General features: G+C 50.0%; 55 protein-coding genes (3 of these 55 cut by a window edge). 34 read left to right on the forward strand and 21 right to left on the reverse strand.

Annotated features, from left to right (window positions below):
• Positions 1-5, forward strand: the 3' end of a protein-coding gene (locus tag ACYQ2L_RS01660) for a hypothetical protein (protein ID WP_460050361.1). It extends 904 nt beyond the left edge of the window; the window shows 5 of its 909 coding nt (coding positions 905-909); the start codon falls outside the window, past its left edge; the stop codon is at positions 3-5.
• On the forward strand, positions 1-990 hold the 3' portion of the coding sequence (locus ACYQ2L_RS01665) for a VWA domain-containing protein (protein WP_460050363.1). It extends 9 nt beyond the left edge of the window; 990 of the gene's 999 nt are visible here — the last part of the coding sequence; the start codon falls outside the window, past its left edge; the stop codon is at positions 988-990. Before ACYQ2L_RS01660 ends, ACYQ2L_RS01665 begins: the two co-directional genes overlap by 14 nt.
• Positions 987-1,973 (forward strand): vWA domain-containing protein, encoded by a 987-nt coding sequence (locus tag ACYQ2L_RS01670; protein WP_460050365.1) that lies wholly within the window; start codon positions 987-989, stop codon positions 1,971-1,973. The genes ACYQ2L_RS01665 and ACYQ2L_RS01670 overlap by 4 nt, the downstream gene beginning before the upstream one ends.
• 1 nt (position 1,974) lies before the next feature.
• Positions 1,975-2,580: a tetratricopeptide repeat protein gene (locus tag ACYQ2L_RS01675; protein ID WP_460050367.1), complete on the forward strand. Its 606-nt coding sequence runs from the start codon at positions 1,975-1,977 to the stop codon at positions 2,578-2,580.
• Positions 2,535-4,532 carry a hypothetical protein gene (locus ACYQ2L_RS01680; RefSeq protein ID WP_460050369.1) on the forward strand — a complete coding sequence of 666 codons (1,998 nt, stop codon included), beginning with the start codon at positions 2,535-2,537 and terminating at the stop codon, positions 4,530-4,532. Before ACYQ2L_RS01675 ends, ACYQ2L_RS01680 begins: the two co-directional genes overlap by 46 nt.
• 58 nt (positions 4,533-4,590) lie before the next feature.
• Positions 4,591-4,986 carry a Smr/MutS family protein gene (locus ACYQ2L_RS01685; protein WP_460050371.1) on the forward strand — a complete coding sequence of 132 codons (396 nt, stop codon included), beginning with the start codon at positions 4,591-4,593 and terminating at the stop codon, positions 4,984-4,986.
• On the opposite strand, the gene infA is transcribed toward ACYQ2L_RS01685, so the two are convergent.
• A complete protein-coding gene (gene infA / locus ACYQ2L_RS01690) occupies positions 4,971-5,189 on the reverse strand; it encodes a translation initiation factor IF-1 (protein WP_460050373.1) in 219 nt (72 codons plus the stop codon). The two genes, ACYQ2L_RS01685 and infA, sit on opposite strands and share 16 nt — an antisense overlap.
• Before the next feature lie 126 nt (positions 5,190-5,315).
• Between infA and ACYQ2L_RS01695 the strand changes: the two genes are divergently transcribed.
• The gene (locus ACYQ2L_RS01695; RefSeq protein ID WP_460050375.1) at positions 5,316-5,672 is read left to right on the forward strand and encodes a TraR/DksA family transcriptional regulator; all 357 of its coding nucleotides are present in this window, start codon (positions 5,316-5,318) and stop codon (positions 5,670-5,672) included.
• A gap of 110 nt (positions 5,673-5,782) precedes the next feature.
• The gene (locus tag ACYQ2L_RS01700; protein WP_460050377.1) at positions 5,783-6,160 is read left to right on the forward strand and encodes a hypothetical protein; all 378 of its coding nucleotides are present in this window, start codon (positions 5,783-5,785) and stop codon (positions 6,158-6,160) included.
• Position 6,161: 1 nt separating this feature from the next.
• Here ACYQ2L_RS01700 and mltG read toward each other — a convergent pair whose 3' ends face one another.
• The 3 genes from mltG to ACYQ2L_RS01715 all read right to left on the reverse strand — a co-directional run bounded on the left by mltG (position 6,162) and on the right by ACYQ2L_RS01715 (position 8,878).
• The gene (gene mltG / locus ACYQ2L_RS01705) at positions 6,162-7,181 is read right to left on the reverse strand and encodes an endolytic transglycosylase MltG (RefSeq protein ID WP_460050379.1); all 1,020 of its coding nucleotides are present in this window, start codon (positions 7,179-7,181) and stop codon (positions 6,162-6,164) included.
• Positions 7,182-7,251: 70 nt separating this feature from the next.
• A complete protein-coding gene (locus ACYQ2L_RS01710) occupies positions 7,252-8,406 on the reverse strand; it encodes a M20 family metallopeptidase (RefSeq protein WP_460050381.1) in 1,155 nt (384 codons plus the stop codon).
• Complete coding sequence (locus ACYQ2L_RS01715; RefSeq protein WP_460050383.1) at positions 8,399-8,878, reverse strand: GNAT family N-acetyltransferase; 480 nt, start codon at positions 8,876-8,878, stop codon at positions 8,399-8,401. Before ACYQ2L_RS01715 ends, ACYQ2L_RS01710 begins: the two co-directional genes overlap by 8 nt.
• Positions 8,879-8,944: 66 nt before the next feature.
• Here ACYQ2L_RS01715 and ACYQ2L_RS01720 point away from each other — a divergent pair, with 66 nt between their 5' ends.
• Positions 8,945-9,751, forward strand: coding sequence for an SdiA-regulated domain-containing protein (locus ACYQ2L_RS01720; RefSeq protein WP_460050385.1), 807 nt, complete (start codon positions 8,945-8,947; stop codon positions 9,749-9,751).
• Here ACYQ2L_RS01720 and ACYQ2L_RS01725 read toward each other — a convergent pair.
• The 3 genes from ACYQ2L_RS01725 to gghA are packed head-to-tail and all read right to left on the reverse strand — an operon-like array spanning position 9,738 to position 14,641.
• Entirely contained in the window at positions 9,738-11,084 is a 1,347-nt protein-coding gene (locus ACYQ2L_RS01725) for a tropomyosin (protein WP_460050387.1), read from the reverse strand. The genes ACYQ2L_RS01720 and ACYQ2L_RS01725 overlap by 14 nt on opposite strands.
• Positions 11,084-12,208, reverse strand: a complete 1,125-nt coding sequence (locus tag ACYQ2L_RS01730) for a hypothetical protein (RefSeq protein WP_460050389.1) — start codon at positions 12,206-12,208, stop codon at positions 11,084-11,086. The genes ACYQ2L_RS01725 and ACYQ2L_RS01730 overlap by 1 nt, the downstream gene beginning before the upstream one ends.
• Positions 12,209-12,229: 21 nt before the next feature.
• Positions 12,230-14,641 (reverse strand): glucosylglycerol hydrolase, encoded by a 2,412-nt coding sequence (gene gghA / locus ACYQ2L_RS01735; protein ID WP_460050391.1) that lies wholly within the window; start codon positions 14,639-14,641, stop codon positions 12,230-12,232.
• 100 nt (positions 14,642-14,741) lie between these two features.
• Here gghA and ACYQ2L_RS01740 point away from each other — a divergent pair, with 100 nt between their 5' ends.
• Positions 14,742-17,357, forward strand: a complete 2,616-nt coding sequence (locus ACYQ2L_RS01740; protein WP_460050393.1) for a hypothetical protein — start codon at positions 14,742-14,744, stop codon at positions 17,355-17,357.
• A gap of 83 nt (positions 17,358-17,440) precedes the next feature.
• Positions 17,441-18,223 carry a hypothetical protein gene (locus ACYQ2L_RS01745; RefSeq protein WP_460050395.1) on the forward strand — a complete coding sequence of 261 codons (783 nt, stop codon included), beginning with the start codon at positions 17,441-17,443 and terminating at the stop codon, positions 18,221-18,223.
• Positions 18,224-18,230: 7 nt separating this feature from the next.
• Here the strand turns inward: ACYQ2L_RS01745 and ACYQ2L_RS01750 are convergent, their stop codons facing one another.
• The 3 genes from ACYQ2L_RS01750 to ACYQ2L_RS01760 all read right to left on the reverse strand — a co-directional run bounded on the left by ACYQ2L_RS01750 (position 18,231) and on the right by ACYQ2L_RS01760 (position 21,224).
• Positions 18,231-19,274 carry an adenylate/guanylate cyclase domain-containing protein gene (locus ACYQ2L_RS01750; protein ID WP_460050397.1) on the reverse strand — a complete coding sequence of 348 codons (1,044 nt, stop codon included), beginning with the start codon at positions 19,272-19,274 and terminating at the stop codon, positions 18,231-18,233.
• Positions 19,275-19,338: 64 nt separating this feature from the next.
• Complete coding sequence (locus tag ACYQ2L_RS01755; RefSeq protein WP_460050399.1) at positions 19,339-19,800, reverse strand: FKBP-type peptidyl-prolyl cis-trans isomerase; 462 nt, start codon at positions 19,798-19,800, stop codon at positions 19,339-19,341.
• Positions 19,801-19,862: 62 nt separating this feature from the next.
• A complete protein-coding gene (locus ACYQ2L_RS01760) occupies positions 19,863-21,224 on the reverse strand; it encodes an MFS transporter (protein ID WP_460050401.1) in 1,362 nt (453 codons plus the stop codon).
• 192 nt (positions 21,225-21,416) lie between these two features.
• Between ACYQ2L_RS01760 and ACYQ2L_RS01765 the strand changes: the two genes are divergently transcribed.
• Positions 21,417-22,997, forward strand: a complete 1,581-nt coding sequence (locus tag ACYQ2L_RS01765) for an NAD(P)/FAD-dependent oxidoreductase (protein WP_460050403.1) — start codon at positions 21,417-21,419, stop codon at positions 22,995-22,997.
• 18 nt (positions 22,998-23,015) lie between these two features.
• Here the strand turns inward: ACYQ2L_RS01765 and ACYQ2L_RS01770 are convergent, their stop codons facing one another.
• Genes ACYQ2L_RS01770 through ACYQ2L_RS01780 form a run of 3 tightly spaced genes read right to left on the reverse strand, consistent with a single transcriptional unit; the run spans position 23,016 to position 26,306 of the window.
• Positions 23,016-24,218: an ABC transporter permease gene (locus tag ACYQ2L_RS01770; protein WP_460050405.1), complete on the reverse strand. Its 1,203-nt coding sequence runs from the start codon at positions 24,216-24,218 to the stop codon at positions 23,016-23,018.
• Complete coding sequence (locus ACYQ2L_RS01775) at positions 24,205-25,350, reverse strand: ABC transporter permease (protein ID WP_460050407.1); 1,146 nt, start codon at positions 25,348-25,350, stop codon at positions 24,205-24,207. Before ACYQ2L_RS01775 ends, ACYQ2L_RS01770 begins: the two co-directional genes overlap by 14 nt.
• Positions 25,347-26,306 (reverse strand): ABC transporter ATP-binding protein, encoded by a 960-nt coding sequence (locus ACYQ2L_RS01780; RefSeq protein WP_460050409.1) that lies wholly within the window; start codon positions 26,304-26,306, stop codon positions 25,347-25,349. The genes ACYQ2L_RS01775 and ACYQ2L_RS01780 overlap by 4 nt, the downstream gene beginning before the upstream one ends.
• A gap of 121 nt (positions 26,307-26,427) precedes the next feature.
• On the opposite strand from ACYQ2L_RS01780, the gene ACYQ2L_RS01785 reads away from it, so the two are divergent.
• The 3 genes from ACYQ2L_RS01785 (at position 26,428) to ACYQ2L_RS01795 (ending at position 29,720) form a co-directional block, all read left to right on the forward strand.
• The gene (locus tag ACYQ2L_RS01785; protein ID WP_460050411.1) at positions 26,428-27,579 is read left to right on the forward strand and encodes a sensor histidine kinase; all 1,152 of its coding nucleotides are present in this window, start codon (positions 26,428-26,430) and stop codon (positions 27,577-27,579) included.
• Complete coding sequence (locus ACYQ2L_RS01790; protein ID WP_460050413.1) at positions 27,576-28,202, forward strand: response regulator; 627 nt, start codon at positions 27,576-27,578, stop codon at positions 28,200-28,202. Before ACYQ2L_RS01785 ends, ACYQ2L_RS01790 begins: the two co-directional genes overlap by 4 nt.
• Positions 28,203-28,277: 75 nt before the next feature.
• The gene (locus ACYQ2L_RS01795; protein ID WP_460050415.1) at positions 28,278-29,720 is read left to right on the forward strand and encodes an adenylate/guanylate cyclase domain-containing protein; all 1,443 of its coding nucleotides are present in this window, start codon (positions 28,278-28,280) and stop codon (positions 29,718-29,720) included.
• Between the two features lie 96 nt (positions 29,721-29,816).
• Here ACYQ2L_RS01795 and ettA read toward each other — a convergent pair whose 3' ends face one another.
• Positions 29,817-31,505, reverse strand: a complete 1,689-nt coding sequence (gene ettA, locus ACYQ2L_RS01800; protein WP_460050417.1) for an energy-dependent translational throttle protein EttA — start codon at positions 31,503-31,505, stop codon at positions 29,817-29,819.
• 99 nt (positions 31,506-31,604) lie between these two features.
• Between ettA and ACYQ2L_RS01805 the strand changes: the two genes are divergently transcribed.
• The gene (locus tag ACYQ2L_RS01805) at positions 31,605-32,129 is read left to right on the forward strand and encodes a GNAT family N-acetyltransferase (RefSeq protein WP_460050419.1); all 525 of its coding nucleotides are present in this window, start codon (positions 31,605-31,607) and stop codon (positions 32,127-32,129) included.
• A 100-nt stretch (positions 32,130-32,229) separates the two neighbouring features.
• Positions 32,230-32,457, forward strand: coding sequence for a glutaredoxin family protein (locus ACYQ2L_RS01810; protein WP_460050421.1), 228 nt, complete (start codon positions 32,230-32,232; stop codon positions 32,455-32,457).
• Positions 32,458-32,635: 178 nt separating this feature from the next.
• Here ACYQ2L_RS01810 and ACYQ2L_RS01815 read toward each other — a convergent pair whose 3' ends face one another.
• A complete protein-coding gene (locus ACYQ2L_RS01815; protein ID WP_460050423.1) occupies positions 32,636-33,847 on the reverse strand; it encodes an MFS transporter in 1,212 nt (403 codons plus the stop codon).
• Between the two features lie 295 nt (positions 33,848-34,142).
• Between ACYQ2L_RS01815 and ACYQ2L_RS01820 the strand changes: the two genes are divergently transcribed.
• On the forward strand, positions 34,143-34,469 hold the full coding sequence (locus ACYQ2L_RS01820) for a nucleotide pyrophosphohydrolase (RefSeq protein ID WP_460050425.1): 327 nt from the start codon (positions 34,143-34,145) through the stop codon (positions 34,467-34,469).
• Entirely contained in the window at positions 34,466-36,103 is a 1,638-nt protein-coding gene (locus tag ACYQ2L_RS01825) for a DNA/RNA helicase domain-containing protein (protein ID WP_460050427.1), read from the forward strand. Before ACYQ2L_RS01820 ends, ACYQ2L_RS01825 begins: the two co-directional genes overlap by 4 nt.
• 21 nt (positions 36,104-36,124) lie before the next feature.
• On the opposite strand, the gene ACYQ2L_RS01830 is transcribed toward ACYQ2L_RS01825, so the two are convergent.
• A complete protein-coding gene (locus ACYQ2L_RS01830) occupies positions 36,125-36,667 on the reverse strand; it encodes an ATP-binding protein (protein WP_460050473.1) in 543 nt (180 codons plus the stop codon).
• Positions 36,595-36,792: an AAA family ATPase gene (locus tag ACYQ2L_RS01835; protein ID WP_460050429.1), complete on the reverse strand. Its 198-nt coding sequence runs from the start codon at positions 36,790-36,792 to the stop codon at positions 36,595-36,597. Before ACYQ2L_RS01835 ends, ACYQ2L_RS01830 begins: the two co-directional genes overlap by 73 nt.
• A gap of 71 nt (positions 36,793-36,863) precedes the next feature.
• Between ACYQ2L_RS01835 and ACYQ2L_RS01840 the strand changes: the two genes are divergently transcribed.
• A complete protein-coding gene (locus ACYQ2L_RS01840; RefSeq protein WP_460050431.1) occupies positions 36,864-37,883 on the forward strand; it encodes a putative ABC transporter permease in 1,020 nt (339 codons plus the stop codon).
• 12 nt (positions 37,884-37,895) lie between these two features.
• On the opposite strand, the gene ACYQ2L_RS01845 is transcribed toward ACYQ2L_RS01840, so the two are convergent.
• The 3 genes from ACYQ2L_RS01845 to ACYQ2L_RS01855 all read right to left on the reverse strand — a co-directional run bounded on the left by ACYQ2L_RS01845 (position 37,896) and on the right by ACYQ2L_RS01855 (position 39,592).
• The gene (locus ACYQ2L_RS01845; RefSeq protein WP_460050433.1) at positions 37,896-38,327 is read right to left on the reverse strand and encodes a hypothetical protein; all 432 of its coding nucleotides are present in this window, start codon (positions 38,325-38,327) and stop codon (positions 37,896-37,898) included.
• A gap of 13 nt (positions 38,328-38,340) precedes the next feature.
• Positions 38,341-38,910: a DUF2269 family protein gene (locus ACYQ2L_RS01850; protein WP_460050435.1), complete on the reverse strand. Its 570-nt coding sequence runs from the start codon at positions 38,908-38,910 to the stop codon at positions 38,341-38,343.
• Between the two features lie 295 nt (positions 38,911-39,205).
• Complete coding sequence (locus ACYQ2L_RS01855) at positions 39,206-39,592, reverse strand: type II toxin-antitoxin system VapC family toxin (RefSeq protein ID WP_460050437.1); 387 nt, start codon at positions 39,590-39,592, stop codon at positions 39,206-39,208.
• Between the two features lie 97 nt (positions 39,593-39,689).
• Here ACYQ2L_RS01855 and ACYQ2L_RS01860 point away from each other — a divergent pair, with 97 nt between their 5' ends.
• The 13 genes from ACYQ2L_RS01860 to ACYQ2L_RS01920 all read left to right on the forward strand — a co-directional run bounded on the left by ACYQ2L_RS01860 (position 39,690) and on the right by ACYQ2L_RS01920 (position 51,870).
• Positions 39,690-40,241 (forward strand): hypothetical protein, encoded by a 552-nt coding sequence (locus tag ACYQ2L_RS01860; protein WP_460050439.1) that lies wholly within the window; start codon positions 39,690-39,692, stop codon positions 40,239-40,241.
• 241 nt (positions 40,242-40,482) lie between these two features.
• A complete protein-coding gene (locus ACYQ2L_RS01865) occupies positions 40,483-40,668 on the forward strand; it encodes a hypothetical protein (RefSeq protein WP_460050441.1) in 186 nt (61 codons plus the stop codon).
• Entirely contained in the window at positions 40,640-40,789 is a 150-nt protein-coding gene (locus ACYQ2L_RS01870) for a hypothetical protein (protein ID WP_460050443.1), read from the forward strand. The genes ACYQ2L_RS01865 and ACYQ2L_RS01870 overlap by 29 nt, the downstream gene beginning before the upstream one ends.
• A 295-nt stretch (positions 40,790-41,084) precedes the next feature.
• On the forward strand, positions 41,085-41,999 hold the full coding sequence (locus ACYQ2L_RS01875) for an Rpn family recombination-promoting nuclease/putative transposase (RefSeq protein WP_460050445.1): 915 nt from the start codon (positions 41,085-41,087) through the stop codon (positions 41,997-41,999).
• A gap of 571 nt (positions 42,000-42,570) precedes the next feature.
• Positions 42,571-42,861: a DUF6915 family protein gene (locus tag ACYQ2L_RS01880; RefSeq protein WP_460050447.1), complete on the forward strand. Its 291-nt coding sequence runs from the start codon at positions 42,571-42,573 to the stop codon at positions 42,859-42,861.
• A gap of 286 nt (positions 42,862-43,147) precedes the next feature.
• Positions 43,148-44,086: an Rpn family recombination-promoting nuclease/putative transposase gene (locus ACYQ2L_RS01885; RefSeq protein ID WP_460050449.1), complete on the forward strand. Its 939-nt coding sequence runs from the start codon at positions 43,148-43,150 to the stop codon at positions 44,084-44,086.
• Between the two features lie 109 nt (positions 44,087-44,195).
• Complete coding sequence (locus ACYQ2L_RS01890; RefSeq protein ID WP_460050451.1) at positions 44,196-44,369, forward strand: hypothetical protein; 174 nt, start codon at positions 44,196-44,198, stop codon at positions 44,367-44,369.
• Positions 44,370-44,625: 256 nt separating this feature from the next.
• Positions 44,626-44,865, forward strand: coding sequence for a hypothetical protein (locus ACYQ2L_RS01895; RefSeq protein ID WP_460050453.1), 240 nt, complete (start codon positions 44,626-44,628; stop codon positions 44,863-44,865).
• Positions 44,862-45,275 (forward strand): hypothetical protein, encoded by a 414-nt coding sequence (locus ACYQ2L_RS01900; RefSeq protein ID WP_460050455.1) that lies wholly within the window; start codon positions 44,862-44,864, stop codon positions 45,273-45,275. Before ACYQ2L_RS01895 ends, ACYQ2L_RS01900 begins: the two co-directional genes overlap by 4 nt.
• 381 nt (positions 45,276-45,656) lie before the next feature.
• Positions 45,657-46,169, forward strand: a complete 513-nt coding sequence (locus ACYQ2L_RS01905) for a hypothetical protein (RefSeq protein WP_460050457.1) — start codon at positions 45,657-45,659, stop codon at positions 46,167-46,169.
• 127 nt (positions 46,170-46,296) lie between these two features.
• Positions 46,297-47,484: a DUF4268 domain-containing protein gene (locus ACYQ2L_RS01910; RefSeq protein WP_460050459.1), complete on the forward strand. Its 1,188-nt coding sequence runs from the start codon at positions 46,297-46,299 to the stop codon at positions 47,482-47,484.
• 212 nt (positions 47,485-47,696) lie between these two features.
• Positions 47,697-49,640: an MrcB family domain-containing protein gene (locus ACYQ2L_RS01915; protein ID WP_460050461.1), complete on the forward strand. Its 1,944-nt coding sequence runs from the start codon at positions 47,697-47,699 to the stop codon at positions 49,638-49,640.
• 4 nt (positions 49,641-49,644) lie between these two features.
• A complete protein-coding gene (locus tag ACYQ2L_RS01920) occupies positions 49,645-51,870 on the forward strand; it encodes a DUF2357 domain-containing protein (protein WP_460050463.1) in 2,226 nt (741 codons plus the stop codon).
• Between the two features lie 365 nt (positions 51,871-52,235).
• Here the strand turns inward: ACYQ2L_RS01920 and ACYQ2L_RS01925 are convergent, their stop codons facing one another.
• Positions 52,236-53,957: a class I SAM-dependent methyltransferase gene (locus ACYQ2L_RS01925; protein WP_460050465.1), complete on the reverse strand. Its 1,722-nt coding sequence runs from the start codon at positions 53,955-53,957 to the stop codon at positions 52,236-52,238.
• Positions 53,958-54,405: 448 nt separating this feature from the next.
• On the opposite strand from ACYQ2L_RS01925, the gene ACYQ2L_RS01930 reads away from it, so the two are divergent.
• Positions 54,406-57,245 carry the 5' portion of a DEAD/DEAH box helicase gene (locus tag ACYQ2L_RS01930; protein ID WP_460050467.1) on the forward strand. It continues 346 nt past the right edge of the window, so 2,840 of the gene's 3,186 nt are visible here — the first part of the coding sequence; the start codon lies at positions 54,406-54,408; its stop codon lies off the right edge, out of view.

Raw genomic sequence — 57,245 nt, forward strand, 5'->3', positions numbered from 1 at the left:
CTTGAGGCTCCATTATTCCTGCTGCTCCTCCTGCTGATACCGAGCGGAATCTATCTGCGCCATATGTACCCTGGACGCGGTGGACGGATTCCCTATGCCCTCAGAATCTGGGGAGGTGTTGCACCCAGAACCCCGCTGCGGCTCAGGTTTATACTGTTTATATCGCATGCTTTTTTCTGGACCGGTATTGCAATTCTGATAATCGGACTTGCCGGACCCGGTCTGGCAGACCGGCGCCGCGTGTATCTGAACCGAGGCATAGATATTATGCTGGTTGTCGATGTCAGCCCGAGTATGGCGATACAGGACTTCGGTGCAGTGAACCGCCTGGAGAGCACGCGTGATCTGCTGAAGCGCTTTGTGGCTGCCAGAGAGAACGATTCAATCGGCATTGCAGCATTCGGACGCGATGCAGCTCTCAGATTGACCCCAACAGTCGATCATGATTCAGTTCTGGAGACAATTGATTCACTTCAGATCCTTGATCATGGTGACGGCACTGCTATCGGACTGGGTCTATCTGTTGCTGCATTACACCTTCAGCACAGCAGTGCTGAACATCAGGTGATCATAATGCTGACTGATGGAGCAAATAATGCCGGTGAGGTCAGCCCTCAGCAAGCGGCCAGCGTGATCAGGAACTCCGGTATTTCCCTGTATGTTATTGGTATCGGTAACCCCGATCCTGCTCCGATTGAATTTGTGTACCCTGAAACCGGTACCAGATTCCGCGGTATACTGGCTGACGCCTATGATATCGACCTGCTGAATGAGCTCGCGGAAATTGCAGATGGCCGTGTATATACTGCAGGAAGTCAAGGGCTGCTGAATTCGGTGCTTGACGAAATAAACAACCTCGAAGTAGTTGAGCGAAGAACCCGGGTGTCTGTTGAAATGGAAAGCCTGTACCTTATGATTCTCTATATAGCCCTGTTCTGCCTGATCTGTGACTTCATTATTCGAAAGCTGCTTCTGCGGGAGGTTTTATGACGCTGCAACATCCGCAGAATCTGTGGTATCTTCTCATACTTCTGCCGGTAGCCGCCATACAGATCAGGGGGTATTTCCAGAGCAGGAAAAGTATAGCTCAGCTTATGGGTGGAACTGTACCCGAGCGGATGGCTACGGTCTATTACGTCAAATGGTTTTTTTCCAGCCTGTTTTTCCTGGCGGGCCTGTTTCTTCTTCTTTTTTCCCTGACAGGAGTCAGCTGGGGAGAGCGTCCGATTGAGGATACCCGTACCGGTCTCGATGTTGTTTTCCTGGTTGATGTTTCAACAAGTATGCAGGCAAGAGATATAAGCCCATCCCGGCAGCAGCGTGGTATAGAATTAATGAGGGGCCTGATCACCGCTGTTCCTGATGCGCGTTATGCCGTCTATGGATTCAAAGGCGAATCCTCCTTGTTCATTCCTCTGACCGAAAACCGTTATGCTTTTGATTCTCTTGAGCACATTCTGCATCCCGATAGCATTACTGCACCATGGACTCACATAGATAGAGCCTTGTCGGAACTTTTACCTGTTTTCAGTCAAGGTTCGTCCAGACATCAGGTGCTTGTTTTGCTGTCAGACGGTGAGAACCACGGTCGGTCGGTTCTTCCGCCAGCACGGGAATATGCCGAACGCGGAATCCCTGTACTTGCCTTGACTCTGGGGACCACAGAGGGATCCACAATTCCGGGTGATTCGGCTGGTACGCCCCTCCGGGATAATCGGGATCAGGTTGTAATTACCAGGGCTAATCCCGGTCTTATGCAGGATATTGCATCTGTCACTGGAGGCAGGCATATATTTGCTGACGAGCCGGGAGCAATCGGGAATATGATAGAGTTTCTTGAAGACAAGGCCGATGGCAGCAGTGGCTTCAGGCTGGCAGCGGTTCCTAAATACCGATCATTGCTGGCATTTGCACTGTTCTTTTTCCTGGCCGGAGAACTGGTGCGGGTAATACGATGGAAGGGGATTCTGTAGCATGAAAACAGGAATTCTGGCATATTACAAAAAACATGCGGCATTTGGCCTTGTATCTATTCTGCTGCTGACTGGCTGCAGTTTTACTGAGCCTCATCTTTCGGTATTTCAGGGCAATTATGCTGTTGGACGCGGGGATTTTCATGCCGCCACGGTATCCTATCTGGATGCCCTGCAGTATGGTGAGTTTCTGGATATTATTCATTATAATCTTGGCAATGTATATTACGCACTGGGCGAGTCGGTTGCTGCCCTGGATGCCTGGGAGCAGGCTCTCGGAAGTGACAGCACGCTGGTCCAGTATAGTGTCTTCTTTAATCGTGGAGTGCTGATGTACGAGACCGGAAGGTATCAGGAAAGCTACACGGCATTCCGTGACGCTGTTCGGCTTCAGCCAGGATCGGTGGCCGCAAAACTGAATCTGGAATTGTCCTACGAACGGATGATCAATGCTGCAGCGCTCAGAAGCCCTGCAGAGACAAGCGAGGACAACAATCTTCCCTCACTTCAGGCTGGGGATCGACGTGTACTTGAATTTGTACGGAGAAGAGAGGAGCAGGCATGGGAAAGGAACAATTTTTCTGCAGAAGCAGTTACCGACTGGTGAAGCAGGCTTTTTTCACCGTAATTTTTGCTCTTTCTCTTGTAATTGTTGTTTCTGCACAGCAGCAGACACCGGTACAGGTGTCTTCCCAGAGGATTGTAGAAGGAGAAATTTTCCAGATCACAATGGCTGTTCCCCAGATTTCTCCGGATCAGGTTCTGATTGAAAACCTGCGGATGCCCTCCGGGCTGCAGCTTATCGAATCTTATGCAGAATACAGTAACAGCAATTCAAATGATTCCCGTGTAGTAGTTCGGCTTCGGGCATTGCGCAGCGGTTTCTTTGAGCTCCCGGCTCTGAGAGTTTCAGCCTCGGGACGCGAATTGTCTTCCGGGGCCATCCTTATACAGGTTCACCCGTCCAGGGGTTCAGCTGCCCCGATGGAAGCATTCTGGGAAATAAACACCCAATCGCCTGTGGCCGGGCAGAGTATAGTCGTCAGCCTGCGTCTGCGCTCGGATGATCCTCGGGCATTCCCGGGCTCTATTGTTTTTCCTGTCCCGGATTGGGGAGATTTCCGTGAACTTGGAAGTACAGGGGGAATCCGCAGCACCGAGTACAGTACCGGGACTCTCCATACCGTACCGGTGCAGTCATTTCTTGCAACACCAATGTCTGCCGGTGAGTATGTTATTCCTGCGGCTCAGCTGGAGGTAAATGGTAGTACCGTGCGTGCAGAGAGTCTGACTTTCGAGGTTGCACAGGCACCTCAAGCGGTGCAGTCGAGTCTCGCAATCGGAGAATACCTTTTTTCCATTCATTATTCCTCTTTAGAGGTACTGCAGGGGGAAATTTTCGAGCTGACTCTTCGCCTGGAGGGTTCAGGCAATATTCCATACGTACAGTTTCCCGAACCGGAAATTGAAAACCTGCTGCAAATCGGAACCGAGGATCGCGAACGCGTCGCCCCGGATTCCTCGGGGTTCACTGGAGCGAGAACAAGGGTTTTCCGTTACAATACCAGGGACTCCGGCCGCTTTATGCTGAGGGTTCCTGCTTTCAGTTGGTATGATCCAGTTGAGAACAGACTTCGATCTGCAGCTGCCCAGACGCGAGAGATATTGGTAAGGTCGGTACCGCTGGGAGAAACCGAGGTTGAAGACGGCAGATCCTTTGCCATTTTATCATCAGAAGCTGTGTCACTGCTTCAGCCCGGCAGCAGCACAGAGCGCAGAAGCATGTTGTTCTGGCTTCTGCCTGCTTTGTTTGGACTTGCTGCAAGATATCTGCTCAGTCATAGATCAGGCAGGATTATCTTTATTGTTCTGATTGCAGGCTTATCCTTTCCCGGTATTCAGACCTTTGATGCGATGCTAGATTTCCCGGAGACTGAAGCGCTTGTACATAGCGGCGAGTTTGGCCTGGCTTATGAACAGTATCAGCTTGATCTTGCTGCACATCCCGGGATTCCCGGTCTCTGGTATAATGCCGGCATTGCTGCATATAGAGCAGGAAGTCCGGTGGAAGCGGTCTATGCATTCAGGAAGTCTATTCTTCTGCGGCCGCAGGAGACAATGTTCCATGATGCCCTGCGATGGGTAGAGCAGGATCAGAATCTGGATAATCAAGCCTCCCTGCCGTCACCGCTGGCAGGCGGAAGCCTTATGGTTGTTACCCTTTTCTCTCTGCTTCTTATGTCCGGTCTGTGGTTGTTTTATAAGGTGCGGAAGCTTGGAGGAATTGCGGTGCTTTTTCTCTTCTTTGCCATCTGTGCAATCGGCTTCAGCATAGCTGATTTTCAGCTCTTCCAGCGCTACTCGTACCGCAGTGCGCTTGTGATCGGTGATGAACCGGCGGGATTATTCAGGATACCTGTTCCGAGCGGGCAGTCATGGATGAAGCTGCCTCCGGGGACTGCTGTACATCTGCTTGGTCAGTCCGAGGACTTCTTTCTGGTTGAAACCGGTCCCGGACTCCGGGGATGGATCGAGGAATCTGTACTTCGAGAGTTGTAACTTTTTATCACCTGAACTGTATTATTATACAAAGCACATTACATCGGGAGGGATGCATATGTCCATTGACTTCGGTAAAATTCTTGATGACTGGGAAAATGAATACGGCGGAACAGCTCTTATGGAGAAACCTGAAACTGTTGAAGAAAATCAGACTCACCGGATCGGTGCCAGAAGGCTTCCGGTTGAAGATAGTCTTGATCTGCATGGGATGACTGTAGAACAGGCAGAGATTGCAGTTGACGGATTCCTGTTCAGTGCACGCGAGAGAGGTCTGCGCAAGGTTCTGATCATTCACGGCAAGGGCACACACTCTGATAGTGATGGCACCTTGCGCCGTGAGATCCGCTCATTTCTTGAGAAACATACAATTGCTGGTGAGATGGGGATCCCCAAATCCTCTGAAGGTGGAACAGGAGCGATTTGGGTAATGATTCGTCAGCGTTCCCTGTAGATAATTCTGCCTCTGGTTAAATCATATGGGGAGAGTGCAACTTTTACCTTGTCTCCGGGTACAATTCGAATGTAGTGCTTCCTCATTTTTCCGGAAAGATGTGTAAGAATAACGTGACCGTTCTTTAATTCGACCCTGAACATGGTGTTCGGAAGTGATTCTTTTACTATTCCGTCTACTTCAATGGCTTCTTCTTTCGCCACATGGCCTCCTAAAATTGAATAGAGTGATGATCTACCTTAAATAATGCAGAGGTCAGTGTCAAGATGTTGACATTTTATCTGCTTTTCGTCATGGTTGCAAAATCATTTTTGGTCGGGGTGTACTGTATGGACAAAGAATTTACAGCACGAATGCATGACAAACTCGTTCAGATGAAAGGTGAGATCCTTGATAATCTCGCTTCTGAAAATAAGGATTTCGATGATATCATCCGATCCGGCGAGGGCAAGGACATTGCAGATATAGCAAGTACTGATATAGATAAGCGAATGCTGAGTACTTTAGGCAGTCAGGAAGTGAAGCGTCTCCGCTTGATTGAAGCCGCCTTGTCGCGTATCAAGAATAATCATTACGGTATTTGTCTTGGAACCGGTAAACCGATACCCAAGGAACGCCTTGAAGCTATACCTTATGCTTTATACTGCATTGAATATCAGAACGAAATAGAGAGAAGAACACGATAGAGTACAGCTCTTTGTAAATTTTTCTTAACCGCTTCCGCTATCTTACCGAATATTAAATAGTGGAAGCTCAAACTGTTTCTTATACAGACTATTTTTCTCACACAGCGAAAGTGAATCCGACGGTTCAGCTGTCGACCCTCATGCGCGCACAATCTTCAACGAACAGAGTCAGCCTGCCTGTTTCCTCGAACATGTATATGCGCTTTCGCAATATTCAGGGAGTGCCTTCCAGACAGGAGGGAGAAGGGTATCCGCTGTATAAGTTGAGAATGCTCGATGTAATGATCGATAGACTGAAACGCCTGCGCGGTGGTGATGAAATACCACAGCATCGCAATGAAGCTCCCAGAAGTGAAGAAACCGTTGATATGATGATCGAGAACTATGAGCGTCAGATCAGAGCAGCAGCAGCTCAGCTGGATCAGGTCGGTTACGGGAACAGTTACGGCTTAACCGAGACCGGTGGCCTGCTCACCTCATTCGCCTGAATCAGTCCAGGTACCGCGCTTTTGCTGCCAGATGCTCGCCAAAGGTCCTGGTAAAAACTGATTCCATACTCGGTTTATGCAGAAAAAACAGATAGTCGTGTTCTGCCGGATCCAGAGTTGCAAGAATAGCTTCGGTCCCCGGATTGTTGATCGGTCCTGGCGGCAGACCTGGAATTCTGTAGGTATTGTAAGGATGCTGGACTGCAGTATCCGCAAATGTCGGCTGCAGATTCCTGGTTCCCAATACATAGTTCACCGTTGCATCTGACTGCAGCCGCATTCTGATGGCAAGCCGGTTTGTAAATACGCCGGCAATCTCCGGCATATCCTGCCTGGGACTTTCTTTCTGGACAATTGATGCAAGGGTCAGAACCTCATGTACGCTCATGTTACGGCTTGCTGCTCGCTGTTCCATATCATCAGGCAGCTGACGGTGTAGTTCATCAAGCATACGGATAATCAGTTCCCGCGGGCTGGTTTCTGCCAGTATAAAATATGTGTTTGGATGCAGGTATCCCTCAAGTGAAACTCCGGCGGGAATGCCAGCAGTCAATGGATGTCTTGCCGGATCAGGAATATGTGTGAGTGCAGCTTCAATGAAATCTCCGCTTTCCCAGATACCGATCTGTGCCAGATATGCATCGATCTCGTTTATCATCCATCCTTCGGGAATCGTAACCCGGATATGCTCAAAAACAGCATCCCCTGAATGAATTTTCTGCAGAATTTCTATTGCAGATGTTCCCGGCTCGAGAATGTATCGTCCAGCCTGCAGGCCGGTATGCAGCCCGGTAAAACGTGCATATAGTTCTGCGCTGCGTGCATTCCGTATGAGGCCTTCTTCGGCGAGCATATTTGTTATGGATCTTGTGCCCTGACCTGCGGCAATGCTGATAACCGAGTCCTCCTGGAATCGATCTGGACTGCCGAGGAGACTCCATGCAGCATAGCCGGTGAGCCCACCGCCAATAAGTACGGTGAGCGAAATAATCAGAAGCATAAAAATCAGGAATTTCTTCATAGGCTAAAAAAAATAGCAGACTGCGGCGGGCTGGTCAACTCTAACAGACCGCGGCCTCTGCCATTCATTCTCAAGCACTTCCCAGTCTTTTCAGGAGACAGTAGTAGAGTTTTGCTGCACTTAGCACCTGGTCGAAGGAGACAGCTTCGTCGCGGCTATGTGCTCTGGATAAATCCCCGGGTCCGATTACAATAGCCTGGCAGCCGGATTCGTCAAGTAGATTTGCATCAGAGTGACTGGTGAACGAGGAAGGAAGCCAGTCGAGGGCACAATCGTTCATGGCTGCATGCAGAGAATCTGCAAGGGGAGTATCTGCCGGTAAGCGGTAGCCTGAACTGACGGTAGGGAAGGAAATGTCCACGCTGCCCCCGGCCTTGTCCGCAATTTCCCTGAAACTCCTCCTTGTGAACTCCTCCAGTTGCTCAAGGTAGTCGGGAACGTCGCGTTCAGGCGCTATATGCAGATCTATCGCAGCAGTGCAGGTGTCCGGCACTGCAAAACCTGACTCTGAACTGTGCAGGTCACGAATATTCAGATTAATGGCAGGGCTCTTTTTACCTTCGGTAGGAACAGTAAATTCCTCGATTTTCAGCAAGAGCTTCAACATGTTGCGTACAGAATGCTGTTCCGGCCCGGAAAAAGCAGCATGACGGCGGTTGCCCCTGGTCTGCAGAAGCATTTCGAGATATCCGTAGTGTGTCAGGCAGGGCTTGAGACTGCTGGGTTCGGCAACAATAGCCTCGTTGAAACTGAATGAGTCCAGGAGGGCCAGGGTGCCGTCCCCATTTTCCTCCTCACCTACCACAAGGGCCAGCATGCAGCTTTCCGGGAGATGGTCGTCGACAGCTGCCGAAATGAATGCTTCAACCAGTGCCGCACAGCCGCTCTTCATGTCGGCAGTGCCGAGACCATAGAGCAATCCATCGTGTTCACTCAGTTCGAACTCTGCAAGGTCAAAGGCCGGAACCGTATCTATATGTCCCAGCAGCAGTGTTTCAAAATCACTCTGATCGCTGTCGCCCCGATATACGAGTATGTTATTGCGGGTCCCCTCTACCGTCTGCAGCTCAACCCTGCAGTCAGTCTCCGACAGTTCGTGCCGGAGCTCACGGTACAGGGATGCAGTCAGCTCTTCCTCTTTCCCTGAAGGGCTGTAGGTATTGATCATGGCTGCAAAGCTTCGGTACAGACGCGCTTCCTGGATTCCATTGTGTGAACTAATCATTTGCCCTTCCTTGTGCAAGATTAAGGGTGAGATAGACATGTTCTATCGGGTTCGAAAATCCCTGCCGTTTGAAAAATGCCAGGGCGGGGTTGTTGTTGGCTTGTGTATCTACAAGCAGCATCCGGACTCCCTGCTCCCGCATCGCTTCCACGAAGGTTTCAAAGAGCAGTGTTGCTATTCCCTGACGGGAAATGTCCGGATCCACACCCATCCATACCAGATGTCCGTAGGTCCAGGCAGAGCGAGCTTTTTCTATTACTGATCCTATTGCAAAGCCGACGATTCGGTTCTCGGCTTCAGCCACGAAAAAATTGTTCGGTTCAAGATTGAACTGGCCGGTCACTTCGTATTCATCCCAGGTGCGATACAGGTTTGAATATTCTCTGGACGTAAACAGGCGTTCACCGAGATGAAAAACCGGAGCAAGATCATCGATTGTTGCAATCCGGATTTGAATGTCTATGTCTTCCATATACCTTTAATCTCCTGTATTTTGCTGTGAAAGACAAGCTGTCCTGGAACTGGTATGATTGCACTGATGAAATTTCCATGGCGAGCGCGTTACCTGATAATTCTGATCTCTGTATTTCTCTTCCAGGGATTCTCTGGATTTTTTCCCGACAAGGCGACGGCACAAACATACCGGCTTCCGCGTCTGGACCTCATTGCTGTCTATGATCTGGATATAGTTGATCCCTCCGGTTTGACCCTTGACCGGTCCGGAGCATTTCTCTGGACCGTGAGCGATACCAGGGGAGGTGCGGTCTATGCAATCAGCTTCAGCGGTGAAATAATCAGTGAACTCATATATGAAGGACATGATCTCGAGGGAATCACTCAGGACCCCTCTGATGGAAGCCTGTGGCTGGCTGAGGAGCGACTCAGGGAGATAGTGAGGGTAGACCGTCGCGGGGAGGAGCTGGAGCGTCACAGCATCGATATCTCGATGGCCGAGCTTAATACGGGTCTTGAGGGCATTGCCTTTCATCCGGGTCGGAATATTCTGTTCCTGGCCAACGAGATGCTGCCCAGAGTCATTATGGAAGTTGATACAGAGGGGAATATTCTGCATACGGAAGAGATCAATTTTCTTCCTCCGTTCAGAATGATAGATCTCTCGGGTCTCTGGTATGATCCCGAGAGAGATGAATTATGGATACTCAGTGATGAGTCAGCAAAAATAGTAGTGGTAGATTCGGAATACCGGCCACTGCGGGGATACCAGCTCGACCGGATTAAATTCGAAGGCATTGCTGTCGACTACCGCCGACAGCGTATCTACCTGGTTCACGACGTTGAAAATCGGCTCTACGTGTATCATCTGCCGGTGATCAACTCAAACTGAAGGTCTGGAATACCGTTCTCTTCGAGATTTTATCTGCGAGGCCCGGGTTTTTCCGGCAGAGTTTCTGTATCAGTTCCCGGCAGGCCTGCAGATCTGCATCCAGGGGTTCAAGATCTTTCTCCAGGCCCTGAATGGCATCGTTCAGGTCTGCTATTTCCTGTTCCTTTTCTTCCAGACTGTCATTGAGGGCATGGTAGGTACGGACCATTTCCAGAAAATCTTTCGTGTAGAGTCCGATCGCATAGGCAAATGAGTCACGGTCATCGCGGCTGATCTGCTCGGGATCAATCTCAAACAGACTCTCGATTCCCTTGTATGAATCCAGTATCGCCTTCCGGTAATCATTAAGATAATCGGTGTAGGTTCGGCCGATAAAACTGGTTGCAAGCAGTGAAAAGAGGGTGATCGAGAGGATTATGCCGGTAATCCAGAGGAAGTTATGCATTCGCTGGGCTCTGAAAAGAACAGAGTTCCGTATCCGGATCTGCCAGCCACCGGCACTGATCAGGTAGCTGTTCAATCCGTTATACCGCCTGGAAATTTCCGCTTCAGCATCGCTCCGGTCCAGATTCTGATACTCCGTGCCATATGTCCGCCGGCCGTCCCGTTCAAGATATATTATGCTTTCGGCCAGCCCGTGTTCACGGCTGAGCTGCATAGCACCCAGAATATCTGCAGGAGCTGTCGTTTCAAGTTCCTGTATGAACTGCTCACGGGCAAGGTCACTGCTGTCCTGCAGGAATGCCAGCGGACCCCACACGGTGGTCCCTACGTTGATCAGAATCAGGATTGAAAGGACAAAGAATCCCAGCCAGCCCACGGTGCTTTCGCAGGAAGGTGAGTCGGATTTGAGAGCAATGTAACGCAGCATCTTGATATTCCGCAGCAGCCGGAACAGCCGGGAAAGCCTGAGTGCACGTAGCAGCTTGGCAGAGCGGATTACCGCAAGGGAGAGTCCACCGGCAGCCAGGAAATCACCGAGAATAAATTCCTGGGGGAGCATGAGAGAGACCCCCAGAAATACAATCGCCAGTATACCGGGCAATGCGGCCAGAGAATCGGTAATAACAGTAAACAGATTCAGCTTGCCCTGGCGTTTCCAGGAAATGAAGCGCAACAACAGCAAGACAAAAACAAGATCAAAAAGAAGGTTCAAACTGCCGAGAACAAGCATTGACCTGGCATCGGTGACCAACTCGTAGGGGATCATGATCAGGATCGATGTCAGAATAAATGCAAACTCGAAGCTTCCGATGTTCTGCTGTTCCCGCACACGATGTTCCAGGCTTTCAAAATTACTCAAGATCTGTTCGTAACGTTTTTCTAGATTCATTATGTATTGTCCCCGTATTTTGTCAGAATTTGTTTTATCATTGACTGATTTTCCTGCAGGAATTCAATCACGGCCGAGTAGTACTTTTTAGGCTGCAGTTCCCGATCCATGCCTTGTTTGACTTTGCGGCTTTTTAGCGGTGAACTATTACCTGTGAGCAATGCCTCGGAGCGTACCGATTCCAGAACTGCGCGTATGAAATTCGGCAGCAGGGAAGGGTTTGATTCTCCGGCCTGCATTCTGCTCTGATTTACCTGCATTGCCATTTGGGTAGATGGCTTATCCAGCGTCCAGCTCTCTTCAGTGCTGATCTGTCTGAAACCCTGCTGAACACCTGGATCATCCCATGACAGAAGCTCATGTCTGTCATTCACATAACCGACACTGGTTTTTCTGCCGGTTTTTATGATCGCATAGTTATGTATCATGCTGACATAGAACAGTTTTTTGATGTATTCAAAAGTTGACTTAAGCTGGTCTGGAGTTTTAACACCGAGTTCAAGCCTGTTGAATTCACGCAGCAGGGTTAGTGCCGGGTCTTTTGCCGCCGACCCGATTCTGTTCATAAGGCCGAGAAAGACTTCTGTGACCATGTTCTGATTAAAGAAGCGGAATTCCTTGAGCACCTCATCGGGGTTGCGTTCAAAGCTGAGTGTGAAATATTTGAGAGCAAAAGGATAAATCCTTTCGAAACCCTCGCTGTGGATGCTCATGGTGCAGTAATCCATGGTCAGCATCATTCCGTAAAAATTTGCCTTGGTTATATTCTTGACCAGAAATCCAGGTCGAATCTGGCTGATCCGGGTCCTGGGGTTCAGCTGGAGATATGTTTTTTTCGACAGCTCGATGAAATCCTGCCAGCCTATGTCGAAAAAACTGCTGTCAGTAATCCAGTTTTCCCGTATTGCCCGGTGGAGCAGGGGGAAAAGGGGTTTCAGTTCCTGTAAGGATCTGGCTTTCTTTACCGTTATAGCGATCTCCGGCCTGACTTCCTGAAAAATATTGCCGAGATGATTGCAGACGAATTTCCTGAGAATGAGAGACATGACCTCCTGTTCTTTCGGATTAAGCGAGATATTTTCCCTCTGGACGACATCGCCCAGAATAGCTGATGATTCTGCCATTCCTGTTTTACTTCCTTCCGCTTAGATAGCCTTGGCAGGCTGTTCTCCAAGCACACAGCCCTGACTGTCGCCAAGACTGATCTCTGTCATTCTGTTTTGATCCATATATAGCTTCGGCGTTTTTAACTGAACTATCCAGTTTTGTGGATATCTTTGTTCTGGTTTTAGCGGACAGCCAAGTTCAACTGCCCGGTTGAGCACATCTGCAAGATTTATTTTCTTTTCACGGCCCTCCATATTTGCCAGGAACAGAACATAGCTATTGTCCTTCGGATTTTTCCGCAGTGCAGCGTATACTACTGCACCGTCACAAGGCTCCAGGTAGAAGACAGTATCGGTTTCTGGATTGATGTTTGCTGCCATGGCCGGATTGCTTCTCCGGTATGAGCGCAGGCTGTAATGAAATGCTGCCTGCTCGGAATCAGTCCATGTAAGCCAGTGACTTATATTGCAGTATTCATGCAGATCATCCATCCAGGCCCTTGAAAAGGACTCCAGGCCGCTGTCACCGTGGGGTGAGAGAGGGGAATTCGGCAACGCTGCATCCAGGATCCGTGCTGCTGTCTCGGTGTGGTAATCCGCAGCTTTCATTGCAATATCCAGCTGGCGTGAAAAGGCCCGTAACTGCTCAAGACGGCTGAAGCCGAATCCCTTCAGGCGGACGAAAAAATCATCATGGTTATAGAGGGCTTCATCCACTGCCCATGTCAGGAAGCGGCTTTCCTCGGAAACCACCTTCACCGCCCATTTTTTGTCGGTGTTCCGGATGAAGCTCCATGGTGTCCTCAGATTGGATTGTATGAAGTCCATCGGTACTCCAGGCATTACCGTATAGGCCAGCAGCTGTGCAGCCGGATTGTCATAGCCCTTGCGGAAAATCTCCCGGTAATCTTCTCCCAGTCTGGAGTTTACCCGCTCTTCCGGGTCGACCTGTGTCCCACGCCTCAGGGTATCGTGATTCGCACAGCCGGTAATCCAGTTCTGACCCTGGGTGAATATTTCCCGCACGCGCCACCACTTCTGGGCCCAGAAGGTATATACAAATGGAGTATTGTGGGCAAAGGTGAGAGGACCCCACTGGTAGACGTTCGGCATCTGCCGTGTCACTTCCATATAGCTGGAGCTCAGTTCCCAGTCATCGGCGGGCCAGGGCCGGCCGTCCTCAAAAATCATCCATGGAAGGTATTCCAGGCCGGCAACTTCCAGACACTGATCATTCATTTCATGGAGGTATTCATCATCATGAATCAGGCGGTTCTGTTCGGGATCGAAATACTTGAAATCCTGGGCTCCATCAACGCGCAAGCCATCAATGCCGAAGCAGGATTTGCGACGCTGCATTTCAAGCAGAATCTGACGTACCGCTGGATTCCGGTAATCCAGCACCTGGCCGTACATACCGGGGCCGGCAATGAATTCCGGCTGCAGCAAGGCCTGGCTCTGATTGTCGGCATGGCCGTAGACGATATCCAGAATGACCTGTATACCGCCTCCGGGGAAACCATGCATGGTTTCTATGAAATCCAGCAGTTCATCCGGCCGGCCGCTTTCAAGCAGGCAGGGATTAACAGCCGGCGATCCCAGGGTCATAATGTCGTAGCCCCAGTTGCTCATGTCCGGTCGTTTCAGATCTACAGTAACTGTAACTGTGTTGACGCTGCGGTCAGCATCTGTATTGCTGTCACTGTTAGAGTCGTGCTCCTGCCAGAATCCCTTTCCGCCTTCATACTCGATAATCGGTTCTATAGGCATGAGCTGGACAGCGTCATAGCCGACAAATGACTGCTCCCAGGACTGCAGTTCCAGACCCTGTTCAATTTTTGCTGCAATCTCCCTGTACAGTCGGCTGAGTGCAGCCAGGCTGCCTTCCCTGGTTGCTGTCGGGACGTGAATCTGCAGGATTGATGATGGGCCGCTCAGCCGTGGGGGAGAGGATTCATTGAGTCGGGAAGCAGACTGAATACGCTCCTGTAGATATGTACGATCTTTGCGTTCAGGCCAGTCCAGCCTGTAGACCTCTGCCGGCCCGGAGGCCCCGAATGGTACCGAATGAGCAAGTGGATCCCTGACCAGGAAGAAGGGCTCGCTGATTTTTTTCCGGCTGCGGACCAGGTAGAAATCTCCAGCCACAGTTGTGCTGCCTGCCCTTATGCCATCGACAGCAAGCCAGCCATAGCCGTCGGTAATCTGCAGTGGCAGACTCTCCTTGTGAAAGCGGGCAGTCTGCGTCGGCTGCGTGAAGTCGATTGTATCAATACAGCGGAACAGAATCAGTTCAGCCTCAACCGCATCCGGAAGATAGAATCCGAAATTACAGTATCCCTCGGCAGGATGTGCGCCAAGCAGTCTGACAAGATCTCTGTCTGATTGTCCCTGGACAGAGTTTAAGAGTAAATCGGTTTTTCGTGGATTTATGGTGAATAGTCTGCTCATGCCTTAAATATAGTGCGAGTCAGCACTGTTTGTCGAATGATCTTCAGCGTAATGGTGTCGGTGTATATTTTGTGTTATACTATATACCGGAGGCGGTGCTATGCGTATTTCTATGTTTATCGCTGTTGTGTTCCTGGCCGTTATTCTTGTCCTGGGTGCGTGTGCTCCAGCGTTTCTGCAGGAGAAACAGGATATAGAACAATCACTCAAACTTGATTTCTCTATCCCCTTACTCCATTACGGAGGGCAAAGCAGCCAGTCGCGGCATATAGTTCCGGTTGAAGGATTAAAAGCGCGTGTTGAAGTCCGAGGCCAGCAATCAGATTTCACTGCGCAAATAAGGACCGTTGATATAGTTCTGTCTGAAGGCCGCGGGCAGGGATCAGCCAGTTTTGATCGATTACCTGCGGGCTATACCTACACTGTCAGCGTAACCGTATTCCGCGGCAGCGGTGATCAGATAGAGAATCTGCACTTCGGACAGGCCGCTGTTCTCATTGAGCCCAGGAAGCAGAGTTCATCAAGCCTGAGTCTACTCCCGCATGCTGACAGAATCCGGCTGACTGTGCCGCTTTCGAGCAGCAGTATAGGTGATGATTCCGGGCAGCCGAACTCCTTTCAACTCACAGCAAAGGGCTACTCCGCGCTGAGGGCTGAGGTGGAGGGTGGTACTACTTTCTACCTGCGCTATCCCCTGGACAAGTATCCCGAGTCAATTTTCTGGAATGTGCAGCGGGAAGACGGCTCAATTGTGACACCTACCACGAATAGCGGCTATCAGCAGTGGGCGCTACCGGGTGGAACATCGGGTGCCGGCTATTATCTGAGTGTCTTCAACGCGGGCAGTACAACATATACAATCGATTTCGATGACTGGCTGGTCAACGATGTCGAGCACATTATGTCTATTGATTCCAAACCACCCCTTCCGCAAACCCCGGCATTACGTACAGTACTACTTTCGGAGTTAGCCGGCTTCAGCAGTTCCGGATTCAGTACAGACAAACACGATATCGAGCTGCTTCTGGTCGCCTTGATGGCAGGGGAAGCTGTCGGTGATCCGCTGGACCTGTTGATGGAGGAAGCCTTTTCCGAGCTCATCGACTTGTTGGCAGGGTATGAGGAATATTTCGGCGAAGAGCTGGAGCCTTTCACCACCAGCGAAAGTCTGGATACTGATCTGGGGTCCTCCAATACTCAGCTGGAGATAGTCGGACGGCTCGTTGCCGATGCTGCAATTGCATTTAACACAACACGAATGCAGGCTGCAATCGCTGGAACCCTGGACTTCGAGCTGAAGGTTTTACAGGACTTAATCACAATCGATGATGTAATACTGAAGGCTGGCAGCCGGCTCCACATAGTTGCTGCCCTGGCTCTCTGGATAGATATGACCGAGGATGGGGATCTGGAGTTTGATCTGGATTTCGACTTCCAGTCCTCGGCCGGTTTTACCCTGGATGGAATTGAAGATTATTCCGGCAAATTCATTCTTGGACTGACTGCGTCCGGCTCGGATATGGGATCGTATACCGGAAGTGAATTTGATAATGGTGATGACGAATTTTTTGAAGGGCTTCTGGATTCTCTGTTTGAATCATTTTTAATCTCTGCCGCTGCGTATGATAATGGAAACAATCAAATTCGTTCATTTAATCTCAGTCTGTCGGAATTACTTGATTATCTGATCAGTTTTGATAAAAACATGGAGGGAGATTTCAGCCTCAGCCGGAGTGCCGCTTATCATCAATATGGAGAAGCCTATGATCCTTATGGAGTTAACTGGCTTGAATTCTACAGCGATGACAGTAGAGAAGAGTACCTGGGTGATGGCTGGGTTGATTATGATCTGAATCAGTGGCGGGCTTATATTCAGCCCGGAGAGTATGGTAGCCTGTATGTTGTTGCCAAATACAGTGACTATTACGTATTCGAAGTCCTTGGTAATACCATTGATGGCCCCTTTACAATTGACTACACCGGGAATACCGGCTTTCTCATTGATGTCAGCGATGCCTGGCAGGTGTTGGAAGACTATGGTCAGTATGAATCGGTTGATGTGAGCGGCAGCTATGAGCTGGATCCGTATTTTGATGGATTTGAACTCACAAAACTGTATTTTATGGAATACCCGGATGGGGGTGATTCAGTCGGATATGGGTATCCCTTTGAAGAAAATCAGTATTATGGCTGGGTAAATAAGGGCAACTACTATGAGTTTTATATTCTGGCTGAATTGTGGAATTCAAGCGATGGATACTATGAATATTTTCTAAGTCCTGCAATGTATGAGATGGATTTCACCTCAGACGTGACGGGGCTGGATTTTACAATTGATGAGACATGGAGCTATTACTATGTTGAAGAAGAACCGAGTGAGGTGTATCTCTACGGCAGTTACAGTATAAATCACTCCGGACTCGATGGCTATGAGCTTATGTATTTTTATCTTCATGAAGATCCCTATGGAAACTATCCGATTGGATACGTTAACTCCGATGGATACAACAATGTATATGGGTATTACTACCCGGATTTTGGCTTGCCGGTTGAATTCTACAATGTGTATGCCGTTGCGGAGCTCTATAATGACACCACGAGTGAATTCATGTCTCTGATCAGTCCGGATCTTGGTCCCTTGTACATTGAAAGCTATGAGGTCGAAATATTCGGACTGGATATAACGGAGGAGTGGCAGGAATTCATGGGATACTAAGCCATGGAGCCGAGGGCTTGGTTATGAAGCAATAATTTGCTTTTCAGCCTTCTGTGCATATAATTCAGGTACAGGAGGCGTATATGCAGAAAAAATCCATTGCCTTGTCCTGGCTGCTTCTGGCGGCTCTAATTGTTACTCTGGTAATTAACGGAGCGGCGAATGCCCTGCCGCTGTTCGGCCGTTCGACAGGTGACATTTCTGACAGTCTGCCGAATCTTTTTGTTCCTGCTGGAATCACATTTTCGGTATGGGGTATTATTTACCTTGCCTTGATTGTATTCACCGTGTATCAGCTCATGGTTGTTCGCAGAAGTCCTGAAAACCCTCCCTACTGGTGGGTGCATATCGCGTTCTGGGTCCTGATCGGACATATAGCCAACACTCTGTGGATTATTGCCTGGCATGCATTGTGGTACTGGAGCAGTCTGGTCCTTATGCTGGTACTTTTCTTTTCTCTGATTAAAATCGTTCTGAATCTCAGATGGTCAGGACGCAGGTTTACCGCGGCTGAGACACTGTGCGTAAGTATTCCTTTCTCGCTGTATCTCGGATGGATTACGGTAGCCCTTCCGGCCAACGTTACCGGGCTGCTGGTTTCGCTGGGAGTGACAAGCATCGCCCCGGGGGCTGTGTTCTGGGCTGCTGCCCTGGCAGCGGTGGCAGGCCTGCTTGCTGTTTTCGCTGCTGTCTACCATCGGGATGCAGCCTACAGTCTGGTCATAAGCTGGGCCCTACTCGGTATAGCCCTCAAGCGCTCTGAGGATTACCCCTGGCTGGCCGGATGGGCGGCTGCGCTCTCTCTGCTGTGTTTCTGTGCTGCCTGGTTTTTCGTTCTACCCCGGAAAAATGAGCAGGAGTGGTAGCCGATCCTTAGCCGGGAAGTGAGAACAGGGTCATGGCCCGGGATTTACCCTTAAGCTTTATTCCCTGGTATTTCCGTGCCCGGCTGTTACGCAGGATCTCTTCGCGTTCATCTAATGGAAGTCCGCGTAAAAATTCACGGGAAGCCAGACAGACTGTTTTCAGAATTTTGTTCTGATCCTGAATTCTCTGAGCTGTGTTGACTGCATCGGACAGGTAGCCGATCTCAGCCCGTTCAAACCCGATTTCTCCAACTGCGGCATCTCCCGTATGCAGTCCGATACTGAAACTGAGCTCAAGCTTATAGTAGGTACTGAAATGGCTGCTGTTGAGTCGGATATGTCGCTGAAGTTCCACTGCGCAGCGGCTTGCATTACGGAAATTATCTGGATTCGCTTCCCACACAACAATCATTCCATCACCGAGATACTTGTATATGCTGCCACGGTGGTATTTTATTACTTCCTCACAGAGAAAAATATAATCGTTCAGACAATGAAAAAATTCCTTTGCCTGCAGCTGTTCTCCGAGGGACGTAGAATCCTTGAGGTCAATGAACATGAATATGGTCTTTCTTATGGTCGCGGTGTGGTAGCGTGAGAGGAGGTAAGCCTTGAGAAAATCAGCTCCCATGAACTTAACGAAGAATACACCCATGTTAATCACAAGCGAGAAGAAGCTGAGGTAGAGAATGGTATTCAGCATAATTACCGGTTCCAGTACATGTTCAGGGAAGACAATCAGTCCCAGAATGAAGTAGACCAGAGTGCCAGCCATGAGGTAACTCATGATCTTGATCAGCAGTACCAGAAGTGAAGACATCATTCGTATTCTGCGGCTGTTGAATACGAAAAATTCCAGACTCATGATTACTGCTGGAATACATAGTCCCAGAATGAAGCTGGTGCCTAGATTAAAAAAGAGATCTACCGGTGATTCAAATACGTTGTGTCCGTTCATGTAGCTGAAGACAGCGCTGATTGTTGCTACTACCAGGGAATGGGTCCTGATGCTCTTCAGTCTGCTGCGGCGTAGTTTTTTATATGGCTGCATGGCTTTCTCCTGAATCCATTATACACCATGCAGCCTGCCCGCTATCGCGGAATCACTGATGTTATCAGTGAACATGCCCATGAGAAACTTCTTCCTCACTGGCTTCCCGTACATCCTTTACTTCAACATCAAAGTGAAGAGTAGCTCCCGCGAGGGGATGATTGGCATCTACAGTGACCTGGTCACCTTCAATGCTGCGGACGGTGAGAATGGTGGGACTGTCCTGAATCTGTGCCTGGAACTGCATGCCGGGCTCGATTTCATCAACGCCGGAAAACTGATCCTTTGCAAGTTCAAAAACCTTGTTCTCGTCCCATGCCCCATAGCCTTCTTCGGGGGGAATAACTGCGTTCACTTTTTCGCCTGCTGGCTTTCCTTCGAGAGCATTTTCCAGTCCCGGGATAATGTTACCGGCTCCGTGCAGATACTGCAGCGGATCGCGTCCTTCGGAACTATCGATTACCGTGCCTTCCGCATCGGTAAGTGTATAATCCATTGTTACTACTGTGTTTTTGCCTATATTCATGCGGCCTCCTGCCCCCACCCTACCGGCTGGGGGACGAAATGTTAAGGGGTGTGCCGGGAAAATCAGTTTTCTTCCGGTTCATCCTGTGTGGTAACTGTTGCCAGTTCGGTTTCACCACCCTGTACCTTGCCCATAATGAAAAAGGCAATGCTCATCATAATAATTGCGTACAGGTAGATCATGCGCATTCCGGTAGCTTCATTAAAGCCAAGTGTGAACAGGTCGATTACAGCTCCGCTGATTGGCGGAGAGGTAATTGCAGCTCCCTGACTGAAGAAATAATACAGTCCGGTATACATGCCCATATTTCCGAAGTGAGCCATCTGCCAGAGCATGGGGAAGGAGTTTGTAATTACTGAGCCCCAGAACATTCCGAATACAAAAAGCAGGGCAAGAAATACTACCCAGGCATTGAAAGCGGAAAGACCGAGCAGCTGTGTTACTGGATTATGAAAGAATATGAGAGTCAGCACGATAACGATGCCGATGAGACTGACTCTGATGATCTTTTTTCGACCGATTTTATGGGCGATTATTCCGGATGGAATAGCCATGATCATGTAACCGATAGCAACGGCTCCCGGGGAGAGACCAGCCAGACCTTCGCTTACGCCAAGAATTCTGCGGCTGTAGATGCCCATAAAGGGTAGTATTCCCTGGTAACCGAGAAACCAGAAAAATAGTGAAAGGAGAATCAACATCGCACTCTTGTCTTCACCTCCGAAGACCAGCTTGAGTGATTTCCAGAGGGCTGTCCGTTCCCTTTTCTCCTTGGCTTCCTTATTTTCGCGGATGAAGGTGAACAGCATAATTGTCGCAAGAATCACCAGCAGTGCCGAGATCAGAAAGGGAAGTCTTCGCAGACTGCTGCCTATGAGAGGCAGGTTAATGTCTACATCCATAAGGGGAGCAAGAAGGACGGTGCCGACTATAGCAGCGATTGCACCCATGGTATTGATTACCCCGTTAGCTTCACTCCGGAATTCGCCGGGTATGGTATCGGGCATGAGTGCAACGACCGGTCCTCGGGCTGCCTGTTTGGCAAGGTTCAACAGGAAAATAAGCAGAATAATGAGAGGTAGACTGCCGGTAGGCAGGGCACCGAAGGGCAGCAGGGCAAAGAATATTCCTGAAAGCGGTACGGTAACCAGAATCCATGGCATGCGCCGGCCAATGCGGGTATGGGTATTATCCGACAGGTTCGAGACTATCGGTATAAGGAACAGGGCCAGGAGGTTATCCAGGGTCATAATCAGTCCGATCAGGAACTTGGATTCCAGAAAATCCTCGAGGAAGATCGGAACATAGGTATCATAGAGCGGATCCATCAATCCCATGGTAAAAAAGCCAAGGCCGATCAGGATGGTGATGCGGTAAAATCCCTTGGGCAGATCAGCTTTCGCTGAATTCTTGTGTGTACTCATGAATTAAATGATTAACCCCAAAATATTAATTGTCAATGAGCATTTGGGAGGTTTTTCTAATTTTCTTTGAGTGAAGAGTGATACGGATTAAGCTGATATTCTTTGACAGCGCAGAAATTATTGCATTTTTTCATCTGCAGGATAGTAGCGTTCCCCTGATTCAGCAATAATGGTGCTCGATCGGAGGGCAGCGTGCGCTACAGTGTAGGTGGTATAAAAATCCCGTTTCAGGAAGATCAGGAGAAGGCAATTGATAAAAGTCTGACCAGGCTCGGCTTCCCTCCTGAATGCCGGAAATCCGTACGCATGGTCAAGCGATCGCTGGATTCACGCCGCAAGCATGAGATCAGTTTTCTGTATCAGCTGGAAGTGGAATGCAGTCAGATGCTCAAGGGCCTGTCCAGGGATGTGAAAATTCTTGAGGAGGAGCCTGAGGCAGCGGTGATTCCTGTTCAGTGGGATGGCCCGAGGCCGGTGGTGGTTGGCGCCGGACCAGCCGGTCTGTTTGCCGGACTTGCACTTGCCGAGCTTGGTCTGAATCCCTTGATTATAGAGCGTGGTCAGGCTGTTGAGCAACGAAGTAAAGATGTAGATGCATATTGGGCAGGTAAGGGTCTGGACCCGGAATCAAACATGCAGTTCGGTGAGGGTGGTGCGGGAACGTTTTCCGATGGAAAACTGACAACCCGGATACAGAACCGGAGGATCAGAAAGGTCTTCACCGAACTGGTGGCAGCCGGTGCTCCCGAAGAAATACTATATGACTATAAGCCTCATATCGGAACCGACCTGCTGCTGGTGGTGGTGGCTGAAATCCGGAAAAAAATAGAACGGCTGGGGGGAAGCTTTCTCTTTGGCCGGCGGCTTGATGACTGGACAGAGACCGATGGCCGGATCACTTCTATCCGACTCAGTGATGGTGAAATTCTGGATGTCAGCCTGCTCTTTCTGGCTACCGGGCACAGCGCCCGGGATATCTACAGCCTGCTCGAGCGGAAGTCGGTTGCAATGCAGCCCAAGTCATTTGCAGTCGGGACCCGCATAGAGCACCCGCAGGAACTGATCAACCGCATGCAGTATGGTTCACATTGGGATGACCCACGACTACCGACAGCAAGTTACAGCTTTACCCATAATTCTGGATCCGGCAGCAATCGGCGGGGGGTATATACCTTCTGCATGTGTCCCGGAGGCGAAGTTGTCAGTTCAGCCAGCGAAATCGGGGGCACCCTGGTAAACGGCATGAGTCGCAGCAAGCGGGATGGAGCCTATGCCAATTCTGCAGTCGTAGTCACCGTTGGTCCCCGGGATTTTGGTGATGGACTCATGGATGGAATTGAATATCAGCGGAAACTGGAGCAGAGTCTGTTCAGGGCTGCCGGGGGATATGGATCGATTTTTCAGCGTCTTGATGATTTCAGGTCGGGCAGAGTAAGCCGAGGGCAGGCAGCATCCAGTTTTGTTATGGATCTGCTTCCCGGCAGTCTCCACGAGACCTTACCTGCAGAAATTACAGCTGGGCTGCGTTCAGGCTTCGACGGTTGGAGCAGGGCTACATCCTTTGTGCATTCCTCTGCCCTACTCATAGGCCATGAAACCAGAACTTCGTCTCCCTTGCGGATACTGCGTGGGCGGAATTCCCTGTCCGAGACTCATTCCAACCTCGTTCCTGTTGGTGAAGGGGCCGGCTATGCCGGCGGAATAGTGAGCGCTGCACTGGACGGCCTGCTGGCCGTTGAATCGCTGTGCACGCAGGCAGCGCCCTCAAAGTGATCAAGCTGATCGAAGTAATCAAGCAGCGGCCATTGATCGTTTCTTCCTCAGTACCAGGGTCATGGCAAGAAATGCCAGTCCGAACATGAGCTGCATTCCCATGGATGTCAGCAGTTCTCCCTGTCCTGCCAGGCTGCTCAGTCCGCGTATGGAGCCACCGACCCGGGCAATCTGATTGTTGGCAAGAACAAACCAGTAGGTTGGAGTAAAGCTTGCTACTCTGAGCACTGCAGATCCGAGAAATTCCTGGGGAACAAATACACCGGCCAGGAAGCTGGTTCCCAGGGCGACGACGTTGGTAATCGCTGAAATTCCGTTTCTGCTTTTTGCCAGATGTGCAATGAAGAAGCTGACACATGAAGCCCAGAAGCTCAGTACAAACGAGTTTGCTATGAACAGGTACATCCTGTTGGTCCCAATAAGCTCGGGAATAAATATCAGTGATATTGCATTCAGAGCAAACCAGCAGAACAGGGCGTAGGCAAAATTTGCCAGAAACAGTTGCAGGCTCTGCTTCCGTGAGCTGAGAGGCGAACATGCCTGCCGCATCCGGATCAGCCTGCTGTTGAACACAAGCAGATTGCTGCTGATTCCCAGAATCAGAATTGCGAAGAGGGAGTAGGCCTGATAGTTAAAGAAAATCAGGTGGTTGAAGTAGTTCTCCCTGCTGTCACTCTGAAATCCGGCCTTGTCCGGGTCTGTAAAGATCAGGGTTTCTGCGCCTTGCGAAAGATCTCGATGAACGTTTGCAATTGCGTCTTCCAGTGGAGCATCCGGTATGAATCGCCGGTAGAGCCGGAGGGTATTGAGGTAGCTTTCCACTGCCATGTCCACATACATCGCGCGGCCTGCACTTTGTCCGGGGTATGTAATAATTTCGGCATCTCTGCCATCCAGAAAGTCGGCTGTGAATCCCGCCGGGATCCTGATTATGTGACTGATTTCATCGTAGAACATCGCCTCCTGCAGGGTTTCCAGATCGTCCTCATATGGCATGATGTTGGCCACTTTTTCCAGTTCCCGTTCCAGGCCGCGTACCAGCGGGGTGGATTCTTCGGTAATAAAAGCAATTGGAACCTTTGCTCTGGAGAATATCTGTCCGACGGTATCTCCGCTGGTACTTGCTGCAATCAGGGAGATGCCGATAAACACAGCGAGAAACAGGGCAATTGAGCCAATGTTATCCTTCATTACACGCAAGCTGAGTTTATAAACTGTCATAATTTCGTCTCCTTATCTGGAAATAGGCTGCTGCTGTAAAGAAGGCCGTCATAAGCAGCAGGAGCATCAGATTCTGCATGTAGCGCTGATAACCTTCGAAGTAGTACAGGGCATAGTAGGCATCGGCCAGAAGGTTAACCGGATTGATCCAGTTCAGTAGCGGTGCCCGTTCGGATACTATGTATTTCAGCTGTGGAAACATGAGTCCGGCAAACAGAGCCCCGATCATACTGACCGCAGTTATAACACCGCTCTTGAAATTCTCGTTTCCACGGATAGCTGTTCCAATGAAGAGCCCGAGTGCTATGCTCAAGGTACTTCCGATTACAGTCGCCAGAATCACCAAAGGCAATTCCGGACCGAAGTCTACCTGCATGAAAAAATGCAGGAATGCCAGAAGTACCAGCTGACTGCAGATATGAATACATACAGCCGCACTGCTGCTGGCCAGCAGGGCTTTCAGCTTATGAATCGGCGACATGTTTATTCGGGCAGCACGAGGGGTGAGATTTCCCTGTATGTCCAGTGCTTCAATAAGTCCGTAATATCCGCCGTAAAAGCAGGCCATTGCCAGTAGGGCAAAGTAGAATACAAACAGCATGTTGGGACTGTTCTTCCCGAGCGATTCCTCCCGGATATAGCTGACCCGCAGCTCCATTTCCTGAATGAAATCCTCAAATACTTCCGGGTTTTGTGAAAGGACTGTCTCCGCCGTTGAATAATTCTGCAGGTACTGGTCGAGAAAGATCCCCAGAATGCTCTGGCGGAGGCCTGATTCAATGACAAACAGCTGCATGTCTGTGCCGGGAACAATGAATCCATAGATGCTGCCTTCGAGCAGCAGTTGCTCAGCTTCATCCTGCGAAACATACTGCAGATCCAGCAGTGCCTGACTATCCTCTGAGTCATCTGATACCGCATTCAGCAATTCTCTGAAGTTGCTGTCGGACTGCAGCGCTTCGTTGCTCACCACCGCCGTAGGGATAGGGAAAATCTCGTTCACCTCGCCAAGATTGGCAAAGGCGACTCGAAACAGGCTTGCCAGTATAATCGGAAATAGTATAGTCCAGAATACCATTTCCTTGTCCCGGAGTATGGTCTTCAGACGATAGAAGAAAATTCGTTCAATCATTCCTGTACTCCTTGTTCCGGAGCCCTGTCGCGAAGTTCCCGCCCTGTCATCTCCAGAAAAACATCGTTCAGGCTTGGCTGTTCGGAATAGATCCGCCCGAAGGGAATTGATTCTTTCTTCAGGTAATCAAGCAGTCGTTCCAGGATATTGCTGCCCTTGTGGGATTTAATCAGCAACATATTGTCCCGGTAGGAAAGCTCGGCAACCTCCGGCATGGCCCGCAGTTTTTCCAGCTGCGTAGCGCTGATATCGTAGACTTCAAAGCTGTTCTTTTCTCCAAGATCAATCATCGATTTCAGGGCCTCTTTGCTTCCCGAAGCGATCTCCTTGCCATGGTCAAGAATCATGATTCGTGAACAGATCTGCTCGACTTCCTCCATGTAATGGGAGGTGTAGACGATGGTTGCTCCCTGTCGGTTCAGTTCACAGATTCCTTCGAGAATCTTGTTTCGACTCTGCGGATCGACTGCAACCGTGGGCTCATCGAGGAAAATCAGTTTCGGCTTGTGAGCAACTCCGCATGCAATGTTCAGGCGACGCAGAAGTCCGCCGCTCAGTTTCTTTGGCAGAAAGTTCTCGAAGCCCTGCAGGCCAGTGAACTCAATAGCCTCCTGAACCAGTTTCTTCCGTTCTTCCTGGTTTTGAATGTAGAGTCCGCAGAAGTAGTCGATGTTCTCCCTGACCGTCAGCACCTCGAAAACGGCGACTTCCTGCATCACGACACCAATGTCCCGCTTGCTGGCGTAACTGTCGGGGGTCATGGGCTTTCCAAAGACCTCGATTTTACCCTTGTCATACTTCAGCAGGGATAGAATGCAGTTTATTGCTGTGGTCTTGCCGGATCCATTGGGACCAAGGAGACCGAAAATTTCCCCCTCCTGCACCTCAAACGACAGATTGTCCAGCGCCTGCAGATCGCCATATCGTTTTACCAGTTCCTGTACTTTGATAATCATAAATACTCCTTGTATGCTTCCAATATATGACGGTATTGGTATACTGCTTAGTGTCGCTGTTCACTTTCTGAAGTGACAGATGTCACTTTTTACAGTGATTTGAATGCCAGGGGAGGTTAAAATGCAGCTTGTCCGCGAACTGATCGATACAGGAATGCTTCTGCTTCTGAGTCTGGTCGCTGTGTTTGTGTTCTTTCCCGATACCATACCAGCGGCGCCATTTCTGATAAGCCTGGCAGTGCTGGCCTTTCAGTTCTATACCGACCATGAACGTCTGCAGCTCGGACTGCTGCTTCTTTTTATTGGGCTGTGTTTTGCCTTGCCCGTTCTCTGTCTGTTTTCTCCTGCCATGGTCTACAGCGCCTGCCGGAATAAACACTGGAAATGGATGATTCTGCTCCTGCTCCCAGCCTACTATTATCGGGACTTGCTTGGCCCTGCTGTTCTCGCGGTTTCGGCCAGTACGGCCGGTCTGGCTGTCGTTCTACAGAGACGTACCTGGATGATAGAGAACCTTCGTCGGCGATATTTTAATCTGAAGGATGAATCAAGGCTGTTGAATTCCCGGCTGGAAAGCAGACAACAGCAGCTGCTGGATCAACAGGATGCGGAGGTGCATCTGGCCACTATGAAGGAACGCTATCGGATTGCAAGGGACATACACGACAATGTCGGACATTTGCTGTCCAGCGCTCTGCTGCAGGCAGCCGCCTTGCGGACCGCAGCTGCGACTGCAGCTTCGAGTTTCGACGCTTCGGCCCCGGGGCCGGAGCAGCCGCTCGGCCAACAGCTCGCTCAACTGCAGAGCACCCTTGATCAGGCCATGAGCAGCGTACGGGAAAGTGTTCACCATCTGCACGAAACATCAATCAGTCTTGAGGACTATGTCCAGCATCTTCTGGAAGATTTCCGCTTCTGCCCCGTATCCTGCAGTATAGACCTCTACTCTGAACCCGGAAAAGAGCAGAAATATGCTATAATTGCGATTATCAAGGAATCGTTTTCAAACATAATGAAGCATTCAGATGCCGACGAGGTAGTGCTGAGACTCAGGGAGCATCCCGGATTTTATCAGCTCCACATGGAAAACAACGGTAGCAGGAACGATAACAGGACGAGAAATCAGCTTGAAGATATACTGCATCGGGGAATTGGGCTTCGGAACATGCAGGAGCGCGTCGAAACCCTAGGCGGGCAGTTCCGGGTTCAGGTTGACAGCAGATTCTGTCTTTTTATAACACTGCCCAAACAGCGAAGTGGAGAAGCAGGATGATTAGTGTATGTATTGTAGATGACGACCCTCTGGTGGCAGGAGCACTCAAGACCATTGTCAGTGCCGACAGCCGCTGTTCGGTCTGTGCCAGCCTAAACAGTGGAGAAGCATTGCTGGCCTCATACGCGGGCATGAAGCCTGATATTGTGCTTATGGATATACGAATGCAGGGAATCAGCGGAATCGAGGCAGGCCGACAGCTGCTTGCGAAACAGAAAAGCGCCAGAATCCTGTTTCTGACTACCTTTTCCGATGACGAGTATATTATTGAAGCCCTGAAAATGGGAGCCGGTGGCTATATTCTGAAGCAGAACTATGACAGCATTGTCCCGGCCCTGCTGGCAGTACATGCCGGGCAGCGCGTGTTCGGTGATGCGATCGCCGAGAAGCTGCCAGGACTCATGCAGCAGGAGAAGAAGAACAGCTGCGAGGAATACGGTCTGAGTGAACGGGAGTTTCTTATTCTGCAGCGGGTGGCCGATGGTTTGTCGAACAAGGAAATCAGCGAATCTGTGTTTCTCGGCGAAGGCACAGTGCGGAATTATGTCAGCACAATACTTGATAAGCTTGAATTGCGCGATCGGACCCAACTCGCGGTTTTTTACTACCGGAATTTTGTCTGAATAGGTCAGTTCACATAATTTGCATGAATTATGTGAGTGGTATACAGTTGTACAGTTGTATTGGGGGAATCGGTTATGAATACAGAAGCCAGAACAAAACTGGCAGCAATCATGTTCACTGATGTTGTCGGATATTCCCGGCATATGGCAGAGAACGAGGTCACTGCACTGCAGATGTTGGATGAGCATAATAATCTTGTCTTCCCCCTGGTCGAGAAATATGAGGGCAGCATCGTAAAGTCGATCGGTGATGCCTTGCTGGTGGATTTCTCAAGTGCCCGGCAGGCATGTGAATGTGCACTGGCAATACAGAAGGTCCTGAATCACCGGAACAGCCGTTCAGAGCAGGAACTGCTCCTGCGGATCGGGATCCACCTGGGAGATATCTGGTATACCGAGACCGATGTCTTCGGTGACGGGGTGAATGTAGCCTCTCGGCTCGAGGCGCTGGCAGTCCCGGGAGGAATTGTTGTGTCCGGGGATGTGTACCGGCAGGTTTCCAACAAGCTGTCGGTGCCGATGCATGCCCTCGGTGTGCGCAATCTCAAGAATATCAGCAATCCAGTGGAAACCTATGAGCTTGAGACCGGCTGCGAGAAGCGCAGCACACAAAACTCGCCAAATACAGGGTCGAACACAGTGCCGGATACAGGGCAGACCAAGAATGAGAATGATGAACTGAAACAGAAGATTCTCGAGCTCGCAGATATGGGACTGACAAAGGCGTTTGGATCCGGGAAAACGACAGTCAAGCCAGCGGGCGAATCGGTGGGCAGCGAAGGCGGCGAAGCCGAGGCCGGTGCAGGCAGCAGTGCAGGTTCTGAGGGTGCAGGCGGTGCAGGGCGCGCCTCAGCGCAGGCTGCAATCGATGATCCCGGTCTGAGGGTCAAGACAAAACTGATGACAGCCGCTGACAAGTTCATGGACAAGGCAATTCAGGAATGGGAAAAGCAGCCGCAGGAAAAGAAGAACAAGATAATCGAAGGAATAAAAGCTGAAATCAGCTCGGAGATATCCTCTGAACTGGCAGCGGAACTCGATCTGGATTTAGACCTGGGTGACAGCAAGAAGAAGGACTCCGTCTCGGACGCAGCGGGTGAGGTCGGCTTCGGTCTTGCGGTTATAATCGGCACCGGATTCGCATTTTTTTCCGGTGGCTCCTGGTTCTGGCTGATCGGACTCGGGCTGATCGGCGTTCCCAGTTTTACCAAAGGGCTGTCTAAACTATTCCGCCGCCGTGATACACCTGAAAGGCGGCACACTGATGGTACTAAGCCGTCAGCACAAGGCTCAGTCCTGGATCAGAAAGCCAGAGAAAAAGCTGCTCTGAATTGTGCCAGAGAGAACCGCGGACGAATCACCGTGCTGCAGCTTGCCGGCAGTTCGGAACTCTCAATCGATGAGTCCAGAGAAATACTTGAATATCTGGCTTCAAATGAATATGCTCGTCTGAATGTGGATGAGAACGGGCTGCTGTTTTATGAATTTCACGAGTTTATAGAGCGGCTGCCGGAATAGGCAGCCGCTATGAAACCAGGCGCCGGCAGCGTCAGAATCGGTGCACCGGCTGCCGGCGGCAGACTGAGCTTCCGCCGCCGGAATGACTTGTCTGGCCTATCTGGTCAGGCTTCGGTATACGGTTCGGTGCGGTCGGTCTGCTTCTGCTCCGAGACGTTTACGACGGTCTTCCTCGTACTCCGAGTAATTCCCCTCGTACCAGCGCACGTTTGAATCGTTTTCGAATGCCAGAATATGCGTGCAGATGCGGTCCAGGAACCAGCGGTCATGGCTGATTACCACTGCACAGCCGGCAAACTCGTCAAGAGCTTCTTCCAGAGCGCGCATGGTATTTACATCCAGGTCATTGGTCGGCTCATCCAGCAGCAGCACATTGGCCCCGCTTTTGACCATCATCGCCAGATTGACCCGGTTTCGTTCACCGCCTGACAATACGCCCACTTTTTTCTGCTGGTCGGCACCCATAAAGTTGAACCAGGAACAGTACGCCCGGCTGTTTACATCGCGGTTCCCGAGCTTGATAATGTCAGTCCCGTCAGAAAGCTGCTCCCAGATTGTCTTGTCCGGATTCAGCGTCTCTCTGCTCTGATCCACATAGCCCAGAACCACGGTCTCCCCGAGTTTTATCTCGCCTGCATCTGGTTGCTCACTGCCGGTAATCATTTTGAATAGTGTTGTCTTTCCCGCCCCGTTCGGACCGATAATACCCACAACACCACCGGGTGGAAGCTGAAAGCTCAGATCCTCATAGAGCAGCCTGTCGCCGTAGCCCTTCTTGACACCTTCGGCTTCAATAACAATATTACCCAGCCGCGGACCAGCCGGAATAAAGAGATTAAGGTTTTTAGCCCGGTCCCGGGAACCCTCGGAGAGGAGTTTTTCATAGTTTGTAATGCGGCTCTTGGCCTTGGCATGTCGGCCCTTGGGACTCATGTTGACCCATTCAAGTTCCCGTGCCAGCGTCTTCTGCCGCTCACTCTCGCTCTTTTCTTCAACCCTGAGTTTTTCCTGTTTCTGCTTTAACCAGCTTGTGTAATTACCTTTCCAGGGAATGCCTTCGCCGCGGTCAAGTTCGAGAATCCAGCCTGCTACATTGTCGAGGAAGTAGCGGTCATGGGTAACCGCAATAATCGTACCTGGATAGTTCTTGAGGTGACGCTCCAGCCATGCAATACTCTCGGCATCCAGATGGTTGGTCGGCTCATCCAGAAGAAGAATATCCGGCTGTTTCAGAAGCAGACGGCAGAGCGCAACCCGGCGTTTCTCACCCCCGGAGAGATGATCAACCAGCTGATCCGCTGGCGGACAGCGCAATGCATCCATTGCCAGTTCAAGCCGGCTGTCGAGCTCCCAGCCGTCAAGCGCCTCGATGCGCTCCTGAACCTCGCCCTGCCGCTCGAGCAGCTTGTCCATATCTGCATCGGGATCACCGAAGCTCTCGTTGATGCTGTCATATTCAGCCAGCAGATCAACCACTTCCTGTATTCCCTGTGAAACAATTTCCTTGACGGTTTTTCCGTCTTCCAGCTGAGGTTCCTGTTCGAGATAGCCGATCTCGAATCCCTGACTCTTCGAGATTTCCCCGTTGTAGTTGTCATCCAGACCAGCCATGATTTTCAGAAGGGTTGATTTTCCCGAGCCGTTCAGACCGATTACGCCGATCTTGGCTCCGTAGTAGTAGGAAAGGGAAATATCCTTGATTACCTGCTTGGTCCCATGAGTACGGGAAACCTTGTACATTGAATAAATTATCTTCTTGTCTTCGCCATTTGTCGGTGCTGCCATAGGCCGCAGTATAGCAAAAAACAGCCGGACATGACAGGCCTCGCAAATCGCACGAGCATTTATTCCGTGAACCATGTATACTCGTGGAGGGGAGTGAATATGAAGTACTTTGAAAAAATCAGTGGTCAGAGAATATACCTGTCGCCGATTAATCCGGATGACGTAGAAACCTACTGCAAATGGATGAACGATCCTGAGGTGTCCTCGCGGCTCGGCAACATAGCCATGTTGATCGACCTGAAAAAGGAGCGGGAATTTCTTGAAAAACTTGCAAGCAAAGAGTTCAATTTCGCCATAATTCAGCGTGACGAACAGAGACTGATTGGAAACTGCTCTCTCTGCGACCTGAACTACATCTCAGGAACCGCTGAATTCGGCATTTTCATTGGTGAACCGGAAGACCATGGAAACGGTTACGGCAGTGAAGCTGCCCGCTTACTGCTCGATTACGCCTTTGGAATCCTGAACCTACGCAACATCATGCTGAAGGTATTCGCATTTAACGAACTCGCAATCGGCGCGTACCGGAAAGCCGGCTTCAAGGAATTCGGCCGCCGGAGCCAGGCCTATTATCTGAACGGCCAGTATCATGACGTTGTCTACATGCAGGCGACCCGGAGCTGAAACGCAAAGGATTTTGAAATGTGTTGATTTTTCTGATCACTCAGGAGAGTGTTGACTTAGAATCCTGATATATATAAATTATTATATACAGGAGGCTGTTATGGCAGTTAAATTATACACCACCCCTACATGCGGATTTTGTACCCAGATCAAGCGCTACCTGCGTGAAAAGCACGTGCCTTTTACTGAATACGACGTCTCCCGCGATCTGCGCCGGGCAGAGGAAATGATGAAAAAATCCGGCCAGGCCGGAGTACCCGTAATCGATATAAACGGCAAGGTGCTGGTTGGCTTCGACAAGGACAAACTCGAACGCAGCCTTCGATAGCAGAGTGATCTGTGCAGCCCGCTTGATCCAGAAGTCTATAAAATCAAAAAGCTCTAAGTCTCGTGTAAGTAACTACAGCAACATGGCAGATCTGCCATGTTGCTGTAGTTGTTCCCAAGTCAGTTAGAGATTTTGGACAAGAATGGTTCCTGCAGTGCAGTGCCTGCAGACCCTCCGATCATGCCGCCTCGGCAGCCTGCTTCTTCTGTAGTCTGACCATTCGCTGCATTCTCAGCCCGGTAACAAGCGCAGCCGTGAAAAGCAGGCCTGCACCGAGAGCATAGATGAAAGGATCGGCACCCGCTGTAACAATTCTACCATTAATCTGGGTACCGATTCCGCCGCCGACAAACATACCGAAGCTGGCCATGGACATAGCTGTACCACGCATTGCAGGAAGCTGCTTCTGTACACCCATTATCAATGTTGACTGCAAGGCGACAAAAGCGATGCCGAATCCGAAAAAACCTGTCGACAGCAGCAATGAAGCCGTAACAGGACCCGGCAGCAACAGCCCGATGGACATGACCAGCAAGAGCGAAGCAGCACCCAGGGTGCCGAGGACCGGCAGAAATGCAGATCCCAGACGCGGACGAAGTCCGGGCAGCAGTCGCCCGGCGGCTACCGTACCCAAACCGAAGGCAGTTATAATCATTCCAACCAGCAAAATCGGAAACCCGGTAATTGTCTGAACATAATGTCCGGCGTATGAAAAACTGCCGAACACAGCAAATCCTACAAAGAAGATGGTTGCCACGTGCATGAGAAGTTCTGGACGCTTAAAGGCTGCTCGATAGGATCGGGTTAAACTGAAAGATTCTTTTGAAACAGCTTCGATGGGAATAAGCCTTACAACAGCCAAAGCCAACAGCAGCTCGGCTGCACCATAGAGAATATATACCGCCCGCCAGGTGCTGAACTGAGCTAATGCACCTCCGATAAGAGTTGCCGAAGCACCGCCCAGAAACATGAAACCCATTACCTTGGCAATCGCTCCATGTCGCTCTTCGTCGTTGTACATGGTACCGATCAAAGCCATAGTCACCGGAAAAATACCCGCTCCAAAAGCCCCGTTGAAGGAACGGAAAATCACCAGCATAGGGAAGTTGGTGCTGAGCCCGCCCAGAATGGAGAAAACAGCAGTGCCGAAGGCTGCAGTAATAATAATGCGACCCTTGCCGAACTTGTCTGACAGCGGACCGAACAAAATGGTAAACAACCCGAAGGACAGCATATAGGCAGCAACGGTCAGACTGGCCTGACTGATAGCCAGACCCATATCGGCAGCAATACTCACCAACAGAGGTGCTGCTGCATAATTATCACCATTAGCCCAGAAGGCCAGAAAACCCAGTATGAACAATAAGCGGGAACGTGTATCTTTCATCATGCTTGCAATATATTGTGTAATCACTATATTGTCATCTTGATATCTATGGCTGTGCCACATAGATCCAGGACCTGACTCTTGTGGCGATCCACCGCTTTGTTTTCTTTTCCGGAAATGGGAATAACAAGACTTCCAAAGGCAAAGGTACGGGAAGAAATAATTTTCGTTTCTAAACGGGGATCACCGTCATCGAAGGTCAGAACCTGTTTGAGGTTAATGCCTTATTATACCACCACCTGCAAACCTTGACACAGCCCCTGAATGAACTACCATAGTACACAGCAGGGGAGTCAGTATGGACGCACAACAGCTTATGGATCGCATTATCACATTCCGGGATCAGCGGGACTGGCAGCAGTACCACACCAAAGAAAATCTGGCTAAATCCGTCTCGATTGAGGCTGGTGAACTGCTGGAGCTGTTTCAGTGGGGCGAGAACCCGCCAGACGACAAGCTGGCCGATGAGATTGCAGACGTCATGATGTACTGTTTTCTGCTGGCCTCAGAGCTGCAGCAGGATCCGCTGCAGATAATCCAGGACAAGCTGGAGCGAAACGAAAAGAGGTTCCCGGTTGACCGGGTGCGGGGTACCAACGGCAAGGCAACACGGGTTGATTCATGACTGCTAACCGGGTGTTCAGCTACGATTTTGCACCGGCAACCCTGCAGGCGCTGAAGGCTGACAAACGATACCGCAACTGGCCAATAATCTACATACTGGAGAACCGCAAGCATGCCTACATAGGCGAAACCAACAGTGCCATCCGACGTATAGCTACACATCTCAAAGACGAAAGACGAAAAGGCTTTGACAAACTGTATCTCATTAAAGACGAGAAATTCAATAAATCAGCTACGCTTGATCTCGAGTCAACACTTATTGAATATATATCCGGTGATGGCACCTACACCCTGCAGAATAGTAACCGTGGCTTGCGGAATCATAACTACTTTGATCGCGAATACTACGAGGACTTGTTTCGGGAGATATGGGATGAACTCAAGGCTCATAATGTTGTAAGGCATAGTATTCGTGACATCAAGAACAGTGACCTTTTCAAGTATTCTCCCTACAAGGCACTAACCGACGATCAAACAGAAATCGTAGAAAAGCTGGAAGAGATTATTCAGAACCACACAGAATCAAGAAGTATTGTAAGGGGCGAGCCTGGTTCAGGTAAAACCATTCTGGCCATCTACCTGGTAAAATATCTGCTCTCCGATGAATCAACCGCAGGGCTCAAAATCGGAATTGTACTTCCACAGACATCCCTGCGCGAAACCATTCGTCAGATCTTCCGTAACGTAGACGGGCTCAAAAGCAAAATGGTGCTCGGCCCCAACGATGTGGTGAACGACACACAGCAGTTCGATGTTCTGATTGTAGACGAGGCTCACCGCTTAACCCAGCGTCGGAACCTGGCAAATTATTCTACCTTCGACAAAGCTGCCGGGAAACTCGGCCTGGATTCAGAAGTAAGCGATCAACTGGACTGGATCCTGCAGAAATCCGCACATACTATCCTGCTGTACGATGGGAATCAAAGCGTCAAACCCTCGGACGTCGCCCCTTCCAGATTCAAGGAACTGGAAAAGCAGGCCAACAAGTTTGTGCTGGAGTCTCAAATGCGGGTCCTCGCTGGAGACCGTTATACCGGCTACATAGATGCCGTGCTGCGGCAGAAAGCACCAGAGATCTGTCGCTTTCAAGGCTATGACCTCCGCTTGTACACCCGCCTGGACCGCATGGTCGCCGATATCCAGGAGCTGAACGAGCAGCATGGTCTGTGCCGACTCGTCGCCGGCTTCGCATGGGAATGGAAGAGCCGGGAGAATCCAGATATTTATGACATCAAAATCGAAAATTGCCGGCTGAAGTGGAACGCCACCACCAAAAACTGGATCAACAGTCCAAATGCTCACAAGGAAGTCGGATGCATTCACACCGTCCAGGGCTATGACATGAACTACACAGCCGTCATAATCGGCCCCGAAATAACCCTTGAACGAGGCCAACTCCGGTTCCACCCCGAACGCTACAAGGACCGCTACGGCAAACACAGCTCGCTCACCCCCACCGAGATGGTAGACTACATCCTGAACATCTATAAAACCCTCATGACCAGAGGTATCAGGGGTACCTTCGTTTATGCCTGCGACCCAGACCTCAGCGCGTATCTGTCCCGATACATACCGGTTTATACCCCGGATATAATCGACCAGGCAGCAGAATCAACACCTGATTACGGGAAGTAGCAGTAGAGATTCAACAACAGGTTACTGATTCTTCTGGTCTTCCCAGGGCATTTTGTGCGTGTAGGGCAGTGCCTGAAAGCTGTCAAAGTCCAGTGCATCGGTGCCTCCGTACAGGACGAATCCTTTTTGTGCTTTGGCCGTGATTTTCTGAAAATACCGGATACCTTTCGAGAAATCCTTGTGCCAGGTGCGCGATGATTTTATCTCGATCGGGATTAATGCCCGCTGGTGCTCGATAATGAGGTCAACTTCATTTTGATTATGATCTCTCCAGAAGTACAGCCGTGCCGGACGCTGGTGATTGACTTGTCTTTTCAGTATCTCCAGCACTACCAGATTCTCAAACAGGCTTCCAGCAAGGGGATCCCGAAATACCTGATCCGTGGTTTCAACACCCAGGAGCCAGCAAGCTAAACCAATGTCGACAAAATACAGTTTGGGTGATTTAACCACACGCTTGCCGAAGTTTTCGTAGTATGGCGGAATTAGGGTTACAACAAATGAGGCTTCAAGAATAGAGAGCCAGTTTGCCAGACTTGTCGAGGATACTCCAGATTCACATATCGATGCGCAGGAAAAAGCTCTCTGACAAGGGTTGTTTTTCCTGATTGCCGAGGTCCGATAAGCGTCAACACCGGGTACTGCCCGGCTTCGGTCAGTACGGTTCTGGCAATACTACGTTGTATCATGCGTCAAGTGTATGACAGATTCACCATAATAACACTTTCCAGGGTCATGCTGCCGGGGTACAATAAGGGCCATGGTACTGTTTGGAGACGAAACCTCGCTGCTGCTGCAGCTGTGGGCGGTGTTTACGGCTGGTTCGGTGCTGGGCTGGCTACTGGAATTGGGGTATCGCAGCGGCAAGGCCAGGCGGCTGGTGAATCCAGGTCTACTGCATGGGCCACTGGTACCGCTGTACGGCTTCGGGCTGCTGCTGGTCCTCGGTGGGTATGAACTAACGGATGAGTACGGATTTCTGGGTACGGCATTGCTGCTTAGCCTGGCGGCTACCCTGATGGAGTATGTGACCGGGGCATTGCTGGAGTCACTGCTGGGAGTTCGGCTGTGGGATTATCGCGATCGTCCATTGAATCTGCAGGGGAGGGTGTGTTTCCAGTTTTCGCTGTATTGGTTTGTTCTGGTCGGACTGGTACTGATCGGGTTGGATGCCCTGGCAATGTTCGCCGGTGAGTGGCGGCTGGAGCTGTCGGGGCCCGGCTGGCGTACAGCAGCCGTGCTGTCTTCGGGCTATATTATGGTGGATGTGCTATTGAGCTGGGTATCCCTATCACGTCTGCGGACAGCCCTGCGCGAGCTACGTGTGCGCGTGGCGCAGGAGCAGGCAGAACTACGCAGGTTGCCACAGTTGGTACAGCATCAGCTGCAGCGCCGGCTACGTCATCTGCTGTTCTGGTCGCGGCGCTTTCCAGCGCTGGGTCAGGAGCTGCTGCGAACCCTGCCGCATCCGGGCCGACCAGGTATTTACCGCCTGGTTCCAGAGGAGTTCCGCCTGTCGCGGCGGCTACAGCAGCGTCATAAGCGACTGCTGGACTGGGCGAATGCGGAAGCTGCTGCCCGGGAGCGCGAGCTGTCGGAGCGACAGCAGCGGCTGATGGATCATCTGGCAGCGGCCAGCGTGGTATCGCCGGTGCGGGGGCGAAGGGTTATTCTGGCGGTGCTGGATCCGGATGATCCTGTTCATGGAGTCAATAACCTGCGGGTTTCCGAGCGCTTGCTTGTCAATCTGATTAAAAGTCGCGAATCATCTCCGGCATGACTGAACGTATACCTACAAAATGAAGTGCATAATCAAGGAAAAAGTAAACAACAGCATAAAACCCGAAATCATCCTGCTCAGTGTTCGGGAATACCCCACCGGACTGATCCTGCCCATAGCATCCAGCTTTTTGATGATCGGATGCAGAGTAACAAAGTAGATTCCAATCGAAACAACGGTGGCAATAACACTATATATTTTCAGGGTTTCATCGCCCTGGAACAAAATAACCAGTAATAAAGCTATGAAAATAAGTTTACAATTGGCTACCCAATTTACCAGATATCTGGCAAACAATTGCCGTGAGCTATCCTCCTGGCTCTCTTCCCACTCCTTGAACACAGCCATGCTGTTCCCGTGGCGAAAGTCCGGCTTGAAATACATGACAAGCACATTTGACAGCTCCAGGACGACAAAAATAATAATAGCAAAGTCCAGAAACATAGCGATACTCCTACTACAACCTACCAGAAAACCATTGTGAAACAGGCATAATATCCGGTTTGTAGATCATCAGTACAAAGACAATCGCCAAAGGCAGCACGCCAGTCAGAGAAATCAACCAACGCAGCTTCAGCAATTTCATCAGTTCCGGACTAATGCTTGCAGCATCGGGACTCAGCTGTTCAGTCAAAGACCTGACCCTGTATTGAGTAGGAATATCGCTCAGCACCCAGAAAACTCCCGACAGAATAAACAGCACAAAACTCACAGAGAGCCAACCGACGCTCCAGAAATCACCAGTAGTAAAACCGAGCATCAAACCAGAGAAAACCGCAAGAAGAATCAGAGGCGATGACAAGCGGGCATCCAGCCAGGACACGGTTTTATAGGTATGGAGAATGACATCCTTGTTTCCCCCGGATAGACTCCTGAATTCCCAGATCATACCAATAATGGCATTCGCAAAAAACAGTGTAACAGACACAATATGCACAAACCGCGCATGGTCGTACAGAGCCGGCTGGTTCAAAAAATCTACAACTACGTCATAAAAAACAATACCCATGAGAATGGACAAAGCCATTAATCCCAAAAATAAGAACAAAACAGTCCGGGTCTTCATGGGTGAAATTGAATCATAATCCAGCAATGCCAGCAAGTCCCCGAAATGTTCCCCCTTCTCCCGAAACAGCGACCCTTACAAATGCATCAGGTTGATTCATGACGCGCCGGCCCCCTGAAACCGGGCCGGCGATCCTCGTGGTGCCCCCAGCTCAAGCCTCGCTCCCCTCGGCACCCCCTCGACCCGGCCGGGGGAAGACAGCAGGCCCCTGGAATTCTTCGCAGCTATACTATAGGCCTGATCCAGCAGTTACATATCAGGCTTTTTTGTATGCGGAGGCAAGATTCGGGAACATAGGGTAATGTCTCGTGTTGAGAGTTGTAAGCTCGGACTGGGTAGCGGTGGCGGTGGCGGCAATAACAGCGTCGGCCAAACCGGTAGCGTGAGATTTGCCATAATCACGTGTAAGCAGACCGGCAGTTCTGGCGATTTCCGGAGTAAGCGAAAAGACCGGGAAAAGCTTGAACAGGTGATCCAGGACTGCCTGCTCGCTCTGGTTACGAACACCGGCGTAGAGCTCGGCAACTACTATAGCCGGCAGAGCTATCCTGGTGGAGTTTTCCTGGATCAGATCCACTGCCTCAGGCAGTCCACGCAGAAAATCTATCATTACATCGGTGTCGACCAGCAGCTGCAGCAACATGGCAGATCTGCCATGTTGCTATAGTTGTTGGAGCACAATTCCCCGATTTGCCCAGTTTTAGCCTTGTGCGACCTGATTAATTTACCTATTATTTATTATGATTAAAGGGAAAGTATTTTTAATATTTTGTTTTTTTGTAAGCTTTTCAGTATTTTCTGAACATGTTATTGTGGATATAAACACTGAATTATATGAATTGAGTGGCTATACACATAGAGATAGCCATAAAATCTCAATATTAGTTGCAGATTTTGATAACAAGTTTTATAACATGTTTTCTAAAACCTATGATTCAAATATATATGAAATGAAATTAACATTTGAGAAAAGGACTAATGAACAATTTTATGGCAATAATTTTTACATCGGAACGTTAGATATAAATAATAAAAATAACAACGATGTTATGGAAATGATAGTGTTCACCTATAGAATATTTGATAACAATATAGAAATGAATTTTAGAGCACATTCATTATTTGAAAATATGAAATTGGTAGATAGAGAATTATTTAATGTAACGCATACATATAATATATATAAGACAGATTTCTATGAAGACGAAAAAGTAGTTGGTAATTTTTTATTTATTGGTGATGTAATGTTTCACATAAAAAATATTCTGAAAATTAAAGATGTGTTTGTATGAAAAATTAATGACTCCTCTGAGCTTCTCTTAAATATAATGTATTGTAAAATTGCTAAAAGTCTGGCGATATATATGTATGACCTTCGAGTGGGATCAAGGGAAGAATTGCTCCAGACCCGAAATGTATCATTCGTGATGATTCATAACATATTCCTATGTCGTTCCCTTCGTACAGGATCAAACGGAGACTGGTTCCTGAAGACCCTGTATCCATCCAGAAAAGAGCACAGGAGGCTGAAAAATGGAAAAACCTGATAATCCCGTCGACTACCTTGATCAGGAAGAACAATGGTACGATGATCATGCCTATGAATTTGTACCCGCCGAACACCCGCGACCCCAGATAATCGAAGCAGCCCGAAATACCCTCAAAAAAAACCGAACGTATGAATATTCGTATGACGAAATACGACATGGATCAGCTTAAGGAACTCGCCTCCCGTGAAGGGCTTCCATATCAGTCATTTGTCGCCAGCATTCTGCACAAGTACAGTGAAGGTCTCCTGGTCGACATCAACGAAGCGCGCAAGTTGTTCCAGCAGGCCTGATTAACCGTTTATTAGGCGAAGCAAAGCCGACGTGCGACAAAATATGTCTCCCAAACTGGATCGAATCCGACCCCTTCCCCAAAAACGGCGACCACCACAAACGCATCGTTTGTAGAATGATGCATGGCGCGCCGGCCCCTGGAATTCTTCGCAGCTATACTATAAGCCTTATCAAGCCAAATTCCCGACAAAGCCTCCCGCGACTATAACCGCAGGATTATTTTCTTAAAAGTGCCCCCTGTATTAATGCCACATACCATTCTCGGCTGTACTACTTTATAGGAGGCCGTTGCCGATGAGTATGGAGCATACCCCGCACGACGTGTTTTTCCGTAGTTTCTTTTCCCACACCGACACCATGCAGGCCCTGTTGGAGCACATTCTGCCGCCGGAGACCCGACAGGAACTGGATCTGCACAGCCTGGCAATAGAACCCGGGACCTACCTGGACAAAAAAGGACGAAATCATTACGCCGATCTCTCGGCCTCGGTTAAGCTATCCGGGAACAATATGCGAATCTACATCCTTTATGAGCATAAATCCTGGCGGGACGAAAAAGCCCTGTTGCAACTGCTGCGTTATAAACAGATGGTCTGGCAAAAGGAAAAGGGGCTGCTCACCCCGATTCTCCCTGTGTTGTTTTACCACGGACCAGATGGTCGGTTTCCAGACCGTTTCTCCCAGCTATTTCCCGCGGACATACCTGAAAAACTTCTACCGCGACAGGTCGAGTTTCAGGCAGTGCTGTACAACCTTAGCAGCGTAGCTGAAGACCGACTGACTGCAGAAAAAAACCGGGAATTGCAGGCAGCGCTACTCAGTCTTAAATACGCCCGCGACAACATGGATTTGCTCATTGATCAACTGTATCGCCTCGGTAAATCAGGGGGAATCATGTTTCTTACCAGCACGCGGTTCGAGCTGATAAAACTTTATTTGCTGTACGCCAGCAGCTTGACCTATGACGAGATAGAGCAGAAAATACAGGAAAGGGTTATCGACCCGGTAATGCAGGAGGCACTTATGCTTAGTACAGCCCAAATGCTGAAACAGGAGGGTCGACAGGAAGGTCGACAGGAAACAGTGTACGAAACTGCCGATCGCATGCTGGACAGGGATTATCCATTGCAGGAAATAGCTGAACTGACCGGCCTCCCGCTCGAAGAGGTAGAACGCCTGAGTAGAGAGAAACACGCCTCCGATTCCTGATGTTTATCGCACCCGCCCGTCCACAGGCCGACCGGGCGATCCAACGTGGTGCCCCCAGCTCAAGCCTCGCTCCCCTCGGTACCCCCACGACCCAGCCGGGGGAAGACAGCAGGCCTTGTTGGAACATATTCCGACATACCACATAAAAGACTGGGTGCAATTTCTGGATAAGTTCCTGTCCCTCTCGGATTTTGATGAGGAAGTCAGAAAACTAATTAGAAAAGATACAGGCGGAAACCATGACGACAACTAAAATCACTGAATCTATTGATTTTACCATCGAAACAATTCGTTTCATCAGTGTACGACAATCGCGAAGTGAGGAGTAAAATCTGAATGACACCCACCAATTTGAAAATCTCCATGTCCTGTGGGATTAGTTGCAGCAACATGGCAGATCTGCCATGTTGCGATAGTTGTTCCCAAGTCAGTTAGAGATTTTGGATAAAGATTGATATTATAAGCAGGGGTATCGGCTTGCAGTACTTCAATCGAATAATGTACTGACTTTAGGCGACACAATATGTCGCCCCCTGCTGATATACTCTCAACAGAACAAGGAGGCCTCACTATGCCATCGTTTGAGTACCACTGCCAGGAATCACAACGCCTGTTTGGCAACCCCTACCCCGAAGTCCACCGCTGGCTGGACGAGTTCGCTGGGCAGGCGCCCTATGGAATGCGGCACCGCTTCCTGCGTCACCACGAAGAAGGCATTCGCCAGGCAGCCGAACAGTTCGGACTCGAAGCCGCCGCTGTCGCCCGCCAACACATTATCAGCGACCTCAAGCAGGAAGGCTGGACCGAATCTGATCCCTTCCCCAAAAACAGCGATCACTACAAACGCATCGGATTGTATTAGCCACGCCCCGAATCGACAGGCGTTTAGGTCGTAGATGTTTTCCCATGAGCAGATACATAGTGATTAAACTCGCTTTCATATGTCCAAATACTCTATCTCGTGTGGGAACAACTACAACAACATGGCAGATCTGCCATGTTACCAAGATAACTTCCACAAGACATGGAGGTTTTAGAACTTCGAGTCGCAAGTGCGGTGAAAGAAAATCTCGCAATTCGCAAAAATCATCCCGTGAACTAAATATTTAAAGAGCATAACCCCGTATATATCTATAGGGGCTGCTTTTTTGGCACAGAAAAAAGATCATTTCATACACAAGCATGGCTACGGCATACTGTTTTCCAACCGGACCCTGCTTCGTCAGCTCTTTGAGAGTTTTGTTGATGAGGAGTTCGCTCGCCGCATTGATTTCACCCATGCCGAGCCACTGCTCGAAAAGTCATACATCTCGGAGCACCTACGTGACTTCGCCGATGACTTACTTGTTCGGGTTCACCTCAAGGATCAAAAGGACCCTGCCTACCTTTACCTCATGATCGAGTTTCAAAGCACCCCTGACCGATTCATGAGCTTGCGCTTGCTGAACTACATTACTCTTTTCTATCTTGATTATCTGGCTGACACCAAGGACGTCCGCATGCTTCCCCCAGTGTTTCCTCTGGTTCTGTACAATGGAACCGGGAAATGGAACGCACCAACAAATATTCGGGATATAATTGACCCGGATAATTTCTGCCGCCAGTTCACCCCGGACTTCCAGTATCTGACCATTGTCGAAAACAGCTATTCAGAAGCACAGCTGCTGCAGATACATAATGCAGTATCCACAGTTTTTCTACTGGAAAATACCAGTGATAAGGATTTTGAACAACTCGCCGGACGACTTTCAGATCTGCTCGATAACGAATCTGCAGAAACCATTGCCTTACTCTCGAAGTGGATACGGCATCTGTTCATAAACAAAAAGGTGGACATGAGCGTCTACAATGAGATAACTTTAATACAGAACATGCAGGAGGCCAAAAGCATGCTTGTAGAAACCATAGAAAAAGTAAAAAAGAACTGGTTGGAGCAAGGCCAGGAAAAAGGCGTGGAGAAGAAAGCCGTAGAAGATGCCCAGAAAATGCTGGAAAAAAAATACCCTCTAAGCGACATTGCCGAAATAACCGGCCTTTCCCCGGAACGTATCGCCGAGCTTGAACGGGAGATTCAGGAAGCTTTATAAGCTTCACAAGCTTCACAAATTTCACAAACATGGCAGCAGCTTGACCTATGACGAGATAGAGCAGAAAATACAGGAAAGGGTTATCGACCCGGTAATGCAGGAGGCACTTATGCTTAGTACAGCCCAAATGCTGAAAGAGGAAGGTCGTCAGGAAACAGTGTACGAAACTGCCGATCGCATGCTGGACAGGGATTATCCATTGCAGGAAATAGCTGAACTGACCGGCCTCTCACTCGAAGAGGTAGAACGCCTGAGCAAAGAAAAACACGCCTCCGATTCCTGATATTCATCGCACCAGCACGTCCACAGCCCGACCGGGCGATTCTCGTGGTGCCCCCAGCTCAAGCCTCGCTCCCCTCGGCACCCCCCACGACCCAGCCGGGGGAAGACAGCCCGTCCCTTAAACTCTCCCCAACAGTGACCGGAAATCACGACAACAGTGACCAGAAATGACACAGCTATCTGATACGATTCCGGCTGACATTCCGCTGACATTCCGCTGACATTCCGCTGAGATGCCGACTGAAGGAGGCAAAGCCATGAGTGAATCAGAGATCGATCATGAACAATCCTGTAAGCCAGGGACATTCTATGTCGCTGCCCATAGCTATGCTGCTATCATGTTCCAGCAATCAATCAGTGCCGTAAATACGCAGCTGCAGCAGTTTCGCACCCTGCTCTATGGGTGCCCCGAAAAAGCTCGTGCCGTCATGCAGGAGCATCAATCCGCTAATCCCTCTGAGCACACGGGCCCTCATGGAATTGGAGATCGATCATGAATCAGAGTGATAATGAAGTAGCAGATATAATTGGTATAACCGAGCCGGAAAGCTGGCTGCTCCATGTCTCGCGCTGGAATGGGCAGCATCATCCGCTGGATGTCTATGTCCGCGATCCCGCCGAATGGTTTTCCTGGAATCGCTGGAGGAATGAGCATGACGATGCCACCCGAAACCACATACTCTCACTCATAGACGTCTACCGTGAACCGGACACCTGGCTGCTGGCCGGCATCTACCGGATCCTCAACAGAAAACCCGCCGGCCGTGAGATCCGCTACGAGATTGCCGCAGAGCCCATTCACACCTCATACCCAGGCCGACTGAAAATCCGCATGCCCAGACCCCCACGTGGGAGCTTCTTCAGACTGGAGCAAAACCTTGGGGACATGAGAGTGTCTGAAATGTAGTGGGTGGGTGATTTCTGCAGGGGAGGTTTTTAAGCTCATTCTTATTGGCAGATATTGATTCATGCTGCGCCCGCCCGATTATCACCGGACGGACGATCAAACGTGGTGCCCCCAGCTCAAGCCTCGCTCCCCTCGGCACCCCCACGACCCAGCCGGGAAAAGACAGCCTGCACCCGGAATTCTCGACAACAGTGACCGGAACTGACACAGGTAGGTAATACAATCCTTTCCGCACGGCCGGACAAGAGACACTGTGCTGCAATGGAGTGAATGTAATTGCATGGTAGTACGAGATATTCTACAGTAATAATCTCCTGAATCTTTTGCTGTTTGCGGCAGAAGGTATGAGCAAGGAAAACATAATGAGTCTATGAGGTAATGATGGAAATTGAACGTTCTTTTGAACCACTCACGAATAATGATCTTGGTGATCTGTATTCGGGAAGCGTCCAGCGCCTCCTGCAATATTTCGTTCATGGCCGAGGGTCTATATGGCACGAGTTTTACAATATAGAAAAACCTATAGCTGTTACCTTGTGCCAAGGAGCTGCCATGCACTACCATGATAAAGTAAATGGCATCAAAGATTTCGATGTGTGGTTTTTTTATCCGTTCTGCCAAAAGCATCTTCCTTATCGAACTATTTGGAACTGGGATTATAGAAATCAGAAATTCGGTCGTCATCCAGCAATACCAGGGTACGACGGAAGGAAGGTTGATGTGATAGTAAGATCAATTAATAATTACACTGTTGATGATCCTGTGGAAACAGTCCATAAATATCTGCAGAATGAAAATACTCAATCTTCTAGGGAGCTTGCGAAAAAAGCGGTAGTTATGCTAACTCCGGACTCGTTGTTGGGTAAGGTTGTGTGGTATAGAGAAAAGATTTAGTACAAATTTGCCAACATTGTAGCCAGTTGTGAGTGTTGTATTCTGAAACTGATGAGACTGAAAAGCCTGAGTTCAGTAGCAATAGCGACCTTTTGATCGCCAAAATATTGGGGGGAGAGCGCAACAGATGAAGAAAACAGCACATGGAACACCGATTCTAATAAAAGACGGTGTTGAAACATTGCTTGAACGCACCCAAGCAACGGATGAATCTTCGATTCAACATCTGATATATAAGCACCCTGGTTGTTTGCCGATAAGCGACTTAGATGAATCATACAATCCTCTCTTACCTGTTTGTATGGAGCTTAATACTCCTGCTGGCCTAATCGATATACTTTTCATATCACCGAGCGGTGAAATTACTATCGTTGAGACAAAGTTATGGAGAAACCATGAAGCAAGAAGAACTGTGGTGGCTCAGATCCTGGATTATGCCAAAGAACTTTCAAAATGGAACTATGCGGATCTTCAAAGAGAAGTGAACCGTAGATTAAAGAAATCAGGGAATTTTTTATATGAAATTGCCAAAAATTGCGATGAGAATTTACTTTTGCCTGAGTCAGATTTTGTAGATGCAGTCAGCAGGAATCTAAGGAGAGGTAAGTTCTTATTATTAATTGTTGGAGATGGCATAAGAGAGGGGGCAGAAGAAATAGCAGAATTCCTGATTTCTACTGGTCATTTAAACTTTACATTTTCAATGATAGAACTCGCTATATATAGAAATGAAACAGCCGGGACAATTCTCTTTCCAAGAGTAGTTGCTAAAACGATAGAACTGCATAAAATTACAGTGGAAATTCCACCTGGTATGACACTTTCCAGTACCCTGAATAATTCGATTGATTCTATGTCGCCCAGTGATATTTCACCTGAGAGAGATCAAGAGAGATCGTTCTATTCAAATTTCTGGATGGAATTGATTAATGAGATAGAGTTTGATGACCCAAGTCAACCATTACCCAAACCTACAATTGGTCAGAACCTCTATGTGTATCCTGGTAAAACCAGGCGAGCGTGGATTAGCGCATATTTCATGAAAAGTAAAAAAAGAGTTGGGGTATTTTTTCGCTGCCAGCAAGACCAAGAAGGAAGGGACATCTACGAACATTTAAGCACATATAAGGACGATATACAAAAAGAGCTTGGAGATAAGGTAGTCTGGAGTTGGGAGGAAGGTCAGGGAGCCGGTATACGGCTACTTTGTGATGACGTTTTCAATGAAAACAACAGATTGCTGATAAAGGATTTCTTTAAGGAGTGGCTAAACACATTTGTTAATGTAATCCGGCCAAGAATGAAAGGTTTTTGAATCAGGTCATTTTATTTAGGTGGCGTATTTTTACTGGAGAAAGTGATGAAATATATTTACTACTGCCGCCGTACGTCGCTGGCTGCCGAGATGAAGGACTACATTGCTCGCATTACCCCACAGACCGGGCAGTGATTCCTTTTCAAATTGTGAACGTTTCAAGACTTTATCGCCAGTAATTTATGTGGAAATACCTAATAGGAGAATAGACCATGTTTTTTTCGGAAAAAATTAGTTCAATATTACAGTCCTATCCAAAAGGAGGAGCGGTTGACTACTCAGATCCTACTGTAAAGTTGATCGAAAATGATATTATAAATCAGCTGCAAAAGAACGATGTAATCCAACAGTTGAATCTAAAAGTTGAAGGTAGTGTCGGGAAAGGTACGTGGGCTGCAGTACCATGGGTCGCGATTATGAATCCTGAAATTACCACTACAGTTTCTCAGGGTGTTTATGTGGTATTATTGTTTTCTGCACAAGGAAAAAGCATGTCCCTTACACTTAACCAAGGGACTGGAGGAATTAACAAATCACATAGCGGGGAATCTCAAGAGGGAACACGTTCTGGTTTCCTTGAAATTTATCATAGTTGGAAAGATCAGAGATTTCAGGCTGGCCCTATGCCTAAAAGGACTTTAGATAGCGATACTCAGCGACCACGAGCGTATGAAAAAGCTTGTATTTTGTGGAAAATGTACTCTTTAGAACAGATTAGGTCGGAGTCGTTTGATAAGGAATTTATCGAAGATTTAACAAGCATCATACAGGTTTATATGCATGGTGTGAGTGTATTGCAAAAGAATTATTCATATACAGATATAAATGAAAACGAACGGAGTATGTCCATGGATGAACAGGCCGCAGTTATGCTTCCAAAACCTTTCCTTCTTCTCGCTGGTATTTCCGGTACTGGTAAAACTCGTTTTGTCCGTGAGCAAGCGAAATTATCTGCTGAACACTTTGGTTTAACACCAGAGGGAAACTACTGCCTTGTTCCGGTTCGGCCAGACTGGCATGAACCGTCTGACCTATTAGGCTATATTTCTCGCATAAACGGTACTCGTTATGTAGTGACTGGTTTTTTGCGCTTTATGGTGCAGGCACTGCTACAAGCTGTGGATGAAATCCACAGAGATGAGCTTGTGTATAAATCTCCGCAAGAGATTCCCCCATACTGGTTGTGCTTAGACGAGATGAACCTTGCCCCAGTGGAGCAGTATTTTGCTGATTACCTCTCTGTACTGGAAACCCGGCAATGGAGCGACAACAAATATACCAGCGATGCAATGATGAGAGCCTCTCTGCTACAGCAGTTGCAGTTAGAACAGTATAAGGATAGTGGTAACAATGCATTCGATGAGCTTATGAATGAGCTGTTGCAGAATGTGAACTGCGACGAAGAGATCAAAATAGGCTTTCGTGAGTATGTGTTGCAGCATGGCATTCCGTTGCCTCCTAATCTAATCGTGGCGGGTACGGTCAATATGGATGAAACTACACATGGTTTTTCGCGCAAGGTGATCGACCGTGCTTTTACCATCGATTTCCAAGAGTTTTTTCCTAATAATTTTGACTCGTTTTTCCAAGATACCGCTACACCAATCGCATTGTCGTTCTCACCTATCTCACAGATTAGCAGCCCGTCTGAATTAGCGCATATCACAGCTGATCCGGAGGGTGCCCAGTCAATTGCTTTTCTTACAAGGATAAATGAAGTGTTAAAAAATACTCCGTTTGAGCTGGCCTACCGGGCTTTGAATGAATTGCTGCTTTCCCTGCATTGTTTTTCGCCGACCACTCAAGAAGAGTTGTGTGCAGTGTGGGATGATTATCTTATGCAGAAGGTTTTGCCGCGTATAGAGGGGGACAGCCAGAAGCTGCGGTATATTGCCGATTCCAAGGCTGCCCCTGAACCCGACATTGATGATACCTCGGGTGTGCCTGCTGCGCTGTACGGCAGCGGCAGCTTGCTGCATGCTGTGTACCATACCCTTGAGCAAGAGACTATGCTCGGCAGAATCTGGGGTGAGCAGTCAGAGCGACCAGATTTGCTGCGTAATGGGAATCCCAAAATTCCCTGTCGCTCGCGTGCCAAGCTCCTTTGGATGATGAAGCGCCTTAAAGCCAGTCATTTTACCGATTTCTGGGTATAAGCCTATGAATAGCGAGGTGCTGGAGTGCGGGCCAGTTAAGATTCGCAGCAGCAAGGTTGCCCAGCGCAGGCAAGAGGCTTTGCAAAATGATGTGCCTTTAGAGCACGCAATGTATAAACTGCGCGGAATATTTGACACTCATATCACCATTTCATCTGAATCCGCAAAGAAACAGCATGTGGCATTGCGTTCGGTCGAGGGCACGGAAGCTGTATTGGCTTCCACAAATACTGCACAGGCGTGGTTCTTTGACCAGACCCCCTACATGTGTACTGTACATATTCCAGATGCAGTTGTTGCGTATCTATTCACTCCAGTGACTGAACTCGCCGATAGTGCCGACTGGGACCCAGAAACAAAGCGCTTAACGATCCCCTTAAACTTTGGCAGCGACCTTGGCGAGTTTGAGCTGTGTTGGGAATGGCTTACCGAAGATGGTGTGCGCCATAGCGCATCTTTTGGTTCTCAGGTATTTTCCACCAAACTGGATATCTATAATGATTTTCAAAAAATGCTGGAGGATGTTGGCGATCGTTTTAATTGGATACGCCTGGACCTTCTGCGTAGTACCTCTTGGGCTTGGAATCATTCCGATACTGCCGTCGCCGACACTCAAACCTGGCTGGTTGTTTTTCAGGAGGTGCGCTCTGCTATGGAGCAGCGGCTGTGGAAACTTGTTAAGCAGCACCGCCGGCGACTGGTGTCCCATTCTTATAGTGTGCAGGCCGAGCGCATTCGCCGCTGTACCCCGAAGCTTGAGGAACAGATTGCCGAGAACCTGCACAGCAGACCTAACCGCCGCTATCGAGTAGAACGGAAGGTGCTTGACGCCGACACTCCAGAAAACCGCTACATGAAGCATATATTGCTGCAAACTCTGGAGGCCTTGCGAGAGGTTATCGACCTGATTGAGCCTATGCCACGTATTGCAGATATATTCAAAACCCGCTTGCGTGATTGGGCCACTGAGTGGTCAGTCCTCTCGCAACACCGCTTTTGGCGGAGCATTGGTCTCTACCGCGGAATGCGCCGAGAATCCCTGGTGCTGTCGCAGGACCCAGTGTATGCCGGCATCCGACGCTCCTGGTTCTTATTGCAGTACGGTCTGGAGCTTTTGGACGGTGAACTTCGTGGCGGTATTCAAAACGCAGCCCAGCTCTACGAGGTATGGTGTCTGGTGAAACTCGATGAATTCATTCAAGCGGCAGGCTGGAAGTGCGATGATAGGCGTGGGTTTTCTTTTGACTCAAACAGATTGGACCCCCTGCAAACCAGTGAGGAACTGCGATCAGGATCGCAGCAGTTTACTTACACGCATCCAGCTTACAAGGGAAGTGAGTTGAGCCTCTTGTTTCAGCCGCGTGCCGATGCCACACCGGCGCGCAAATTCTGGAAAGGCGTTATGTCGGTTCCGGTTGTTCAGCAGCCTGACATTGTCATTCGCCTGCAGCGCAATGACCTTCCCGGTAGCCCTGTCTACACTTGGCTATTTGACGCCAAGTATCGTATTAATGAAAACCAGGCACCGGATGATACTGTAAACCAAATGCATCGCTATCGTGACGCTATCCTCTGGAGTTCCCCTGGTTTAAACCAGCAAGACCTTAGCCGAGAAAGTATTGGCGGGTATGTACTCTATCCGGGAAAAGAAGCCGAGCTTTCGTTAAAATCTCGCCAGATTGATTCTATCAAGCACAGCAATATCGGTGCATTTCCCCTCCATCCCGGAACCGATTCAGCCGAAAAACTCGAAACGCATTTGCACGATAGCCTGACACGCTTTTCGCTTCACCCTGAGGCTGACATTCTCCGCAACATGCAGAATGTTCCCCCAATACGACAGCAGAAAAACTCCATCATAGCAGAGCTGCAGATAAACCAGGATCATCCCTTGTACCAAGATCAATCCAAGGACGACTGGCCGTATCTCTGTCTGCCACTCTCACTATTATCATCCTTCCAGCAATCAGCTAATGCTGTATTCGATAATTGGCACAGCATTTCACCATATTTGGGAGCTGCTTCCTATCCTATACTTAAAACTATGATCCTCTCGGCAGCAGAGGTAGAGGCACTGTATACCAGCAACAAGCGGCAGCCCACCTTCTTGGCAACGTACCGGGACCAGCACTATGCCGTCTTTATACTGGGGCGACCATATGAGGATAAAGCGGGTGAGCAGACCAAACAATCAGAAGAAAATCAAATAGTCCGTATTTCGCCAGAATAATTTGGTAATTGATGAATAAAAGGAGATGCCGTCCATGACCGCAACATTATTTGCATTACACCGGACTACACCATCAAGGTTCGCGAGGATGTACTGCAGGAAGTGGATGGTCCCATGCTCAAGTACGGCCTGCAGTCTTTGGATAACAACAGGATAATTTTGCCACATAGAAAATCAAATTACCCAGATCGTGATCGCCTGCCCGCCGGTATGAGCTGTTTAGTGCGTAGTTGCAGCAACAGTGGCTAAGTAATCTTTAGTAATCGGCAGCAATGACCAATGCGTGAGGGATAGCAGGAGTGCGAGCCGCAGCCGGTAGCGGCGGGGGCATGCCCAAAACCAGTACACATGTAATTGTGGAGCTCCTAGGGCATCCAGCGTTCGATCCCGCGGTTGACAGCGGTGAACTCCATGGCGTCCTTAAAGGCGGTGAACAGAGTGTCGCGCAGCTGATTCGTGAACTGGGTATCTGGTGTGGTGCCGGTAAATGCGGCTGCGTGGGCCAGGAACAGGCGGGGCTGGTGTTCGTAGAGGATGTCCCAGTATCCGGTAATGGCCGGGCGGCGTGAGATGATCAGGCGGCGGTCGGGTATTTTAGCCCGTTTCTTGTTGTTTACATCGTGGTGAGCCGGCAGTAGGTTCCAGAGGTCGTTGTTGCGCCACAGGGCCCAGGGGATGGCATGGTCGACATCGAATCGGTCTGTCAGCTTGGTGTTGGTCCAGACGCAGCGTAGGCCATAGTGCTGCAGGGTGTCCTGGTAGATGCGACGCGCGATGTCGGTTTCGCGACTGTCTCCGATATTCTGAATAAGCAATGATAAAATGCGTCCTGCTGTGTTGTCGGGATCCTGCTGTTGCAATCCGGCACTGAAGTCGGCCCAGCGGATGAGTATGGAATCTTCTACCCAGCGTCCGAGCAGGGCAAGCTCGCGCCAGATTTCTGCCGGTAAAAATACATTCCTGTCTTCGGCATGGAAGATTCTGGTGCCGGTGCGCTGGTTACCGGCGTAGCGGACAGGCTGGCGGATTGCGGTGAGAATTTTCGCGCGGGCTTCGCGGTATAGCCTGGCGGCATCGGTGTCGAGGATACGGGATTGCCGTGCGATGCGGAAAGCTGGGTAGCCGCCGGTCTGCTGCCAGTAGTTCGCCAGGCGATGTAGGGGTTCACGGAATGCCATATCTGCTTTTTTTCCTGATTGCCCCTGCAGCACGGTATGGCCATGCGGAGGAAATACGATCGGCCAGTAGTATTCAATCCACAGATCGGCAATGGCATCCAGGGGGACCGAGACGCGTTCTTCGGCGTGCCAATGGGCCAGCTGCGGACGATGACTTGCCAGGTGGCTCAGGGCGCGAAGCAGGGCAAACTTGTAGCTGTTGACCTTGCGGTCGTCCCATAGCAGGGATTCAATGGTTTCGATCGGGCGCAACGGGGTGATATCGGTGCGGTCGCTTTCCCGACTGAACAGCATGACCTGCCAGTTTATGTCTTCGCGTCCAAGGGCGTCGTCCTGCTGATAGCTGATTATACGGCGCAAGCCCAGGCGTTCCAGAAAAAAGCTGTACTGTTCAGGCGAACGTATTCGAAACAGTCGCCCATACTGATCGCAACCGGTGGTGTCGGTGGGGTAGTTTTTGGGGACCGAGAGCAACAGAAATCCGCCAGAGGCTACCCGCTGCTGCAGCTGATAAAGGCTGTCCAGGAGTTCCTGGTCGGGGATGTGCTGCAGCGCGGCGGCACAGAGAACGGCCTGGTATTGCTGTTTCACCTCTGCCAGCTCCGGCAGACTTCCAGTTTGCAGACAATGAGCGGGCAGGTGGTGATGAGCGGTGCCGGCTTTTATCAGCTCGGGCGAGGGGTCTACGCCAGAAGCATTGATACCAGCCTGGCGCAGCACGGCCACATCGCGCCCGCTGCCGCAGCCGACATCGAGCAGGCTTGGAGAGTCCGGACCAAGCTCGGTTTGCACTGGCCTCAGCAGACTGATGATCTGGTCCAGATAGCCGGGGCGAGCCGCGCTATAGCGCTGTACTAGTTCATCTGCATTAGCCTGGTAGTACTGCCGGGTTTGCTGATGTGACGCCATAGTGCAATTGTGGTCGATTGCATTGGCTGCGTCAAATGAAATCTATATCAAATTCCGGATATGACATTAACGATATACTCTGCAAATTATGACTGATCCGGATTATTTTCCAGTTTACGAACAGTGAGGTAATCTTTATAAATCTCGGCCAGAAGACTTTTCGTTCCCACCGTGAAGGATAGGAGGAGTGCGCAGCAGCCTGCGGGCTGAATTGTCATGCCGGCTTGTTTGGTCGGTGCCGACAGTCCGCAGGCCGGAGCGCCAGCCGGGCGCACGTGAGTAGCCCGGCGGTTCAGGCGCGCAGCTCCGCATAGCCTGACCCCAGCGCTGTGAGCGGGGCAGGCAGCGGGAGACTGGTTAGAAAGCGCTGGGGACACGCCCATATTCCAGGTCTTTTTGCTGCATGTATACTACACTATGCAGAGAACCTTGGAACACAGGAGCTGCTATGCATACCGGAATCTATGAACAACTTATTACTGAGCTCCTGCAGGAGCAGTGCACTGAGCAGGGGGATCGGTATTTTGTGCAGACCCAGGCATTGGATTCGGCTGAGGCGGGGGAGTATTTGTCTCGCTTTGTGCGGGATGTGCTGCGTGGGGCTTTGGAGAGCATTCCGCATGCGGGGGAGGGGAGCCGGGTTCAGCGGCAGGTTCGGCTTGCGAATGATTTTATTCACTGGCTGGCTGATCATTTGAAAGATGCTGATCTGCATGAGAATCTGCTGCAATCGCAGGGGGAATTGTTGACTGCTTTGCTGGATACCCAGAATCCGGTGGCCAGCAATCTAAAGCAGTATATTTCCCGCATTACCCCGCAGACGGGGCTGGTGCAGAGTGAGCTGTTTACCGGCAGCAACACTGGGCTGTCACTGGAAAGCGAGATGAAACGCGAGATTCTCTCGGCCAATGAGATCTGCTGGCTGGTAAGCTTCATTAAGTGGACCGGCATTCGGATTTTCGCTGAGGAGCTGCGACAGGCTACTGCTGCTGGTACTCGTGTGCGTGTACTGACTACCTCCTACATGGGGGCTACTGATCAGAAGGCAGTTGATTTTCTTTCTGGCCTGGCGAACACCGAGGTGCGTGTGAACTACAACACCGATCGCGAGCGTTTGCATGCCAAGGCTTACCTCTTCCTGCGTAACTCAGGCTTTCACACCGGCTACATAGGATCGTCGAATATAAGCAGATCGGCTCTCACGAATGGGCTGGAGTGGAACCTGAAACTGACTACCCGTGAGATTCCGCATATTATAGATAAGTTCCAGAACACCTTTACGACGTATTGGGAATCCCCTGAGTTTGAGAGTTATAACGCGGAGAATGCCGAGCAGCATCAGCGTTTGCAGCGTGCCTTGCGTAGTGAACGTGGGCAGAATGAGACTGAATCAAGCTTCTTCTTTGATATTGAACCCCACCCCTACCAGAAGGAGATGTTGGAGCATTTACGAGTTGAGCGGGAGCTGCATAATCGCTATCGGAATCTGGTGGTTGCGGCCACTGGTACTGGTAAAACCATTATTAGTGCCTTTGATTTCCGCCGGCTGTACCGGGAGAAACCTGGGGCCCGTCTGCTGTTTGTGGCCCATCGAGAGGAGATCCTGAAGCAGGCCATGGCAAGCTACCGGGCGGTCTTGCGCCAGTCCTCATTCGGGGAACTGATGGGGGGCGGCATGGAACCCTCGCGCTATGATCAGCTCTTTGCCACGGTGCAGACCCTGAGTAAGCGCCTGGGCGAACTCTCACTTACTACTGATTATTACGATTACATCGTGATTGATGAGGTGCATCACATTGCCGCATCCAGCTACCGCCCGATTCTCAAGCATTTCACCCCCGGAATTTTGCTGGGCCTGACTGCGACTCCCGAACGTCATGACGGGGCCGATATTCTGGATGATTTCTGCGGTACGATTGCTGCCGAGCTGCGCCTGCCGGATGCCATTAATCAGCGTCATCTTTGTCCCTTCCAGTATTTTGGTCTGGATGATCCAGTCGATCTCTCGAGGATTAGCTGGGAGCGTGGTCGCTATCTGCCAGGTGAACTGACCCGCCTGTACACCCAGAACGATGCCCGCGTGCTGCATATTATCCGCAATCTGAGTGAGTACGTGAACGATGTGCGCAGCATGAAAGCCCTGGCTTTTTGCGTATCGCAGGAGCATGCCGGGTACATGGCCGATAAGTTCCAGCGCAAGGGAATACCCGCTGGGGTGCTGACCAGCGCCAACAGCCAGGATCGGGTTGCTTTGCGCGAGCAATTGCTGCGTGGGGAAATCGCCGTACTCTGTGTGGTAGATATATTTAATGAAGGGGTAGATATTCCCGAGGTAGACACCCTGCTATTCCTGCGCCCAACCGAGAGTCTTACGGTGTTCCTGCAGCAGCTGGGCCGGGGTTTGCGCTTGAGTGAGGGCAAGGACTGCCTGACGGTGCTGGACTTTGTGGGCAATGCCCGTCCGGAGTATGATTTCTCGCATAAGTTTCGCGCGTTGCTCGGCCGGTCCCGGACATCGGTCAGCGATGAGATCGAGCATGATTTTCCCCATGCGCCCCTGGGCTGTTCAATCGTCCTGCAGAAACAGGCCCGCGAGGTTATTCTGCGGAATATCCGCTCGGCGATTGTGAACAGGAAGCGGCTTTTGCAGTGGCTGCGGGAGTTTTCGCTGCATAGCAGCCGTGAGCTGAGCATCTGCAACTTTCTGCATCAGTACCCGAATGTCGAGCTGTCGGATATCTACCGATCAAAGATTGATTCCGGGGGCGGCTGGACGCGTCTGCAATTTGCTGCCGGCCTGATTGCCGCCGAGCCTGATCCTGTGCTGGAGCTGCCGGTCTACCGTGCCCTGCGCAACCGCCTGATTCCCTGCAGCTCGGTTTCCTATCTGCGCTTTGTGCAGGGGGTGTTTCGCAGCGGGGTAGGGGAGCTGGAATCGGAAGATTCGCGATCCGTTGAGATTAACCGGCAGTGGGCACGCATGCTGCACTTTGATGTGTGGCAGGCCCCCGGGCCCGGCCTGGGTTTTGCTTCCCTGCAGGATTCCCTCAAGGCCATGACTGCGGATGCCCAGCTGAGTCGCGAGGTGCTCGAGGTGGTTGAGCTCTGTCTGGATTCGATTGATACCGAGGAGCGTCCGCTGGATCTGCCCTTTCCCACAGCCATCCGCCTGCACGCCCGCTACAGCCGTGATCAGATTCTGGCTGCCTTTGGGGCCCATCGCTTCGAGAAACAATCCAGCAGTCGTGAAGGGGTGCTGTTCCTGCCGGATCTGAACTGCGAGCTCCT

Source organism: Spirochaeta dissipatitropha (genome assembly GCF_054657935.1).

Coding starts and splice junctions, on each gene's coding strand:
- ACYQ2L_RS01670 (WP_460050365.1), top strand. CDS start 987: ATGACGCTGCAACATCCGCAGAATCTGTGGTATCTTCTCATACTTCTG.
- ACYQ2L_RS01675 (WP_460050367.1), top strand. CDS start 1,975: ATGAAAACAGGAATTCTGGCATATTACAAAAAACATGCGGCATTTGGC.
- ACYQ2L_RS01680 (WP_460050369.1), top strand. CDS start 2,535: ATGGGAAAGGAACAATTTTTCTGCAGAAGCAGTTACCGACTGGTGAAG.
- ACYQ2L_RS01685 (WP_460050371.1), top strand. CDS start 4,591: ATGTCCATTGACTTCGGTAAAATTCTTGATGACTGGGAAAATGAATAC.
- ACYQ2L_RS01695 (WP_460050375.1), top strand. CDS start 5,316: ATGGACAAAGAATTTACAGCACGAATGCATGACAAACTCGTTCAGATG.
- mltG (WP_460050379.1), bottom strand. CDS start 7,181: ATGAAGAAATTCCTGATTTTTATGCTTCTGATTATTTCGCTCACCGTA.
- ACYQ2L_RS01710 (WP_460050381.1), bottom strand. CDS start 8,406: ATGATTAGTTCACACAATGGAATCCAGGAAGCGCGTCTGTACCGAAGC.
- ACYQ2L_RS01715 (WP_460050383.1), bottom strand. CDS start 8,878: ATGGAAGACATAGACATTCAAATCCGGATTGCAACAATCGATGATCTT.
- ACYQ2L_RS01720 (WP_460050385.1), top strand. CDS start 8,945: ATGAAATTTCCATGGCGAGCGCGTTACCTGATAATTCTGATCTCTGTA.
- ACYQ2L_RS01725 (WP_460050387.1), bottom strand. CDS start 11,084: ATGAATCTAGAAAAACGTTACGAACAGATCTTGAGTAATTTTGAAAGC.
- ACYQ2L_RS01730 (WP_460050389.1), bottom strand. CDS start 12,208: ATGGCAGAATCATCAGCTATTCTGGGCGATGTCGTCCAGAGGGAAAAT.
- gghA (WP_460050391.1), bottom strand. CDS start 14,641: ATGAGCAGACTATTCACCATAAATCCACGAAAAACCGATTTACTCTTA.
- ACYQ2L_RS01740 (WP_460050393.1), top strand. CDS start 14,742: ATGCGTATTTCTATGTTTATCGCTGTTGTGTTCCTGGCCGTTATTCTT.
- ACYQ2L_RS01745 (WP_460050395.1), top strand. CDS start 17,441: ATGCAGAAAAAATCCATTGCCTTGTCCTGGCTGCTTCTGGCGGCTCTA.
- ACYQ2L_RS01750 (WP_460050397.1), bottom strand. CDS start 19,274: ATGCAGCCATATAAAAAACTACGCCGCAGCAGACTGAAGAGCATCAGG.
- ACYQ2L_RS01755 (WP_460050399.1), bottom strand. CDS start 19,800: ATGAATATAGGCAAAAACACAGTAGTAACAATGGATTATACACTTACC.
- ACYQ2L_RS01760 (WP_460050401.1), bottom strand. CDS start 21,224: ATGAGTACACACAAGAATTCAGCGAAAGCTGATCTGCCCAAGGGATTT.
- ACYQ2L_RS01770 (WP_460050405.1), bottom strand. CDS start 24,218: ATGACAGTTTATAAACTCAGCTTGCGTGTAATGAAGGATAACATTGGC.
- ACYQ2L_RS01775 (WP_460050407.1), bottom strand. CDS start 25,350: ATGATTGAACGAATTTTCTTCTATCGTCTGAAGACCATACTCCGGGAC.
- ACYQ2L_RS01780 (WP_460050409.1), bottom strand. CDS start 26,306: ATGATTATCAAAGTACAGGAACTGGTAAAACGATATGGCGATCTGCAG.
- ACYQ2L_RS01785 (WP_460050411.1), top strand. CDS start 26,428: ATGCAGCTTGTCCGCGAACTGATCGATACAGGAATGCTTCTGCTTCTG.
- ACYQ2L_RS01790 (WP_460050413.1), top strand. CDS start 27,576: ATGATTAGTGTATGTATTGTAGATGACGACCCTCTGGTGGCAGGAGCA.
- ACYQ2L_RS01795 (WP_460050415.1), top strand. CDS start 28,278: ATGAATACAGAAGCCAGAACAAAACTGGCAGCAATCATGTTCACTGAT.
- ettA (WP_460050417.1), bottom strand. CDS start 31,505: ATGGCAGCACCGACAAATGGCGAAGACAAGAAGATAATTTATTCAATG.
- ACYQ2L_RS01805 (WP_460050419.1), top strand. CDS start 31,605: ATGAAGTACTTTGAAAAAATCAGTGGTCAGAGAATATACCTGTCGCCG.
- ACYQ2L_RS01810 (WP_460050421.1), top strand. CDS start 32,230: ATGGCAGTTAAATTATACACCACCCCTACATGCGGATTTTGTACCCAG.
- ACYQ2L_RS01815 (WP_460050423.1), bottom strand. CDS start 33,847: ATGATGAAAGATACACGTTCCCGCTTATTGTTCATACTGGGTTTTCTG.
- ACYQ2L_RS01820 (WP_460050425.1), top strand. CDS start 34,143: ATGGACGCACAACAGCTTATGGATCGCATTATCACATTCCGGGATCAG.
- ACYQ2L_RS01825 (WP_460050427.1), top strand. CDS start 34,466: ATGACTGCTAACCGGGTGTTCAGCTACGATTTTGCACCGGCAACCCTG.
- ACYQ2L_RS01835 (WP_460050429.1), bottom strand. CDS start 36,792: ATGATACAACGTAGTATTGCCAGAACCGTACTGACCGAAGCCGGGCAG.
- ACYQ2L_RS01840 (WP_460050431.1), top strand. CDS start 36,864: ATGGTACTGTTTGGAGACGAAACCTCGCTGCTGCTGCAGCTGTGGGCG.
- ACYQ2L_RS01845 (WP_460050433.1), bottom strand. CDS start 38,327: ATGTTTCTGGACTTTGCTATTATTATTTTTGTCGTCCTGGAGCTGTCA.
- ACYQ2L_RS01850 (WP_460050435.1), bottom strand. CDS start 38,910: ATGGCTTTGTCCATTCTCATGGGTATTGTTTTTTATGACGTAGTTGTA.
- ACYQ2L_RS01855 (WP_460050437.1), bottom strand. CDS start 39,592: ATGTTGCTGCAGCTGCTGGTCGACACCGATGTAATGATAGATTTTCTG.
- ACYQ2L_RS01860 (WP_460050439.1), top strand. CDS start 39,690: ATGATTAAAGGGAAAGTATTTTTAATATTTTGTTTTTTTGTAAGCTTT.
- ACYQ2L_RS01865 (WP_460050441.1), top strand. CDS start 40,483: ATGGAAAAACCTGATAATCCCGTCGACTACCTTGATCAGGAAGAACAA.
- ACYQ2L_RS01870 (WP_460050443.1), top strand. CDS start 40,640: ATGACGAAATACGACATGGATCAGCTTAAGGAACTCGCCTCCCGTGAA.
- ACYQ2L_RS01875 (WP_460050445.1), top strand. CDS start 41,085: ATGAGTATGGAGCATACCCCGCACGACGTGTTTTTCCGTAGTTTCTTT.
- ACYQ2L_RS01880 (WP_460050447.1), top strand. CDS start 42,571: ATGCCATCGTTTGAGTACCACTGCCAGGAATCACAACGCCTGTTTGGC.
- ACYQ2L_RS01890 (WP_460050451.1), top strand. CDS start 44,196: ATGCTTAGTACAGCCCAAATGCTGAAAGAGGAAGGTCGTCAGGAAACA.
- ACYQ2L_RS01895 (WP_460050453.1), top strand. CDS start 44,626: ATGAGTGAATCAGAGATCGATCATGAACAATCCTGTAAGCCAGGGACA.
- ACYQ2L_RS01900 (WP_460050455.1), top strand. CDS start 44,862: ATGAATCAGAGTGATAATGAAGTAGCAGATATAATTGGTATAACCGAG.
- ACYQ2L_RS01905 (WP_460050457.1), top strand. CDS start 45,657: ATGGAAATTGAACGTTCTTTTGAACCACTCACGAATAATGATCTTGGT.
- ACYQ2L_RS01910 (WP_460050459.1), top strand. CDS start 46,297: ATGAAGAAAACAGCACATGGAACACCGATTCTAATAAAAGACGGTGTT.
- ACYQ2L_RS01915 (WP_460050461.1), top strand. CDS start 47,697: ATGTTTTTTTCGGAAAAAATTAGTTCAATATTACAGTCCTATCCAAAA.
- ACYQ2L_RS01920 (WP_460050463.1), top strand. CDS start 49,645: ATGAATAGCGAGGTGCTGGAGTGCGGGCCAGTTAAGATTCGCAGCAGC.
- ACYQ2L_RS01925 (WP_460050465.1), bottom strand. CDS start 53,957: ATGGCGTCACATCAGCAAACCCGGCAGTACTACCAGGCTAATGCAGAT.